The following is a 54,869-nucleotide window of genomic DNA, read 5'->3' on the forward strand; positions in this document are numbered from 1 at the left end:
GATCCGCTCCGCACAGATCGGGCCTGTCACCTATCGCCAGCTGATCGCCCGGTTCGGCAGTGTGCGGGCCGCGCTCGACGCCTTGCCCGGCCTGGCCGCCCGTGGCGGCGGTCGCGCCCCGCGCATCGCCGGCATGGCGGAGATCGAACAGGAACTGCGCGCGGTCGAGCGGCTGGGCGCCCGCCACCTGTTTCTGGGGGACGCGGGCTATCCTTCACTGCTCGGGCATATCGAGACCGCGCCGCCCGTCCTGATCGTGCGCGGCGATCCCGGTCTGGTGGCGCGCCGGACGGTGGCGATCGTCGGCGCGCGCAACGCTTCGGCGGCCGCCTGCCGTTTCGCGCGTCAGCTTGCCCAGTCGCTGGGCGAGGCGGGGATATTGGTCGTCTCCGGGCTGGCGCGGGGTATCGATACGGCGGCGCATCAGGGATCGATCCGATCGGGTACGGCGGCGGTGATCGCCAGCGGCATCGACATCGCCTTTCCGCCGGAAAATGCGGGATTGCAGGAGGAGATCGCGCAGCATGGCCTGCTGATCGCCGAGCAGCCACCGGGCCGCGAACCGCTGGCGCGCCATTTCCCGTCGCGCAACCGGATCATCGCCGGCATGGCGCTGGGCACGGTGGTGGTGGAGGCGGCGCCGCGTTCCGGCTCGTTGATCACCGCGCGGCTCGCCAACGAAGCCGGGCGTGAAGTGATGGCGGTGCCCGGATCACCGCTCGATCCCCGTGCGCAGGGTTGCAACGGGCTGATCCGCGAAGGCGCCACGCTGATCCAGTCGGCCGCCGATGTGATCGAGGCGATCACGCCGATCGGGAGCGTGCGGCTGGCGCAGGCGACGGAGGCCTACGCGCCGCAGCCGACCGGCATCGACGTGGATGAGCGGGAAAGGAACCGGATCGTCGCGTTGCTGGGGCACGCCCCGGTGCCGGTGGACGAGATCATCCGGCAGGCCGGTATCCCGTCCTCGGCCGTGCAGACGGTGCTGCTCGAACTGGAACTGGCCGGGCGGATCGAGCGTCACGCCGGCGGCAAGGTCAGCCTGGGCGGCTGATACCGGGATGCGTTGAGTCCGACTCATCGCATCCCGGTCAAGCCCGCGCGGCGCTTGGGCGTTCCCGGGTGCGGATGCGTCAGCATCCCCGCATCCTGGTATGAGCGCCGCCTTTTCGTCGAGCAGGATCGCGAAGGCTTTGAATTGCGGTTGATATCGGTTTAAGCATCGCACCGGGTCGCGCCCATTCTCCCGGGGGAGAGCATCGTGTCCCGTCCTGTCATCACCACCCTGTTGTCCGCATTGGCGCTGGCCGCCATGCCCGCTTCCGCATTGGCCGCGAAGGCCAAGGACCCCGTCAAGGTCACCTCGGCCAAGAATGTGAAGGGAACGCAGCGGGTCGTCATCGGCCAGCTCACCATCGGCTTCCTGATCGAGCGCAAGGATTCGACCAAAGCCGGCGGCGGCATGCTCGGAAGCGGCTATGGCGGCCGTTCCACCGTCCGCAGCACGCTTGCGGGTTACACCCAGGCCGATCTGCAGCAGATCGCCGACGCCGCGCATGACGATCTGGCGGCCAGGCTGACGGCCGCCGGGTTCGAAGTCGTCGATCGTGCGGCGCTCGCCGCCCATCCGGCCTATGCCAAGGCCAAGGGGGAGCCGGGAACCAAGGAGATGACGACGATCACCGGGCGCGATGACAAGGCGAATGTGCTGTTCGTCAGCGCAGCGCAGACCGCGCCGCTCAAGCTCGTCACCGGCGATGTCGCGGCGAGCGGCTTCGGCGCGATGGGCCTGATCATGAACGGTACCCAGGTGATGAACGGCGCCACCACCTATGCCAAGGAAACCGGCGTCAACGTCGTCAACGCGATCTACTATGTCGATTTTGCCGACAGCGACGAATATGGCGGCTGGTTCCGATCGACCTCCGCGGTCAGCGTGAAGGGCAGCCTCGCCCTGCTACCCGATCAGTCGAAGCTGACCGTGGTCGGGCCGAACTATAAATCCGCCACGCTTGCGCTCGCCGATCCGGTCGCGGTCGGCGGCGATTTCTTCGACAAGGCGGACAGCATGTCGGGCGGCGAGAAGACCGCGAACGCCATCGGCAATGCGATCGGCCTGCTGGGTGGGGTGGGAACCAACAGCTCGAAGAAATTCACTTTCACCGCGCGCCCGGGCACCTATGTTCCCGGCGCCAAACAGGCGGCGTTCGACGCCAACGAGGTGTTGGTGGGCAGGCTGGCGAGCTTGCGTTGAACGGAAGCGCTTGACGGGGCGGCCGGAGGCTTTCCACCCTCGCGCGTACGCGTAGGGAGTGAATCAGACCGCCATGCAGCTTGTCATCGTCGAGTCCCCGGCCAAGGCCAAGACCATCGAGAAATATCTGGGCGGGGACTTCAGGGTCCTCGCCTCTTACGGCCATATCCGCGATCTGCCGGCCAAGGACGGCTCGGTCGATCCCGACGCCGCCTTCGCGATGCAGTGGGAGAATTATGCCGACAAGGGCAAGCAGCTCAAGGCGATCACCGATGAGGCCAAGCGCGCCGATCGCCTGATCCTGGCGACCGACCCTGATCGCGAAGGTGAGGCGATTTCCTGGCATGTCCAGGAAGTGCTTCGGCAAAAAAAGGCGCTACCCAAGGAGGTTGATCGCGTTACCTTCAACGCGATTACAAAGGCGGCGGTGACGGAGGCGATGAAGGCGCCGCGCGCGCTCGACGAGGATCTGATCGACGCCTATCGCGCGCGCCGTGCGCTCGACTATCTGGTCGGCTTCACCCTGTCTCCGGTGTTGTGGCGCAAGCTGCCGGGCGCCAAATCGGCAGGGCGCGTGCAATCGGTGGCGCTCAGGCTGGTCGTCGACCGAGAGCGCGAGATCGAGCAGTTCCGCCCGCAGGAATATTGGTCGGTCACGGCCGATATGGAGCAGGACGGCCAGGCATTCGTCGCGCGTCTTTCGCGCTGGAAGGGCGAGAAGGTCGAACGGCTGACGCTGGGCAACAAGGGCGATGCCGAAGCGGCGAAGGCCGCGGTCGAATCGGGACGGTTCAGCGTCGCCTCGGTCGAGACCAAGCCGCTCACACGCAATCCGCCGCCGCCCTTCACCACCTCGACATTGCAGCAGGAAGCCGCGCGCAAGCTGGGCTTCTCCGCCAGCCATACGATGCGGGTGGCGCAGAATCTCTACGAGGACGGCGCGATCACCTATATGCGGACCGACGGCGTCCAGATGGACGCGAGCGCCATCTCCGCGGCACGGGGCGCGATCGCGAACCGCTATGACGGCAGCTATGTGCCCGACAAGCCGCGCCAGTACACCGCCAAGGCCAAGAATGCGCAGGAAGCGCACGAGGCGATCCGCCCCACTGATTTCTCGAAGGACAAGCTCGGCTCGGGCGATCATGCCAGGCTCTACGATCTGATCTGGAAGCGCGCGCTGGCGAGCCAGATGGCGTCGGCCCGGCTGGAGCGCACCACCGTGGATTTCGCCGACGGCACCGGCCAGACCGGGCTGCGCGCGACCGGGCAGGTCGTGCTCTTCCCCGGCTATCTGGCCCTGTACGAAGAAGGCAGGGACGATGAGGGCGACGAGGATTCGCGCCGCCTGCCACGCATGTCCGAAGGCGATGCGCCCGCCAAGAAGGCCGTCCATGCCGAACAGCATTTCACCCAGCCGCCACCGCGTTACTCGGAAGCGAGCCTGGTCAAGAAGCTGGAGGAACTCGGCATCGGCCGGCCATCGACTTATGCGTCGACTCTTCAGACGCTTAAGGATCGTTCCTATGTTCGCGTCGAGAAGAATCGTTTCTTCGCGGAGGAAAGCGGGCGGCTGGTCACGGCGTTCCTGGAACGCTTTTTTGAGCGCTATGTAAGCTATGATTATACCGCCGAGCTTGAGGACGAGCTCGACGAGATCTCGGGCGGCCGTGCACAGTGGCAGAAGGTGCTGGAAGCCTTCTGGCGCGATTTCAAGCCGCGTACCGCGGAGGTGATGGAGCAGAAGCCGTCGGACATCACCGCCGCGCTCGACGAGTTCCTGGCGCCCCTGCTGTTCCCCGAGAAGGAGGACGGCAGCGACCCCCGGCTGTGCCCCAATTGCGGTGAAGGGCGGCTGTCGCTGCGTGGTGGGCGCTTCGGCGCGTTCATCGCCTGCTCCAACTATCCCGAATGCAAATATACCCGCCGTTTCGCGCAGGCGGGCGGCAGCGGCGATCAGGGTGGCGATACGGGGCCGGAGGTGCTGGGCAGCGACCCGGAGACCGGTCTCGAAGTCTCCAAGCGGTCGGGGCGGTTCGGCCCCTATGTCCAGCTTGGCGACGGCAAGGAAGCCAAGCGCTCGTCGATCCCCAAGGATATCGAACTCGATTTCGACTGGGCGGTGCGTTTGCTCTCGCTGCCGCGCACGATCGGCGACCATCCCGAGAGCGGCAAGCCGATCACCGCCAGCATCGGGCGCTACGGACCTTATCTTGCCCATGACGGCAAATATGCGCGGCTGACCTCCACCGCCGAGGTGTTCGAGACGGGCATGAATGCGGCCGTGGTCAAGCTCGCGGAGGCGGCGGCGGGCGGCGGACGCCCGCAGCGCGGCTCGCGCGAGCCGCTGCGCGTGCTCGGCGCCCATCCGCGCACCGAAGCCGAGATCAAGCTGATGGAGGGGCGCTTCGGCCCCTATGTGACCGACGGCACGACCAACGCGACCTTGCCGAAGACGATCGACAAGGATGCGCTGACGCTGGAAGAAGCGGCGCAACTGATCGATGCGCGGGCGGCCGCGGGGCCGGCGAAGGGCAAGGGCAAGAAGAAGCCTGCGGCCAAGAAGGCGCCCGCGAAGAAAAAGGCCCCGGCCAAGAAGGCGAAGGCCGAGTAGCTTTCTACCGCGTCGGCAGCATCTTCCGGAAATAGACGACGCGCTCGGTTTCCTCGAAGCCGAGCGCGTCGTGCATCGCGTGGCTCGCGACATTGTCGAGCAGCGCGTCGGAGGCGAATTCGGTGCAGCCGTGGCGCGCGGACCAGCGCTCGGCTTCTTCGCACAGCGCGCGGGCGACGCCGCCCAGCCGGTGTGCCGGATCGACATAAATGCCTTCGAGAAAACCGACCGGCGAAGTTTCGCATCCGTTCACATAATCGCGGCGCAGCGCGACCTCGGCGAAGCCGACCGCCAGATCGTCCGTATCGACGGCGAGCAGAACCGCCGCATCGCCGCGCGAGAGCATCTGCGCCGCCATGACGTCAGGTTCGTCCTTGAGCCAGGGCCACAGGGCTTCGCGCAGCGCTGTCCAAGCCCCAAGATCCGCTTCCCGGCAGGGGCGGATCCGCACGCTCATTGTCCGCAGGTTCTGCAGGCAGGATCCTTGGGCAGCCGGATCGTCCGCATCATCGGCGCGATGCCATCGAAGACATGGAGCTTGCCGGTCGCTTCCGGCCCGAAGCCGGTGACGAGCCGGATCGCCTCCATCGCCGCGAAACTGCCCATCATGCCCGCCATCGCGCCCAGCACGCCCTGTTCGGCGCAACTGTCGCAATCATCGGGGTCATGCGCATCGCCGACGAAACAGCGATAGCAGGGGGCGCCGGCCTCCCAGCCGCGGAACGTGCCGATCTGCCCCTGAAACTGCCCGATCGCGGCCGAAACCAACGGGATATGCACGCGCGTGCAATGGTCCGACACCAGCAGCCGCGTCGCGAAATTGTCGCATCCGTCGAGCACCACATCGGTGTCCACGATCAACTCGGCGACATTGGCGGCGGTGATCCGCGCGACCTGCGCGGTGACTGCAACATGCGGATTGAGCGCGCGCACCGCATCGGCCGCGCGTTCGGCCTTGAGCGCGCCGACATCGCCGGTGGTGAACAGGGTCTGGCGCTGGAGATTGGCCAGGCTCACCCGATCATCGTCGATGATGGTGAGCGCGCCGACGCCGGCGGCCGCAAGATACTGGATCGCCGGGCAACCGATGCCGCCCGCGCCGATCACGGTGACGCGCGCTTTTTTGATCAGGCCCTGGCCCGTGCCGCCGACCTGCTTGAGCACGATATGCCGGGCATAGCGGTCCAGTTCCTCGTCGGTCAGGTCCATCGCGGTCAGCCGCGAACGCCGGTCGAGCCGAACCCGCCGGCGCCGCGCGCGGTCTCGTCGAGCGAATCGACCTCGGCGAAGATCGCCGGCTGGACGGGCGCGGCGACGAGCTGCGCGATCCGGTCGCCGCGCGCGATCTCGAACGGCTCGCTGTCCAGGTTGATCATGATGACCTTCAGTTCGCCGCGATAATCGGCGTCGATCGTGCCGGGCGTATTGGGCAGCGAGATGCCGTGCTTGAGCGCGAGGCCGGAGCGAGGCCGCACCTGCACTTCATAGCCCGCCGGGATCGCCATGGCGAAGCCGGTCGCGACGGCATGGCGGCCGCCGGGCGCGAGCGTCACGTCCTCGGCCGAGACCACGTCCATGCCGGCGGCATGTTCGGTCGCATAGGCGGGCAGGGGCAGACCCTCGCCATGGGGCAGGCGCTTCAGCGCGATCGTGATTGTCATGATGTCCTTTCGAGGAATCGATCGAGAGCGATACGGCCGGCGCCCAGCGTGGCGAAGAGCAGGCCCAGCGCGATCAGCACCGCCGCGGGCCAGATCTCGCGAAAGCTCTGCGCCAGATGGACCATCACCACGCCGACCGTGAAATTGAAGGCGAGCAGCAGCCCCGCCCAGCGCGTGAGCAGGCCCAGGACGAGCGCGACGCCGATCGTGAATTGCATCCAGACGGAGAGCGGCGCCATCAGGCCGGGCGCCGCGAAGCCATTGGCGGCAAGGAAGCCGGCGAACTCCGCCATGCGCTCGTGGCTCAGGATATTGTCGAGCACGCCATGGATCAGGAAGCTGCCGGTGAGCAGCCGCGCCGTCAGCAGCGCCAGATCGCCGAGCGCGGCAAGCGGACGCAGCAGCAGCCAGTCGCGTGTCACGCCAGCGCCTGCGCGATCCGCGCGGCCAGACGGTCGGCGACAGCCTGTTTGGGCAAGGTTTCCCAGCTTTCGACGCCATCGGCGGTGACAATATGGACGCTGTTGCGCTCCCCGCCCATCACATCGACCGAGACATCGTTGGCGACGATCCAGTCGGCCCGCTTGCGCGCGCGCTTGGCCGTCGCATGCTCGATGAGCTTCTCGGTCTCCGCCGCGAAACCGATCACCAGCCTGGGGCGTGCGGGCGAGGCCGCGAGCGTCGCGAGGATGTCGGGATTCTCGGTGAAGTGGAGCGCGGGCACCGCGCCGTCACCGGTCTTCTTGATCTTTTCCGGGCTGGCCTCGGTGCGCCAGTCGGCGACCGCCGCCACCATCACCGCGGCATCGGCGGGCAACGCGGCATCGACCGCAGCCGCCATTTCGCGCGCGGTCTCGACGTCGATGCGCGTTACGCCCATCGGCGTGGGCAGAGTGACCGGCCCCGCGACCAACGTCACGCGCGCGCCCAGCGCGGCGAGTGCGCCGGCGATCGCGAAGCCTTGCTTGCCCGACGAACGATTGGCGATGTAGCGCACCGGATCGATCGGTTCGTGCGTCGGCCCCGCCGTGACAAGCACATGGCGGCCGGCCAGCGCGTTTCCACGCGCGAAATGCGCCTGGATCGCGGCCATGATCGCCTGCTGATCGGGCAGGCGGCCGGGGCCGTACTCGCCGCAGGCCATCGGGCCTTCGTCGGGATCCATGATCGTCACGCCATCGGCGCGCAGTTGCGCCACGTTGCGGCGCGTCGCGGCATGCTGCCACATGCGCACGTTCATCGCGGGCGCCGCCAGCACCGGCTTGTCGGTGGCGAGCAGCAATGTCGTCGCCAGACTGTCCGAAATGCCCGCCGCCATCTTGGCGAGCAGATCGGCGGTGGCAGGCGCGATCACGACCAGGTCCGCCTGTCGGCTGAGCTGGATATGACCCATCTCCGCCTCGTCCTTCAGGTCGAAGAGATTGGTGTGAACAGGCTGTTCGGAGAGCGCCGCCAGCGTCATCGGCGTCACGAAATGCGCGCCGCCCTCGGTCAGCACGCAGCGCACCGACATGCCGGCCTTGCGGATCAGGCGGATCAGCTCGCAGGCCTTATAGGCGGCGATTCCGCCGCCGACGATCAGGAGGATGCGCTTTGCCGTCATCGTCGGCACTCATGCCTTGCGGCAGTGCGCCTGTCGAGATGCGAAGCCGGTTTGGGCAATGTCGCGCACGATACAGGAGTAGCGTCAGTCGCGCAGCATCGACCGAAAAAATGCCGCTGCATCGCGCCTTGCGTCTTCGGATATTCGATGAGCACGGGCGGGAAAACAGGCGCGGGCAGCCGCGAACTCGTCGTCGATGAAATCGCGGAGCGGTGGAGGCAGCGGGCCGGATCCCAGTTCGCGCGTCACCGCTTTGCGTTCAATCAACTCGTGACCGAGTCGCACCACCGCTTCGGGTGGATCGCATTGTTCGAGCAGGGTGGGAAAATCCATTGGTGCGATCGCAGCCTCGGCATGAAGGCGCAGCCAGCGCAGCGCGGTGGCTGGGCGCAGCGCATAGAAGATCTTCTTGAGCGAGATCGCCTTGTGATCGGCGAAATAGGTGTTCCGCTGTCGTTCGCCCAGATGCAGATAATGACGTGCGATCGCGGCGCGATCGGTATGGGCATTGGCGAGGCCGAGCAGCCCGTCGCGAAACTCCGGTGCGCCCTGGTACACGATCGGCGACATCAGCCATTCGATGACGACCGCATTGCCCTTGAGCAGCAGCTTGATCGCCTTGCCCAGCTCCCAGCCATTGACGTCCATATCGTGCTCGAGCGGCGTCTCGATGACATCGCGCTTCTGCCAGGGCGAGAGATAGTCCTCCCTTCGGCGCACGAACAGGAAGCGGCAGTCATAGTCGCTGTCGGGCGAGGGGAAGCCCCAGGCCCTGCTGCCGCTTTCGATCGCCAGCCCGATCGTGACGTGATGATCGCGGATGATGCCCGCCAGCCGGGCGTCGACATCTGCCAGTCGCTCGGGTGAGAAATGCGATGGTATCGACCGCAGCGCGGATGGCGGCGAAGCCATCGCCTCAGCCGAAAACCGCCATCGCCGCCGCGCCGGCTCCGGCGGCGAGCGCGGCCACCACCGCATAGCGCCAGCCGCCGCCGATGCGGATCACTTCCACCTCGCGCAGCGGCGGCGGCGGCGGCGCCGCGCCGGGCTTGGGATATTGCGCCTCGATCCGGCGGATCAGGTCGGGCAGGTTGCGCAGCGTGCGGAAGTCCTGGATCAGCCGATCGGCGACCATGGCTTCCGGCCCCAGTTCGGTTCGCAGCCATTCCTTCACGAACGGGCCGGACACGTCCCACATGTTGATGTCGGGATCGAGCGATTGGGCGACGCCCTCGACCATCACCATCGTCTTTTGCAGCAGCAGCAGATGCGGCTGGGTCTGCATGTCGAAATCGCGCGTGATCGCGAACAGCCCGTCGAGCATCTGCCCGATCGACACGTCCTTGACTGGCAGGCCCCGGATCGGCTCGCCCACCGCGCGCAGCGCCGTGGTGAACTCGTCGACATTATGGTGGGCCGGCACATAGCCCGCTTCGAAATGGATCTCGGCGACGCGGCGGTAATTGCCGGTCAGCAGCCCATAGAGGATTTCGGCCAGCCACATCCGCGCCTGGCGGTTGATGCGGCCCATGATGCCGAAATCGATCGCGGCCAGATCGCCATTGGGCAGCGCGAACAGATTGCCCTGGTGGAGGTCGGCGTGGAAGAAGCCCTCGGCGATCGCCTGGCGCAGGAACGCGCGCACCAGTCTGGCGGCGAGTATGGCGGGATCATGACCCGCCTCGATCAGGGCGTCGCGCTTCGACAATTTGATGCCGTCGAGCCATTCCAGCGTCATCACCCGGCGCGCGGTGCGTTGCCAGTCGATGGTCGGAATATGATAGCCGGGTTCCGCTGCCATCGCCTCGGCCAGTTCGGACGCGGATGCCGCCTCGCGCCGCAGGTCGAGCTCGCGCATCGTCCATTGGCGGAAGGTGGCGATGACGAGCCGGGGACGAAGCCGGGCGATCTCGCCCCCCAGCGACTCGGCTTGTGCCGCCGCCCATTCATAGGTTTCGAGCGCTTCGGCGAAGTCATCCTCGATGCCGGGGCGCAGCACCTTGACCGCGACGGTGCGGCCATCGGTGGTGACCGCCTTGTGCACCTGCGCGATCGAGGCGGCGCCGACGGGATCGGGGTCGATCGATTGGAACAGGGCCTCGATCGGCTTGCCCAGCGCCGTTTCGATGCTGTCACGGATCTGCTCGAACGGGGCGGGCGGCAGCGCGTCCTGCAGACGCAGCAGATCGTGCGCGGCGACTTCACCGACGAGGTCCGGACGGGTCGCGAGCGACTGGCCGAGCTTGATCGCGGCGGGGCCGATCGCCTGGAAGGCATCGGCATAGCGCGGTTGCCTGGGCACGCGCGCGCCGAAGCGGGCGAGGCGGACGAGCCTGCGCACGCGCGGCGGCGTCAGAGGATCGCGCTCGATGCCGGTCAGCGCGCCATGGCGCGCCAGGGTGCGGCCCCATTTCAGGAGGCGCCAGAGATGGACGGAGGGACGGGTCAAATCTTCCAGCCGCTATGAATGGCGACAAGTCCGCCGAGCAGCGGTTCGACGCGGGTCTGGACGAAGCCGGCCTTGGCGATCATGCCTTCGAAACTCTTCATGTCGGGGAAGCGGCGGATCGATTCGATCAGATAGCGATAGCTGTCCTCGTCATTGGCCAGCGCCTTGCCCAGCTTCGGCACCAGCTTGTGCGAATAGGCGTCGTAGATCTCCGCGAAACCCGGCCACAGGGTCGTCGAGAATTCGAGGCAGAAGAAGCGCCCGCCGCGCTTGAGCACGCGATGCGCCTCACACAGCGCCTGCTGGATGCGGGTGACGTTGCGGATGCCGAAGGCGATCGTATAGGCGTCGAAGCCGGCATCGGCGAAGCTCAGCGTCTCCGCATTCTCCTCCTGCCAGGTCAGCCCTTCGATGCCGCGCTTGGCCGCACGTTCCATGCCGACGCCCAGCATTTCCGGATTGATGTCCGATACGGTGACGCTTGCGCCCGATGCTGCCATGCGAAAGGCGATATCGCCCGTGCCGCCCGCGACGTCGAGAATGCGTTCGCCCGCGCGGGGCTTCACGCGGCGGACGAAACGGTCCTTCCACAAGCGGTGCATGCCGCCGGACATGGCGTCGTTCATCAGATCGTAGCTGGAGGCGACGCTGGAGAAGACGCCGCGCACGCGCGCGGTCTTTTCCTCTGGGGCCACATCCTCATAGCCGAAGGAGACGGTGTCGGTCATGCGCGCTGCTCTAGAGCGTGAACGGCTCTTGTTGAAGGGCCAAAGGCTGTTAAGCCGACGCCATGCCAGAGCTTCCCGAAGTCGAGACCACCGTGCGCGGATTGCGTTCCGTGCTGGAGGGCGCCGAACTCACCCGTGTCGAGCCGCGCCGGCCGGATCTGCGCCGCGCGATTCCGCCCGATCTGCGCCAGCGCATGACCGGCGCCCGGGTGACCGGGCTGGGGCGGCGCGCCAAATATGGCATGATCGACACCGACAGGGGGGACACGCTGGTCTTCCATCTCGGCATGTCCGGCCGGTGGCGAGTCGATCCGGAGGATATCGGGACGCACGATCATCTGGTGATCGAAACGGCGGACGGGCGGCGGCTGGCGCTCAACGATCCGCGGCGATTCGGCTCGCTCGATCTGGTCGAGACCTCCGCGCTCGCCGGTTTCGCGCCTTTCGCGACGCTTGGCCCCGAGCCGCTCGACGATGTGTTCGACGCGGCGCATCTGGCGGAGGCGTTCGCGGATCGGATCGCGCCCGTGAAGGCGCTGCTGCTCGATCAGCGAGTCGTGGCGGGGCTGGGCAATATCTATGTGTGCGAGGCGCTGCACATCGCGGGAATCGCGCCGACAACGGCGGGTGGTCGAATCGCGCGCAAGCGACTCGACCCGCTGGTTGCGGCGATCAAGGCGGTGCTCGCGTCCGCGATCGAAGCCGGCGGATCCACATTGCGCGATTATGCCAGGCCCGATGGCGAACTCGGCTATTTCTTCAAGCAATGGCGCGTTTACGGGCGAGAAGGCCTGGATTGCCCGAGTTGCGGCAAGCCGGTAGAGCGGTGCGTGGACAGTGGGCGATCGACCTTTTTCTGCGCGAAATGCCAGCGCTGAGCGGTTGACCAATTGCGGAAACCTGACTAAGGGAGCCGCTTTCCGGGCGCGGGCCACTCCGCGCCTTGTTTTTTCGAGAAGCAGAGGCATCAGAGAATGGCGAACACGCCGCAGGCAAAGAAGCGCATCCGCCGCAACGAGCGTCGCGCCGAGATCAACGGCAACCGCATCGGCCGTATCCGTACTTTCATCAAGAAAGTGGAAGCCGCGCTCGAAGCCGGCAAGAAGGATGATGCGGCCACTGCGCTCGCCGCTGCCCAGCCGGAGCTGGCGCGTGGCGTCGCCAAGGGCGTGCTCCACAAGAATACCGCGTCGCGCAAGTTCGCGCGCCTGACCAAGCGAGTCGCCGCGCTCGGCTGAGTCGTTTCGGCTTTCAGAGTTCGGAGCCCGTCGGCAGTTTTGCCGGCGGGCTTTTTTCATTTTTCCGTCACGCGATTGTAACGTCAGCTTTTCCCGCGATTCGCGATGGTTACGATTCGGCATCGATTCTAAAATCGTTTAAAACCAATATGTTGACGGATATCGCGGATTTCCGCCGTCAAGCATCTTTATTTCAAATTTTTGACATGGCCGGCCTTGATCCCGGACCCAGACCGTCTCACAAAACCCCTCTTGCCGGCGATCGAATCGGTTTCCGGAACAGCACACCTTAGCGTTTCCGCGCCGCGACCAGTTGTTCCGGCCGTGGGATCGCTGTGCGAGCGAACTGGCGGGGGGCTGCCCGCGTGAATGAAGGGTGAGGGTTCAAGCATAATGGCGTTGGGAGGCGATGGACTGGCGGTGGAAGGCACGACGCTTGCTCAGGCGTGGGAAGCCGTCCGGACAGGCCTGCGCCGGGATTGCGGCGCGCGTACCTTCGATCATTGGCTGAAGCCGATCGGGCTCGGCCGTTTCCGTGCCGCCGACGCCACCGTCGAACTGGTCCTCCCTTCGGCGTTCATGGCGCGCTGGGTCGAGTCGCATTTCTCCGAACGCCTGGCATTGGCATGGCGCGCAGCGAATTGCGGCGTCCGTGCCGTCGAAATCGTCGCCGGAGAGGGCGAGTCGCGCGCCGTCTACGCCGCGCCGGTCGAAGTCCCTGCCGACGAGGCGCCCGTGGCTGCGGAAGCGGCCGGTGCTGCTCCGGCATCCGGCAGCCTGCTCGATCCGCGCTTCACCTTCGACACTTTCGTCGCCGGCGAAGCCAATGCGCTTGCGGCGAACGCGGCGCGGATGCTGGGAGAGGGCGGAGCGGTGCTCTTCAATCCGCTCTTCATCCATGGCGGCACCGGACAGGGCAAGACCCACCTGATGCACGCGATCGGCCATGCCTTTCGCAGCCATAATCCTCAGGCGAACATCCTCTACATGTCCGCCGAGAAGTTCATGGTCGAATTCGTCTCGGCGATGCGCGCGAAGGATACGCTGGGCTTCAAGGCGCGGCTGCGGTCGGCCGACCTGCTGATGATCGACGATATCCAGTTCATCGCGGGCAAGGGATCGACGCAGGAGGAATTCCTCCACACCGTCAACGAGATCATGACGAGCGGGCGCCGGCTGGTGATCGGCGCGGATCGTTCGCCGCAGGCGCTCGAGGGCGTCGAGGGGCGCATTCTGTCGCGCCTGTCGATGGGATTGGTCGCGGACATCAAGCCTGCGGACCATGCGCTCCGGCTCGCCATCCTGCAGCGCAAGGCGGCGACGGTGCAGGGCGTCACCATCCCGGAGGATGTGATCGAGATGCTGGCGCATCGCATCGCGAGCAACATCCGCGAGATGGAGGGGGCGCTCAACCGCGTCGTGGCTTATGGCCAGCTCAACTGCAGGCCGATCGATATCGAGTTCGCGCAGGAAGTGTTGGCCGATGTGCTGCAGGCCAGCCAGCGCCGCGTCACGATCGACGAGATCCAGCGCCGGGTGTGCGCGCATTTCAACATCCGCCAGAACGACATGGTGTCGGCGCGCCGTGCGCGCGCAGTCGCGCGCCCGCGCCAGATCGCCATGTATCTGGCGAAGCGGATGACGCCGCGCTCGCTGCCCGAAATCGGACGCAAGTTCGGCGGCCGCGACCATACGACGGTGATCTATGCGGTTCGCCAGATCGAGAAGCTGCGCGAAAGCGATATCGATATCGACAAGGATGTCCGCTCGCTGATCCGCGAACTGGAGAGCTGAAGGGCGGAGCGCCCGTCGGGTGCTGTATCCCGCAGCGTCCGCATTTCAAAAGAAAGGGCGCCGTGCCGGATTGGCAAGGCGCCCTTTTCATATCCGCGATATGAGATGTGGGTGTCAGCCCTTGGGCGGGGGCGGAACGGTGATCCGCATCGTCTCGCCCGAATTGCCCGGGAAACCCGTGAACATCGCTTCGACGAGATTCGGTACGAGATAGGTCAGGTCGTCGCTGCGCGACTGCGCCTTGGCCTCACCCTCGAACACGCGCTCGCCGGTGCGGCGCTCGATCACCATATCGAGATCGGCTGTGAAGACCGTGTAGCTCTCGACATCGTTATAGCCATAGCCACCGAAGAGGAACGGATCGTGGAAGCCGTAGATGAAGCCGCCACGGCCCCAGCGGCGATAGGGGCCCCAGAAGAAGGGATCGCGATTCCAGCCCGCGCCATAGGCGAAGGGTGAACTGCGGATCTTCTCGCGGCCCTTGTCGACGCCATAGTCGAGCTTGACGAGCAGGCTGGCGCTGGCCGGCGATTCCGCGCGGACATAGCCCTGATCGGCCAGCCGCGCTTCGACGAGCCGGGCATATTGGGCGAACTCAAGGCTGCCCTGCAATGCGGGGTCGCGCGCGACGACTGCGAAGCTCTGGCCCTGCGGCGTCGGCATTTGCTGGAAGCGGGTGACGTTGGACGTCAGCCCGGTGGTGCAGCCGCCAAGCGCGATCAGGGCGATCGGTGCGGCGGCCAACACGATTTTACGGACGATAGACATGACCTTGACCCTTCGGGGTGAAACCATTCGATGTTTCAGTGACGTAGACGTTTATGTCAAACCGCATGAATAGCGATTGAACGCACCGCTGATCGATGAGGTTGCACGCTTCGTCCGCCTTGGCCAGCGATTATCGCCCCCTGACCAGACCCAGCGCATCATAGGCGGCGTCGAGCGTCGGTTGCGCCAATGTCCGCGCCTTCTGGGCGCCGAGCGCCAGATAGTCGTCGAGCTGCGCGGTATCGCTGCGCAGCTCATTGTAGCGCGCTGTGATCGGGCCGAGCACGGTCACCATCAGATCGGCGAGCGCCGGCTTGAACTGGCCGAAGCCCTGGCCCGCATATTGGGCGAGCACGGCTTCCGGCGTCGTGTCCGCCAGGGTCGCATAGATATTGACCAGATTGCGCGCTTCCGGGCGGCCTTCCAGCGCATCCTCATTGTCGGGCAGCGGCTCGGGATCGGTCTTGGCCTTGCGGATCTTCTGGGCGATCGTATCGGTATCGTCGGCCAGGTTGATGCGGCTCATGTCCGACGGATCGGACTTGGACATTTTCGCGGTGCCGTCGCGCAGCGACATGATCCGCGCCGCCGTCTTGGGAATATAGGCGTCGGGGATCGTGAACACGTCGCGTCCGAAATCCTGGTTGAACTTGATCGCGATGTCGCGCGTCAGTTCCAGATGCTGGCGCTGATCCTCGCCCACGGGCACATGGGTCGACTGATAGAGCAGGATGTCCGCCGCCTGGAGCACGGGATAGACATAGAGCGCCGCGCTCGCGCTCTCGCGGTTCTTGCCCGATTTTTCCTTGAACTGGGTCATGCGATTGAGCCAGCCGATCCGCGCGGTGCCGTTGAGCAGCCAGGCCAATTCTGGATGGGCGGGCACCTGCGCCTGATTGAACAGGATCGACCGGTTGGGATCGATGCCCGACGCGATCAGCGCCGCCGCCATGTCGCGGGTGTTGCGCGTCAGTTCGGCAGGGTCGTTGTGGATCGAGATCGCATGAAGATCGGCCAGGAAATAGAGGCATTCGGCCTCGTCCTGCATCTTCACCCAATTCTTGATCGCGCCCAGATAATTGCCGAGGTGGAGATTCCCGGTGGTCTGGATTCCAGAAAGGACGCGCATCAGACAGCTTTCTTCTTGCGGAGGAGGATAAGGATCGCGTTGCGGTCGATGCCGCCCACGACGAATGCGGTAGCGAAATAAACGAAGCCGCCGACGCCGCAGAGTGCCACCACACCGATCATGCGCTGGCCGACGGAGCCCGCGAACCAGTCGCCCAGCAGCGAGCGGGTGCCCCATAAAGCGGCAGCCATGACGAGGCCCGACAGCAATTGCCGGCCGATCCGGCTCCACAACCAGCCTTCGATACGGAAATGCCCGCGACGGCTGAGGATGACGTAGAGCATGATCGCGTTGAGCCAGGAGCAGGCGGAGATCGCCATGGCGAGGCCATAGATGCCGAAGGGTGGAATCAGCGCGAAATTGAGGACGACATTGGCGATCAGCACGATCGCCGCGGTCTTGACCGGCGTTTTCGTGTCCTTGCGCGCATAGAAGCCGGGCGTGATCACCTTGACCAGCACATAGGCGGGCAGGCCCGAAGCGATCAGTGCGAGGACATTGCCGGTCACCATCGCGTCATAGGCGGTGAAACGGCCGCCCTGGAACAGCGCGGCGACAAGCGGCGGCGCGGCGACGCCGAGCGCGATCGCCGCCGGCAGGCAGAGCAGCATCGAGAGATCGACGGCCTGTCCCTGGACCTTGGCCGCCTCGCCCGGATTGTCCTGACTGATGAAGCGGCTGATATGCGGCAGGATCGCGGTGCCAAGCGCGGTGCCGATCACCGACAGCGGCAACTGGTTCAACCGGTCCGAATAATTGAGATAGCTCATGGAGCCTTCGGGAAGCCGCGTGGCGAAGAACGTGTCGATCAGCTGGCTGATCTGGTAGACGCCTGCGCCGAGCGTGGCCGGGATCACGACGACGAAGAACTGCCGGACGTCGGGCGTCATCTTCGGGCGGCGCAGGGTCAGCGAGACGCCGGCCTTGCGCGCGCTGTTCCACAACAGCAGCAATTGCAGCACGCCGCCTGCGGTAACGCCGACGGCAAGCGCGGTGGCGCTCCGTTCGCCGCCGGTGGGCACCACCAGCAGCGCGATCAACATGGCGACATTGAGCAGGGCGGGCGCGAAGGCGGCGGCCGCGAATTTGGTCAGCGAATTGAGGATGCCCGAGAAGAAGGACACCAGACTGATCAGCAACAGATAGAGAAAGGTGATCCTGCTGAGGAACACCGTCAGCGCGAACTTCTCGGGTTCGTCGGCATAGCCCGATGCGATCGCCCACACGAACAGCGGCATCGCCACTTCGAAGATCGCCGTGAACACGAGAAGCGCGGGGACGAAAAAGGCCAGCACCTCTTCCGAGAAGCGCTTGGCCTCCTCCATGCCACCGGGTCCGTGGAAGCGCTGGCTGAACAGCGGCACGAAGCCGGCGGAAAAGGCGCCTTCGCCGAACAGGCGGCGGAAGGTGTTGGGCAGGCGAAAGGCGACCAGGAAGGCGTCGGCGGCGCCGCTCGCACCCATGATGCGTGACATCAGCATTTCGCGCGCGAAGCCAAAGACGCGGCTGACCATGGTCAGCCCCCCGATCGTGCCCATCGATTTGAGGAGGTTCATCCCATGCTCCTCCCTGGAGCCCGATCGCTTGAGGTGGAAGCGCTTGGCGCTTCCACCGATGGCGTGGATCGGGCTCTATTCCTAATGGTTTGAGACCATGATGTGATCATGGTCCTGGCCCTGATCAGGCCTGGCCGCCGGTTTCCGCGGTGGCCAGATCGGTCTGTGCCTGGACCTGGCTCATGTAGAGGCCGCCGAAATCGATCGGCTCCAGCATCAGCGGCGGGAAGCCGCCGTCGCGCACCGCGTCGGCAAGGATGCGACGGGCGAAGGGGAACAGGATGCGGGGCGCTTCCGCGAGCAGGAAGGGCTGAAGCTGTTCGTCGGGAATGTTGCGCAGCCCGAAGAGGCCGGCATAGGCAAGCTCGACCTGGAAGGCCACCTGGCCGTCCTCCGCCTCGGCGCGCGCGTCGATCTTCAGCACGACCTCATGGACGTCCTCGCCGACCTGATTGGCGCCGATGTTGAACTGGATGTCAATCTTGGGCTGGCCGGGCCACTGATAGACGGCCGGCGAATTGGGGTTCTCGAACGAGAAATCCTTCACATATTGCGAAATGACGCCGACCTGGGGGAGGGTGTCCTCACCGTTCGCCAGCGGCTCGTTCTGGTTGATCGCGCCTTCTTCTTCGGCCATGTCCCGATAGTCCTCGATACCTTGAAAAGATGTCGCGCGCGCTAGCAGGCGCCGTTGCCAAGGGCAATGCCGGGCAGTGCGGAACCGCATTGTTGGACGATGATTTGAAACGTACGCGTCAAGCGCCTATGTAGAGGGGCGACGCGCGATCGGAGGTTTTGTGGTAACGGTTGTCATTCTTGCCCTGGTGACGCTTTTCCTGGCTTTCAGGCTCTATGCCGTGCTGGGCAAGCGGACTGGCCATGAGCAGCAGCCGCTGCCGCGCACCGCCGACGAACGCATCGCGCCCGCACGGCCCAGCGCGCCGATTCCCGACATCAGCCCGGAAGCGCGTGCCGTGGGCGATCCGTCGGTCGGCCCGGCCGCGATCCGCGGCGTCCGCGCGATCGCCGGCATCGATCCCCAGTTCGATCCCGCCCGCTTCGTCGAGGGCGCGAAGGCTGCTTATCGGATGGTGCTGGAAGCCTATTGGTCGGGTGACGAGGCGACGCTCGCCGAACTCGTCGGCGACGATGTGCGCACCGCCTTTGCCGAAGCGATCGCCGATCGCAAGGCTGCCGGCCAGGTGCTCGACAACCGGCTGGTCACCATCGAAAGCGCGATGATCTCCGATGCCGAGGTGCAGGGGCAGACGGCTTACGTCACCGTGCGCTTCGATGCCGATATCGCGGCGGTGACGCGCGATCTGGAGGGCAATGTCATCGCCGGTTCGCTGAGCGACGCGGTGCCCACCCATGATGTCTGGACGTTCAGCCGCAATCTGCGCTCGAACGATCCCAACTGGATCCTGACCGACACCGACGAGGCGTCCTGATCATGGCGCTCTGGCGGGGGGCGGCGACTTCAGTCGCCGTGTTGACGCTTGCCGCCTGTTCGGGGGCGATCGTTCCGCCATCGGCGAATGCGCCGGCGCGGTCGCAGCCCGCCCGGCCCCAGGTTCAGCCTGAACAACCGGAACGGGCCGCGCGCCCGCAACCTGCGACCCCTGTCGCGGCGGTGCCGACCACGGCTCCGCCCGCAGACTCGGTCAATGCCCGTACCCAGGGCGTCGTCGCCGGCATCGCGGTCGCCAAGCTCGAGATCGGGGACGCGCAGGCGCGCAGGGCGCTGCTCGCCTTCCGCATTTCCTGCCCCTCGGTCCAGCGCCGCACGGATGCGAGCGGGCTGACGCGCGGCAGCGACTGGGCGCCCGCCTGCGCGGCGGCGGCCAACTGGCCCGACAGCGATGCACCCGGCTTTTTCCGGCGCAATTTCGAGACGGTGCAGATCGGCACCGGGGCCGCGCACGCCACCGGCTATTTCGAGCCGGAAATTCGTGGTTCGCGTGAAAAACGCCCCGGTTATGAGGTGCCGGTCTATCGCCGCCCGCCCGATCTGATCGATGTCGATCTGGGTCAGTTCAACGATGCGCTGAAGGGCAAGCGTATCCGGGGGCGCGTCGATCGCAGCAGTTTCGTGCCCTATTATGATCGCACCCAGATCGAAGAAGGCGCGCTTGCCGGCCGGGGCCTCGAAATCGCTTGGGCGGCCGACCCGGTCGAATTCTTCTTCCTCCAGATCCAGGGATCCGGCCGCCTACTGCTGCCCGATGGCAGCGTGATGCGCATCGGCTACGACAATCAGAACGGACGCGATTATACCGGGATCGGCAAGCTGCTGATCGATCGCGGTGAAATTCCGCGCGGCCAGGGGTCCATGCAGGGCATCATGGCCTATCTGCGCGCCGATCCCGTGAAGGGCCAGGCGGCGATGCGCGAGAATAAGAGCTTCGTCTTCTTCCGCGAACTGACCGGGGCGGGGCCGCTGGGCTCGCTGGGCCTGCCGGTCACCGGTCGCGCGACCGTCGCCGCCGATCCGGCCTTCGTGCCGCTGGGCGCGCCTGTCTTCCTCTCGCTGGATCGAGCGGAGGCTGCGGGGATCTGGGTGGCGCAGGATACGGGCGGGGCCATCAAGGGCGCCAATCGCTTCGACACATTCTGGGGCGCCGGCGCCGATGCCCGCGCCATTGCCGGCGGCATGTCGGGCCGTGGAACGGCTTTCCTGCTGCTGCCCATCGGCACGCTGGCGCGGCTTGCGGAGGCGACGCCGGGTGGCGGGACGACGCCTCGACGCTGAGGAACGCGCGCTGTGGGCGCGCGTGATCGCAAGCGTGACGCCGATCGCCGGACGGGCCGACGCCACCGCGCCGGTTGAACCGGCCGGCACGGTGGCGCCCGTACGCCGCAAGGCCGCGCCTCTCGAACGGCACGCCTTCGTCGCGGATGTAAACCCGCGTGGCGAAAAGGCGGCCCCCGCGTCTGCCAATACGCTCGATGGTGGCTGGGATCGACGGTTGCGGCGCGGGGTGATCGATCCGGACATGACCGTCGACCTGCACGGCCATACGCTGGATTCAGCCTGGCGCATGCTCGATTCAAGCCTGGCACGGGCGATCACCGGCGGCACGCGGGTGATATTGCTGGTCACCGGCAAGCCGCCGCGCGGTGATCGGCGCGGGCGTGGCGCGATCCGTGGCGTCGTGGGCGATTGGCTGGCTTCGTCCCGTCATGCCGGCCGCATAGCCGCGGTGCGAAACGCGCATCCGCGTCATGGCGGCAGTGGTGCGCTCTACATCATCCTCAAACGCGACCGCTTAACATCGTAAAGCCGATCTTTACGGATTTGTGGGAGAAAAAATTAATCCAGATGGCTGGATTGGGGACACGTCAGTGTCGCGCACCGTGGGAGCATGATGGAAGGGATTTCGCTCAAGAGCCGGGCCATTGCATTCGCGATGTGCGTGGGCGCGGGATCCTTCATCCTTGCGATCATCGCGGGCGGGACCGGCACGATCAACAGCCCGACAGGTAGCGCGGCGGCGGCGAACGCGCTGGTCGTCGCCATCGTCTGCGCCGCGATGAGCTGGGCATCGGCCGATCGCGCGCTCGCATCGGTGGCGGCCGCGGTCGACAGCGCGATCAAGCGGCTGGCGCAGGCGGCGCATGGCGATTTCGAGACGCGCACGCCCACGGAGGTCAGGGAGTTCCTGCCCGAACTGGCGGACAGCATGGATGCGCTGTTCACCGAGACGCGCTCGACATTCGACAGCATCCATAATCTGGCCATGTACGATCCGGTGACGACACTCGCCAATCGCACCAATTTCCGGCGCGATGTCGAGCGGATTCTGGCCGAACTGCCGGCGGACGCGCGCTCGGCGCTGCTTTTCGTCGATCTCGACAATTTCAAATCGGTCAACGATTCCCTTGGCCATGCGCATGGCGATCAGTTGCTCGCGAAAGTGGCGAACCGGCTGCGCGCGGTGATCAATGCGGAAGAAGCGACGGGCAGAGGCGGGGCCGGGCGGGTCGGGCGGCTTGCCGGCGACGAATTCACGATGTTCCTGCCCGATATCGCATCGACCGAGGATGGCCAGCGCGTCGCGCAGCGCATCCTTTACGCGCTGGGCGAGGATATCGATCTGTCGGGCCATTCGATCCGCGTCGGCGCCTCGATCGGCCTCGCCTTCCATCCCGATCATGGTCGTTCGCTGACGACGCTGATGAAGGCGGCGGATGTCGCCATGTATCACGCAAAGGCCTGTGGCCGCGCGCAGGTGCAGACCTATACCGACTCGCTCGCCGACGCGCTCGATGTGAAGCTGCGCCTTGAGCGCGATCTGCGCCGGGCGCTGACGGAGTCGCGCTTCGAACTGGCGTTCCAGCCCCAGGTCGAACTGGTGGGTGGTCGAACCCTCTCGGCGGAAGCGTTGCTGCGCTGGAATCATCCGGAGCATGGCCTGCAACTGCCCGGCTCCTTCATCGAGACCGCCGAGGAGAGCAGCCTGATCGTCGAGATCGGCGATTGGGTGATCGACGCCGTCGCGGCGACGGCCGCGCGCTGGGAGAAGCTCGGGCTGGATCAGCGGCTGGCGATCAACATCAGTCCGCGCCAGATCGAGCAACGCGATTTCTTCGTCCGGCTGCGCGATCGGCTGGCGCATCACGGTGCGACACCCCGCATGCTGGAACTCGAGATCACCGAGGGGCTCGCCATGACCTGCGGGGAGACGGTGTTCAGTGAAATGGCGGCCTTGCGCAATGAAGGCGCATTGATCGCGATCGATGATTTCGGGACGGGCTATTCGAATTTCTCGCGCCTGCGCGACATGCCGGTCGATCAGGTGAAGCTGGATCGCAGCATGATCGCGGACGTCACCAGTTCGGAACAGGCGCGCGCGATCGTCCATGCCGTGATCGGCCTGATTCACGGCCTCGGCCATCGCGTCATCGCCGAAGGTGTGGAAGCCCGCGAACAGGCTGACGTGCTGCGCGTGATCGGCTGCGATGCGGTGCAGGGCTACGCGGTCGCGATGCCGATGGCCGAGCATGAATTCCTGCGCTGGGCCGACGGCGGGCGCAAGGCGTTGATCGCCTGAAAGGCGCTCAGGTTGGCCCGAGCGCCCGTCTGATCACCAGCCCGAAAATGTCGGTCAACGCCACGATATCCTGAACCGCCGCCGCTTCGTCGAGCTTGTGCATCGTCGCGTTGAGCAATCCGAATTCGACCACCGGGCAAAGCCGCGCCAGGAAACGCGCATCCGATGTTCCGCCGGTGGTCGACAGTTCGGGCGTCAGGCCGGTCACGTCGCGGATGGCGCCGGAAACCAGATCGGACAATGCGCCGGGCTCGGTCAGGAAGGCTTCGCCGGAAATCCGCGCCGTCAGTGTCGCGCGCGGCGATTCCTCCTCGCAGATCGCGCGGATGCGCTCGGCCAGGGCCTCGCCGGTATGGAGCGCGTTGAAGCGGATGCTCAGGCGCGCGGTCGCCTTTGCCGGGATCACGTTGGTCGCGGGATTGCCCACCTCGATATCGGTGATCTCGATATTGGAGGGTTGGAACCATTCGGTGCCCTGGTCGAGTTCGATCGCCTCGATACGCGAAAGGATGCGGACGAGCGGCGGGATCGGATTGTCGGCCAGATGGGGGTAGGCGACATGACCCTGCGTTCCCGCGACTTCGACCCACATGTTGACCGATCCACGCCGGCCGATCTTGATCATGTCGCCAAGCCGCGAAACCGATGTCGGTTCGCCGACGATGCACAGATCGGGGTGATGGCCGTTGGCGGTCATCCATCTGATCAGCTCGACGGTGCCGTAGACGGCATAGCCTTCCTCGTCGCCGGTGATGATCAGGCTCAGCGTGCCGGGATGATCGGCATGGCGCGCGGCGGCGGCCACAAAGGCGGCGATCGACCCCTTCATGTCGACCGCGCCACGCCCGTACAGCAGGTCTCCCCGGATCTCCGGCGTGAAGGGATCGCCCGTCCAGCCTTCGCCCGGCGGCACGACATCCAGATGCCCGGCATAGGCGAGATGCGGTCCGCCGCTGCCGCGCACGGCGAACAGGTTTTCGACCGGCCCGTCGGGCGCTTCGCCCGCGACGAAGCGGTGGACCGAGAAGCCGATGGCGACCAGCGCCTCCTCCAGCACGTCGAAGACGGCGCCGGTGGCGGGCGTGATGCTGGGGCAGGCGATCAGGCGCTGGGCGAGATCGACGGGATCGATGGACGGAATCATGCCTGGCGCCTACCGATAGTGATGCGCTTTGCATAGCGGGGGAGATGATGCCGAAGCTCGATCTGGACGCGATTCCGCAGACCAACGCCACGGGTTATCCGGTCGAACATGCGGCTGTGGTGAGGGAGCGCTGGTATCGCCGCCTCGCCCCGGCAAGCGGCATCTCCGATTTCGGCGCCAGCCATGTCGTGCTGAAGCCGGGGGCCTGGTCTTCGCAGCGCCATTGGCACGAAGGCGAGGACGAATTGGTGGTGATGATCGCGGGCGAAGCCGTGCTCGTCGACGATGAAGGCCGCCACCCGATGCGCGCCGGCGATATCGCGGCCTTTCCCAAGAATGACGGGAACGGCCATGTGCTGATCAACGAAAGCGGCGCCGACCGCGTTTATGTCGCGATCGGCAGGCCGGCCGCCACCGACTGCCATTATCCCGATATCGACATGCATCTGTTCGCATCGCTGGGCGAACAGCGACGGAAGGATGGCAGCGCATTCTGAGTGTCGCCGGGGCGGCTTGACCTCATTCCGCGTCGCCGCGGACGGGAACGAAAAGGCCGCGCTTGCCAAGGCCGAGTACGACATTGGTGGTGAAACGGCGGACGTTGGGGTTGTCGGCGATCATGCGGGCCATCAGTGCATCGTAGGAATCGACATCGGGGGCGGTGACGATCAGCACGAAATCGGCGCTGCCCGTAACATAATAAACCTGTTGCACCTGATCCTCGCCGGCGAACCAGCGGCGCAAACGGGCAAGCAGCTCCGGGCGCTCGCGCTCGACCTCGAGGGCGACGATGAAGAAGGTCGGCCTGCCTGCGGCGGCGGGATCGACGACGGCGACGGTGGCTGCGATGACGCCGTCCGCCTTCAACCGCCGCAGCCGCCGCGATGTCGCGGATTCCGACAGGCCCACTTGGTCGCCGATCGCATCGGCCGTGAGTTCGCCGTCGCGCTGGACGATATCGAGGATATGGCGATCGAATCTGTCGAGTTTGCTGCGCATGATTCCGGCATGATAATGCTCAAACTCGCCGATTTCAGGCGTATTCGAACTTCATTCGACGAAAATCGGCGATTGTGAGCAACTATGCTTCGGTGATGTCCTATCCAACCGCATCCGGCATCCTTGCCGCCGTCGACCGCATCGATCCGGTCTTTCTCGACACGCCACTCCTGCGATCCGACGTGCTGGACAGGCAAGTCGGTGCCGCCGTCACCTTCAAGGACGAGACCGCGAATCCGATCCGCTCGTTCAAGGGGCGGGGGGCGGGCGCCTTTCTGGCTAGCCTGGATGCGCCGCCGCCATTGATCTGCGCCTCCGCCGGCAATTTCGGTCAGGGGTTGGCCTGGGCCGCGCGAAGCCGGGAGCTTTCGCTCATCGTCGTCGCGTCGCGCGGCATCGTCGTCGCCAAACGCGAAGCGATGGAAAAGCTGGGGGCGGATGTCCGCCTGCTCGGCCATGATTTTGACGACGCCAAGCGGATCGCACGGATGATGGCGAGTGGGGAAGGGCGGTTGTTCGTCGAGGACGGCGCCGAAATCGCGATCGCGGAAGGGGCGGGAACGCTCGCGCTGGAGATGACCGAACGGGCGGGCCCCTTCGATGCGGTGCTGGTTCCGCTCGGCAACGGTGCCCTGGCCTCGGGTGTCGGCACATGGATGAAGCATGCTTCGCCGCGTTGCGAAGTCGTGCTGGTCGCCGCCGAACGGGCGCCGGCCATGGCCGAATCGGTGCGCACCGGGCGGCTTGTGGAAACGCCGGAAGCACCCACCATTGCCGATGGTATCGCGGTGCGTGTGCCCGTTCCCTATGCGGTCGATTCGGTGCGCCGCATTGCCGATGACGTCGCATTGGTGAGCGAAGAGGCGATCCGCATGGCGATGGCGCTGGTCAAGGAGCATCTCGGGCTGGTCGTCGAGCCCGCCGGCGTCGCGGGGCTCGCCGCGATGATCGCCGATCCCGAACGGTGGCGTGGCCGGAGCGTCGCGATCCCGCTCTGCGGGGGCAATGTCGATCCGCCACCCGGCGAAGCATCCGGCCTGGTTACGAAGGAAGCAGGATCATGATCGATCATCTCGAACTCAGGACACGCGATCTGTCCGCCAGCGTGCGCTTCTACGCCGATCTGCTCGCGCCGCTGGGCTATATGCTGAAGGTGGACGGCGCCGCGAAAGGCTTCGGCGACGGGCGCTCGCTCGATCTGTTCCTGGTCGAAGGCGATCCGGCATCGGACGCGCATTTCGCGTTTGCGGCGCCCGATCGTGCGACCGTCGACGCCATCTATGCGGTGGGCGGCAAGGCCGGTCATCGGCTGGATCGTGCACCCGCGCTCGCGCCGCATATCCATCCCGATTATTATGCCGGCTATCTGCGCGATCCCGATGGCCGGCTGGTGGAGTTCGTCAGCCACGCGCCCGAATGATGGCTGCCGGGCGTTCCAAGCTTTGTTGAACCGCGATTTCCGAGTCGTCAGATGAGTTCGTCTGACTTGAAATCGCTCTAAACCCCCTGCGGGCGCTCGAACTTCTCGATCACCCAGTCCTCCTCCTGCGCGCCGGCGATCCAGTCCTGCATGAAGGGGTGGGTGATCACCGCGCGCATATAGGGTTCGGCGAAGCGCGCGACGGGAAGCTGATAGGTGATGAAGCGGGTGATCACGGGCGCGAACATGATGTCCGCCGCGCCGAAATCGCCGAACAGGAAATCGCCTTCGCCTCCGAAACGCGCGCGCGCCTCCGCCCAGAGCTGCATGATGCGGACGATATCCTGCTTGACCGCGTCCGATGGTTCGCGCGCCTCGTAGATCTGCCGGATATTCATGCTGTGCTCGCGCCGAAGCGCGGCGAAGCTCGAATGCATTTCGGCCGCCATCGATCGCGCCATCGCGCGCGCGGCGGCGTCTTCGGGCCAGAAACGCTCGCGCCCCGCCTTTTCAGCGAGATATTCGATGATCGCCAGACTGTCCCACACCACGGCGTCGTCGTCCCACAGGATCGGCACCTTGCCCGATGAAGGCGCGAACTCGTCGCCTTCGCGGCGCTGATCCCAGTCCTGATCGTAAAGCGGAACGACATTCTCTTCGAACGGCAGACCCGACTGGCGCACCGCCAGCCAGCCGCGCAGCGACCAGGAGGAATAGGCCTTGTTGCCGATGAAGAGCTTGAGCATCCATGTCCTCCGCTTCTGCCCGCCGCTGAATCACGCGACGAAGGACCGATAGAGCATCGCGCGGAAAAGTGGGAACCGGTTTTCCGCATCAGCGATGCGAATAGGGCGAGCATCGCGCGGAAAAGTGGGAACCGGTTTTCCGCATCAGCGATGCGAATAGGGCGAGCATCGCGCGGAAAAGCATGTCCCCGCGCAGGCGGGGATGGGAACCGGTTTTCCGCATCAGCGATGCGAATAGGGCGAGCATCGCGCGGAAAAGCATGTCCCCGCGCAGGAGGGGATGGGAACCGGTTTTCCGCATCGGTGATGCGCTCGACGGCAGACATCGCAAAAAAAGGCCGGCCCCCGAAGGCGCCGGCCCCTTTTTGTTACTGGCTCTGTGAAGCTCAGGCCGGCGCGGGCAGCAGCCCCTTGCCGCCGGCGATGCGCATCATCGCCTTTTGCAGCTTCTCGAAGGCGCGGACCTCGATCTGGCGGACGCGTTCGCGCGACACGCCATAGACCTGGCTCAGTTCCTCGAGCGTCTTGGGATCTTCGGCCAGACGGCGTTCGGACAGGATATGCTTTTCGCGATCGTTGAGATCGGTCATCGCTTCCACCAGCATGGTGTGGCGAACGTCGCGTTCCTCGGCATCGGCGATGCGCTCGTCCTGCAACGGACCTTCGTCCTGCAGCCAATCCTGCCACTGGCCGTCGCCGTCCTCGCGCATCGAGACGTTGAGCGAGGTATCGCCGCCCATCGCCATGCGCCTGTTCATGCTGGTGACGTCATCCTCGCTCACGCCGAGATCGGTCGCGATCTTGGTGACGTCTTCCGGGCGCAGATCGCCGTCCTCGAACGCGTCGAGCTTGTTCTTCATCCGGCGCAGGTTGAAGAACAGCTTCTTCTGCGACGCGGTGGTACCCATCTTCACCAGGCTCCACGAGCGCAGGATGAACTCCTGGATCGAGGCGCGAATCCACCACATCGCATAGGTGGCGAGGCGGAAGCCGCGATCGGGCTCGAACTTCTTCACGCCCTGCATCAGGCCGATATTGCCTTCGGAGATCAGCTCCGAAACAGGCAGTCCATAGCCGCGATAACCCATGGCGATCTTGGCCACGAGTCGCAGGTGCGAGGTGACGAGCTGAGCCGCGGCTTCCGGGTCCTGATGCTCCTGGTAGCGCTTGGCGAGCATATATTCCTGCTCGGGCGCCAAGATCGGAAACTTCTTGATCTCAGTCAGATAGCGATTGAGGCTCTGTTCACCACCCAGAGCAGGGATCGTCGCGGGGACGTTGGTGTTGCCAGCCATGATCTTCATTCACTCCCTTCGACCGCCCTATAGAGGCACGGTCTTTCTTGAAACTTCTATACCACCAATGAGCTGAACAGTTCCTGCATATCTGCAGGCATTTTGCTATCGAATGCTAAAGTCGCGCTTGTGATCGGATGGTGGAACCCCAGATGCGCCGCGTGCAGTGCTTGGCGGTGGAAATCCAGCCGTTTCAGCAATATGCGCTGCGCTTCCTTCGGACGCCCGTAAACCGGGTCGCCCAGCAGGGCGTGCCCGATCGATGCCATGTGAACGCGAACCTGGTGCGTCCGCCCGGTTTCCAGCCGGCATTCGACCAACGCCGCGCCCAGCAGCGGCTCGATCGTCCGATAATGCGTCACCGCGCGCTTGCCGCCCGCGACGATCGCGATCTTCTTGCGGTTGGCGGGCGAACGCGCCAGCGGCGCGTCCACCGTGCCGGCGGGCGGGGCGGGGTGGCCGCCCACGATCGCGCGGTAGCGCCGATCGATCGAGTGCGCCGCGAATTGCCTGGCGAGTCCTTCATGCGCCCGGTCGGTCTTCGCGGCCACCATCAGGCCCGATGTGTCCTTGTCGATCCGGTGGACGATGCCGGGCCGCGCCACGCCGCCGATTCCCGACAGGCTGCCGCCGCAGTGATGGAGCAGCGCATTGACGAGGGTGCCGTCCGCATTGCCCGCGGCCGGATGGACGACGAGACCCGCCGGCTTGTCGATCACGATCAGATGTTCGTCCTCGAACGCGATCTCAAGCGGAATGTCCTGCGCCTCGTTATGCGCCGGCTCGGGAAGTGGAATCTCGATCGCGAAGGCCATGCCGGCCATGGCCTTGGCCGAAGGATCGCGCACCGTGTTTCCCGCGGCGTTGGAGACCTTGCCGCCAGCGATCAGCGCCTTGATCCGTTCGCGCGAAAGCGTGGGCACCGCGTCTGCAAGCGCGCGGTCCAGACGCCATCCGTTCGCGCTTTCCGCGATCCGTGCATCGACAGTGGAAACCCCCCGGTCCATCGCCTACGGAGATGGTGATGACGATGCGAATTTCAAGTGGGCTGCTCGAACGGTTGCATGGCGAGGCCGCCGCTGCGCCCACCCTGGAAATCTGCGGGCTGCTGCTGGGAAACGACGCCGAAATCCTGGAGGCGGTGGCCGCCCGGAACATGTCCTCACGGCCCGAGGACAGCTTCGAGATCGATCCCCAGGCGCTGTTCGCCGTCGTCCGCGCCGAACGATCGGGCGGGCCGGCATGGATCGGTCATTATCACAGCCATCCGCGCGGCCGGGCGGAGCCATCGGCGCGGGATCGTGAGGCGGCGGCCGGAACGCCCGTGAAACTCTGGTTGATTCTGGCGGGCGGCAGCGCCGAATTGTGGCGCCTGGGCGACGATGCGGAGGGCCGACAGATTTGCCAACGGATCGCGCTGGTTGCATGAGGCCGCTGCCTTCGCCAGAAGGGCCGCCAATCGAATGAAGGGATCGGGATGTCGATCAACACCGTGGATTTCGCCAGCCTGCTTTGCTCGCGGCTTTGCCACGACCTGCTGAGTCCGGTCGGTGCGCTCAACAATGGGCTGGAATTGCTGGCCGACGAGCATGATCCGGAAATGCGGGCGCGATGCCTGGAACTGCTCAGCGAAAGCGCGCGGACCTCTGCGAACAAGCTGAAATTCTTCCGTCTGGCCTTCGGAGCGGCGGGCGGTTTCGGCGAGGAAGTGGATTCGCGCGAAGCCAAGGCGGCGATCGAGGGTTTGTTCGGCGTCGATGGCCGGATCGAACTCGGCTGGATGGTGGGTGAGGCCGCACTCAGCAAGACGGCGATCAAGGTGCTGCTCAATCTCGCTCTGATGGGTGGCGACGCGCTGGTGCGCGGCGGCCGCCTGGACGTTGGCGCGGAACGCAACGGTGTGAGGACCGAGATCGTTGTGCGCGCCGAAGGGCCGAGGCTGGTGCTCGACGCCGAACTGCGCAAGGCGCTGTTGGGCGAGGTCGCGCCCGATGCGCTGACGCCGCGCGCCGCCGCGGCCTGGCTCGTTCACCAGATCGTGTCCGAAACCGGCGGCGTGATCCAGGTTTCGGAACCCGACGATCCGGCGCTGCTGTTCGGCGCGGTGATCGGCGCGGACCCCGGCAAGGCCTGGCCGATTCCTCAGCCTGCCGCCGGCCTTGGCGAATAGGATCGCCGCGCAGGCATAACGGCTTCTTAACCACGCCTCCGCCATGACGGCTTCCCAAGCTGCTGGCGGACCCAATGGACGATATCCTCGCCGAATTCATCGCCGAGACCCGCGAGACGCTGGAGGCGCTTTCGGGCGAACTGGTCGCGTGGGAGAATGATCCAGCCGACCGCGAACGGCTCGATGCCATGTTCCGTTTCGTCCATACCGTGAAGGGGAGCTGCGGCTTCCTCAATCTCGATCGGCTCGAACGGCTGAGCCATGCAGCGGAAGATGCGCTGGCGCAGGTTCGCGACGGCGCCCGCCCGGCCGACCGCGCCCTGGTGAGCGCCGTGCTGGCGATCGTCGATCGTATCGCGGAACTCGCGGAAGCACTGGATACGGGCGAGGCGGTTCATGGCAGCGACGATCATCTGATCGCGGCCGTGCGCGCGGATGGTGGCGCGATCGATCCGCCGGCCGAGACCCAAGCGCATGCGCAGCGCGGTGCGGCGCGCAGCATCCGCATTTCGCTCGACCTGCTCGACCGGATGATGGCGGGGGTTTCCGATCTGGTGCTCGCGCGAAACGACCTCTCGCGGCGCTTGCAGGACGCCGATCTCGGCATCGCGGTGGAGGGCGCCTTCGAACGCCTGTCGCTGTGCGTGGCCGATATGCGTGACACGATCACGCGCACGCGGATGCAGCGGATCGAGAAGCTGTTCGCGTCGATTCCGCGTCTCGTCCGCGATCTTTCCGCAGAACTCGGCAAGCCGGTCGATCTCGGTGTCGAGGGCGGCGACGTCGAACTGGATCGCGAGATGATCGAGCTGATCCGCGATCCGCTGACCCATATCATCCGCAATGCGCTCGATCACGGCATCGAGGCGCCCGAGGAGCGTGCGCGCGCCGGCAAGGCGGCACAAGGGCGACTGCGCGTGACCGCGCGCCAATCGGGCAACCAGATCATCATCGAGGTTTCCGACGACGGACGCGGTATCGATCCGGAGCGGCTGGTGGCGCGCGCGGTTGCGGACGGCATCATTTCCTCCGATCGGGCCGAACGCCTGCCGCACGAGGCGCGACTGGCGCTGGTCTTCGAACCCGGCCTGTCCACTGCGAGCACCATCACCGCGCTTTCCGGACGTGGCGTCGGCATGGACGTGGTGCGCGCCAATATCGAACGGATCGGCGGGGTCGTCGATATCGCGAGCGTGATGGGGCGGGGCGTGACGCTCAGCCTGCGCATGCCGCTGACGCTGTCGATCATCCCCGCGCTCGTCATCGGCACGGGTGGCCATCAGTTCGCGATCCCGCGCGCCGCCATTCGCGAAATCGTGCGCGAGAACAATGCCGCGCTCGCGATCGAACGGCTGGCGGGCACCGTGATCGCCCGGCTGCGTGAGGAGCGCATCCCGGTCGTATCGCTTGAAGCGATGCTTGGCGTCGAACCGCTGCCGCAATCGATGCCGCGATCCCTCGTCATTCTCAACCCGGCGGGCGGGGCGCTTTATGCGCTGAGCGTGGCCGAACTGCACGACCACCAGGAACTGGTGATCCGGCCTGCCTGCCCGACGATCATGGCGGCGGGCGTCTATGCCGGCATGACGCTGCCCGATACGGGATTGCCGATGCTGTTGCTCGATCCTGCCGGCATCGCCGACATGGCGGGCATCGCCGCGGCCGCCGGGGTCGATGCGGTGGCGGCGCCTGCGGTGGTCGAGGAAGACGGGGTATCGACCTTGTTGTTCCGCGACCTCGACGGTGCGGAACGCGGTGTGCGCCTGAGCGTGATCGAGCGGATCGAGGATGTGGCGGGCGATCAGATCCGCTTCGGGGCGGGGCGCCTGCGCCTGGCGGTCGAAGGGCGGATCATCCCGCTGGTCGGCTTCGACAGCTTGACCGATCGGGCGATGGTGAATGTGCTGAGGCTCAACGACGGCGCCGTCGAACTCGCTTATGCGATCGAAGAGGTGATCGATATCGTCCGCCTCCCCAATCATGTGGTGCAGGCGCGCAATCAGGGCATCGTGGCGGGGGTGGCCCTGTTCGAGGGACGTCAGATCGAGTTGCTCGATCCGCACTGGCTGTTCGCCGACGCGGTCGGGTCGATTCCGGCCGGCGGTGAACGGCCGCTTTGCCTGTTTGGCGACCGTGACGACGCCTGGACGCGCGAGGTGCTGCGACCGCTGGTAGAGGCCGCGGGCTATCGGGTCGCTTTCGATGGAGAGGCGTCGCCCGACGAGGCGCATATCGTGATCGCAGGCGAAAACAGTGGCGCCGGAGCGACGGTGCCGGAAGGGCGCCTGTTGCGGCTGCGCAGCGATATCGCCGCGCGCGATGCCGATCCGTTCAGCGTCTATCGCTACGATCGCGCGGGATTGATGACCGCCCTCCAGGCTGGCCGTGCGCGACGTGAAGGGTGAGCTGATGCGAACGCTGTACCTGATCGCCGAACTCGACGGACAGCGCATCGCGCTCGATGCCGCGCATATCGATTCGGTCGTCCATGTCGCGCATGTGACGCCGGTTCCATTGGCGCCGCGCCATCTTCTGGGCCTCGCGGCCCTGCGCAGCCGTGTCATTACCGTGATCGATTGCCGCGCCGCGCTCGCGCTCGATCCGGTTGCGGCGGAGGCGGCGGTGCGAACCGCCGTGGTGATCGATGTCGACGGGCATCAATATGGGCTGGTCGTTGATCGCGTGGAGGATGTGCGGGAGATCTCCGCCGTGCCGTCACCCGTTCGTGCCCGGCTGGGTGCAGGGTGGAACCGCGCGGCGCAAGGGATGATCGACGACGGGGATTCGTCGCTGCTCCTGCTCGATCCGGTACGGCTGATCGCCGGCGCGCCGCAGGCGGAGGCCGCTTAACGCCATGCTTACGCTTTGCATTTATCGCATTTCAGGGGCCGCGTTCGATCGAACGCGAAGAGGTGGTTAGCATGTCCAGAAAATGCCTGGTCGTCGATGATTCCAAAGTGATCCGCAAAGTGGCGCGTCACATACTGGAAACGCTCGATTTTTCGGTGGATGAGGCCGTTGATGGCAGCGACGCGCTCACCCAGTGCATGGCGGCGCCGCCCGATGTGATCCTGCTCGACTGGAACATGCCGGTGATGAGCGGCATGGAATTTCTGCGCGCGCTGCGTGCGGCGCATCTCGCGGTGCGGCCCAAGGTCGTATTCTGCACCACCGAGAATGGCATGGGGCATATCCGCGCCGCCATCGACGCGGGCGCCGACGAATATGTGATGAAGCCGTTCGATCGCGAAACGCTGGAGACCAAATTGCAGTTGGTCGGGTTCGCCTGATCGGGCCGGCCATGGCGGGTCAGAGTCTCCACGCAGAACGCATATCGGCAGACGCGTCCGCATCCCGGCCGATCCGGCTGATGATCGTCGATGACTCGGCGGTTGCGCGCGCGGTGCTGTCGCGGATGATTTCCCAGGATCCGGCTTTCGAGATCGTCGATGCGGTTGCCGGTGCGGCCGAAGCGATCGCGCGTCTGGACGAACTTGCCGATCCGCTCGACGTGATCCTGCTGGATCTGGAAATGCCCGGGCGCAGCGGTATCTCCGCCTTGCCCGAACTCATCGCACGGAGCGGCGGTGCGCGCGTTCTGATCGTTTCGGCGCTGGCCGATGACGGGGCGGCCGCGACGGTCGAGGCGTTGACGCTGGGTGCTGCCGACACACTCGCGAAGCCGGGAACCGGCAGTTTCGGCGGCCAGTTCTCCGGGATTCTGCGCGAACGGCTGCTGAAGCTCGGGCGACCGGAGGTGCTGGCGCCGGCGACGGTGACGCAGACCGCTGTCGTACAGCGCCCGGCCGCGCCCACATCGTGTTTTCGCGCCGAGCATCAGCCGCTCGCCTGCGTCGCGATCGGGGCATCGACCGGGGGGCTTCATGCCATCGCGGCGCTGCTGCGCGCCCTGCCGGCGAAATTCGACGTGCCGATCCTGATCACCCAGCATCTGCCATCGGTGTTCATGCCTTTCTTCGCCGATCAGATGCAGGCGCTGTCGGGGCACAAGGCGCTTGTCGCGCGCGAGGGCATGCCGATCCAGCCCGGCCGGCTCCATATCGCGCCGGGCCATGCGCATCTGTGCGTCGAGGATCGCGACGGCCGTGTCGCGGTGCGGCTGCTCCAGCACCGGAGCGAGACCGGTTGCCTTCCATCGGTCGATCCCATGTTTGCCGCCGCGGCGTCGGTCTATGGGGCCGGGGCTGTGGGCGTGGTGCTGAGCGGCATGGGACGCGACGGAACCGTCGGCGCCGAGGCGCTGGCCAAGGCCGGGGCCGATGTGTTCGCGCAGGATACGGAAAGCTCCGTGATCTGGGGCATGCCGGGAAGCGTGGCGAAGCGCGGGCTGGCGAGCGCGGTGCTGCCGCCGGCCAGGATCGCCGACATCCTGCAGCGTCGCTGGGAGCGGGCATGACCGCGAGCGCGAATGCGATCCGCGTGCTGGCCGGCCTTCTCCAGGCTCGAACCGGACAGGAGCTTGCGGTCAGCCGGATCTGGCGGATCGAGACGTCGCTGAAACCGCTGCTGCGGGAACGCGGTTTCGATACGATCGACGCGCTCGCCGCCGCCGTGGTGCTCGATCGCGAAAGCGAGCTTGCCGGCGCGGTGGTCGATGCCCTGCTCAACAATGAAACCTATTTTTTCCGCGATCACGCGGTGTTCCGGCTGCTCGACGGGCCCGCGCTCGACATGATCCGTGCGGCGCGCGAGCCGCGCCGGCGCCTGCGCATCTGGTCGGCCGGCTGCTCGACCGGCCAGGAGGCCTATTCGCTGGCGATCATGCTGGCTGACGAGGGCGAGCGCTGGGCGGATTGGACGATCGACATCCTCGGCACCGACGTTTCGCGCGATGCGATCGAGCGGGCGCGGCTCGGCCGTTTCTCCCAGTTCGAGATCCAGCGCGGTCTGCCGGTTCGTGTGATGCTGCGCTGGTTCGATCAGGTGGGCGAGAGCTGGATCGCGAAACGCCAGCTACGGCGGATGATCCGTTTCGAACGCCATAATGTTCTGGATCGACCGCCGCAGCCGGCGCATTTCGATCTGATCCTGTGCCGCAACGTCCTGCTCTATTTCCCGGCGGAAGCGCGCGCGGGTGCGTTCGACCGCCTCTCCACCGCGATCGCGCCCGATGGTGTGCTGATGCTGGGCGCGGGTGAGACGGTGCTGGGCCAGACCGGCAAGTTCACGTCGGAGCGGACCTTGCGGGGGCTTTATCGGCCGACCGCGCATCACCCTCATCAATCGCACCGCGCCGCCTGATTCATTCGGATATCGCGCAGATATCGCACGCGAGACGCTTCCACCACGCGCCATCAGCCTTTATGGCCAAGCGGGTGACTGCCCCGGCCCCGATCCGCTTCGGCACCCGTGACCTGCTTGTCGCGGCGATGATGAACGTCCTGTGGGGCCTCAACATCATCGCCGTGAAGATGGGCGTGGAAGCGACCGGCCCGTTCACCGCCGCGGCGCTTCGCCAGGCGATCGTCTTCATGGTCTGCGCGTCGGCGCTCCGCATCGTGCCGGGGCGGATGCGCGAACTGATCGGGCTCGGCCTGTTGTCGGGCGGCATTTTCTACATGTTCGTCAACGCGTCCCTGTTCGTCGCCGACAATGTCAGCGCGCTCGCGATCGCGGGGCAGGTGGGTGTTCCCTTCTCGATGATCCTCGCCGTGGTGTTCCTTGGCGAACGCATCCATTTCATCCGCATGGCGGGCATGGGCCTCGCCTTTCTCGGCGTTGCATTGCTGGTCTTCGATCCGGCCGCCGGACGCGAAATCCCCGGCATGTTGCTGACGGCGGCGGGCAGCTTCATCTGGGCGGTGTCCTCGCTGATCCAGCGGCGGCTGCGCGGCGTGCCCGTGCTCACCATCTATGCCTGGATGGGGCTGGTCGGCACGATCGTGCTGGTGCCGGTCGCGGTCGGCTTCGAATCCGACGTGGTCCGCTCGCTGCCCGATCTGCCGCTCGGCGATTTCGGCTGGATCGCCTTTTCCGCGATCGGATCGACGATCGGCGGGCATGGGGCGATGTCGTGGCTGCTGCAGCGCCATGCCGTCAGCGCGGTCGTGCCGCTGACGCTGGCGGCGCCGGTGATTTCGGTGGTGGTGGCGTCGCTTTTCTTTGCCACGCCGTTGACGCCGCTTATGATCGCGGGCGGCGTGGTCGCGCTGGCGGGGGTGGCGATCGTCACCATCCGCACCGCGCGTGTGAATGAGGGGGAGGGCAAATCAGCTTGATCGACAGGCCGTCTCCAAATTTCGACGATCGCGCCGTACCGGTTTCGATGATCGTGCTGCATTATACCGGTATGGTCGATGCAGATGTCGCGCTCGCGCGGCTGACCGATCCGGAAGCGAAGGTCTCCGCCCATTATCTGGTCGATGAGGACGGCCGGCTGGTCAGCCTGGTTCCCGAGGACAAGCGCGCCTGGCATGCCGGCCGTTCGCACTGGCGCGGTATCACCGATATCAACAGCGCCAGTATCGGGATCGAGATCGTCAATCCCGGGCATGACCATGGCTATCGCCCGTTTCCCGATCCGCAGATCGAGGCGCTCATCCCGCTCGTCGCGGATATCAAGGATCGCTATGCGATCACGCGCGGCAACATCGTCGGCCATTCGGATATCGCACCCACGCGGAAGCGCGATCCGGGCGAGCTTTTCCCGTGGGGGCGGCTGGCGCGCCTCCGCCTCGCGCTGCCGCGGCCGACGCGCAATCTGCTCGATCCCGAATGGTCCGATGCCGGTTTCCTGCTGGCGCTCGAACGCTTCGGGTACGAGGTCGCCGATCCGCTGGCGGCCGTCGTCGCCTTTCAGCGTCGCTTCCGGCCCGAACTGATCGATGGCGAGATCGATGGCGAATGCCGGGCGATCCTGCTCGCGCTTTTGCTGCCGCGACCGCAGGGCGACGACTGATACCGGGGCTCGATGAGCCTGACTCGTCGAGACTCGGTATCAGCCCGCGCGGCGCTTGAGCGAACCGATCGAGGATGCGTCAGCATCTTCGAGATCGCGTATGAGCATGCCATTGCGTCAAATTCGATAAGAGCCCGCTTCACGCTCTCGGCGGAAGCATGAAATGCTTTCACCTCGAACGATCCGGCTCTATAGCGCCCCGGCCAGAGGGCCGGGCGGCCGCGGCCTCGTCGCAAGACGGGGGCGAGGAAAGTCCGGGCTCCACGGAATGACGGTGCCGGGTAACGCCCGGCGGGGGCGACCCCAGGGACAGTGCCACAGAGAGCAGACCGCCCCGCGCCTCGGCACGGGGTAAGGGTGAAAGGGTGCGGTAAGAGCGCACCGCGCGGCCGGTAACGGAAGCGGCATGGTAAACCCCACCGGGAGCAAGACCGAATAGGGACGGCATATGGCCTCATTCCGGCCGGTCGTCCGGGTTGGTTGCTTGACCCCCGATGCGAATCGGGGGCTAGAGGAATGGTCGCCCAGTCCCGGTTCGCCGGGACGGACAGAACCCGGCTTACAGGCCCTCTGGCACTCTCTTCCTCGCGTTGCGCAACGCACTTGCCAGATATGGTTGTTGCGCTACCAACTCTTTGCATGCTGGGGGGAAATCGCTCGGTCCGTTCGATGTCGCCGGTGCTGCTCGGCTTCGCCCTGCTTGTGGCGATGGTGGTCGGCAGCCTTTGGGTTGCGCATGAACAGTCCCAGGAAGCCGTGGAAGCGCGCCGGGTGTTCACCTATCATGCGGCGCTGACGGAAACCCTGTCCGCGCTCAAGGATGGGGAGATCGGGCAACGGGGCTATGTGCTGACGGGCGATGCCCGATATCTGGTTCCCTATGATTCGGGGCGGTCGCGCATCGATCCAGCGCTCGATGACGCGCGACGTCACTCATCGGACGGTGCGGCGGTGGTTGCGCGGCTGAGGCCGCTGGTCGAGCGCAAGTTCGCGGAGATGCAGCGGACCATCGATCTGGTGCGCGCAGGCAAAGGGGGCTCGGCGGTCTCGCTCGTCGATACCGATCAGGGCATCGATCTGATGGATCAGATCCGCACGATCATCGGTGTCGAACGGGCGAGCGCCCGCCAGTCCATCGAGTTCGGCCAGGAACGGGTCGCGCATCGCGCCTTCATGCTGATGCTGGGCCTTGTCGTCGGACTGGCGATCCTGCTTCTGACTCTTTTGCTCTGGTGGCGCTCTCAACGCACCCAGTTCGCGGAAATGCGCGTGGCTCGCGATGAAGCCCAGGCTGCGTCCGCCGCGTTGCGGGAACAGATGGCGGCGCGCGAAAATGCCGAAAACGCGCTTCGGCAGATTCAGAAGATGGAATCGATCGGACAGCTCACCGGCGGGATCGCGCATGATTTCAACAATATGCTCGCCATCGTACTCGGCAGCCTCGATCTTGCTCAGCGTCGGCTGGCGAACGATCCTGCGCGCGCGCTCACATCGATCGGCCATGCGCGCGAGGGCGCCGAGCGCGCGGCCACGCTGACCGCGCGATTGCTCGCCTTTTCAAGACAACAGCCGCTCGCGCCCGAGCCGGTCGATGCGAACAAGCTGGTCGCATCCATGTCCGAACTGCTCAGGCGGACGCTGGGCGAACAGGTGATGGTGGAAACCGTGTTGGCTGGCGGCCTGTGGCGGACCCATGCCGATATCGGTCAACTCGAAAACGCGATCGTCAATCTCGCGGTGAACGCGCGCGATGCCATGCCCGGCGGCGGCAAGCTCACGATCGAGACCGCCAATGCGCATCTCGACGATGCCTATGCAGCGGCCCGGGCCGAAATCCGGGCCGGCCAATATGTGCTGATCTGCATTACCGATACGGGCGGCGGCATGAGTGCGGAGGTGATGGAGCGGGCCTTCGATCCCTTTTTCACGACCAAACCCATCGGCAAGGGAACGGGGCTTGGGCTCAGCCAGGTTTTCGGTTTCGTCAAACAGTCGGGCGGACATGTCGCGATCTATTCGGAGCCGGGTGAGGGCACCACGATCAAGCTCTATCTTCCGCGCTTCTTCGGTGCGGCGGAACCGGCGCATCCGCCGGCCACCGAAACCGAGATGCCGATGGGCAGCGTCGAAGAAGTGATCCTGGTGGTCGAGGATGAGCAGCGCGTCCGCCATTTCTCGGTCGATGCCCTGCGTGAGCTGGGCTATACGGCGATTTCGGCCGGCGGCGCGGCCGAGGCATTGGCGCTGCTGGACGAGCAGCCCAGGGTCGCTCTGCTTTTCACCGATGTGGTGATGCCCGAAATGGACGGCCGTCGTCTTGCGGAGGCGGCATTGGTCAAATGCCCGGATCTCCGCATCCTTTACACGACCGGCTATACGCGGAATGCGGTGGTTCATAACGGCCGGCTCGATGCGGGCGTCAATTTTCTCGCCAAGCCTTATTCGATCGCGCAACTCGCCAGGAAGGTCCGCGGCGTCCTCGACGAAGCCTGATCGGGAGTCCTGTTTACAGTTGGGCGCGAATGCGTCACGTTCCGTCCCGGCAACAGGGAGGCGGTTTCCATGAGCATTGTCGATCGTGCGAAAAATATTCTTCTGACCCCCAAGACCGAATGGCCGGTGATTGCAGCGGAGCCTGCGTCGACGGGCAGTTTGATGACCTATGCGGCGATATTGTCGGTGATTCCGATGATCGGCTCGATCCTGTCCGGCGTGCTTTTCACGAGCGCGCTCGGCTTCGGCTTCGGAATCAATTTCGTGATCGTGTCCGCGCTCGTCAGCTTCGCGATCAGCCTGGGCGTGGTTTTCCTGATGGGAATCATCTCAGGCGCGCTCGCGCCGAGCTTTGACGGCAAGAACACCGCGCAGGCGGGTCTGAAGCTGATCGTCTATGCTTCGACCCCGGTATGGGTGGCCGGCATTCTCAACATCGTGCCGGGGCTCAACATCATCGCGATGCTGGCCGGCCTGGCTTATGGCATCTACCTCATCTATCTCGGCTCGACGCCTTTGATGGCGGTTCCGGAAGCGAAGACCGGCGGCTACACGGCGGTGGTGGTCGTGATCTGGATCGTGCTGAGCTTCGTGATCAACATGATCCTGGGCGCGGCGATTATCGCCGCGATTGTCGGCAGCGCGGCCGTGGGCGCCGCGGCGATCGGTTGAACTTTGATGGGCGCGCGCCGGGAAATTCCGGTGCGCGCCCATTGCGCCTGCGGGCCGCTTCGCTACATCGGGAGCAATGACCCGATCTTCCCGATCCTATGACTGGGGCTTTCCCCGCTGGCGCGGCTATGGATCGTCGCGCGAGACGACGAAGGTAAGGCTGTGCGACCGGGAGGGTTGCGACCGCCCCGGTGATCGGCCGGCCCCCAAATCACCGAACAGCAATGAGCGCTGGTATTTCTGCGAGGAACATGCCGGCGAATATAATCGGAACTGGAATTATTTCGAAGGTCTGACGGCTGAGGAAGCCGCCGCGCGCGAGGCGCGCGAGCGACGCGAAGCGTCCGGATTCGAGCAGGCTCGCCATTATGGCTGGGGCGGCCCTGGTGATGGCTCACGATCGCGGGACGAACTCAATGCGCTGAAAGCGCTCGAGCTTGAGGATGATGCCGATTTCGAGGCGATCAAGAAGGCGTGGCGCCGGCTGGCCAAGGAAAATCATCCCGATGTGAAGCCCGGCGACGCGGCGGCCGCGGTACGTTTCCAGTCGATCCAGGCGGCGTTCGAGATCTTGCGCCAGGCCGAGGAGCGGCGCCCGCGCTGATGCGCCTGGTCCGTTCCAACTGGCGGACGGCACTGCTGATCTGCCGCAAATGCTCGAAGCGCCAGCATGGCGGCTTCGGCCCCAGGGGCAAGACGCCGCTCGCGAAGGTGCTCAAGAAGGAACTGGGCGGCAAGAAGGGGCGCAAGGCGCCGGTCGGTATCGTGGAAGTGAAATGTCTCGGCGTCTGTCCGCGCCATGCGGTGACGATGGTCGATGCCCATCGTCCGCGCGACTGGCTGTTGGTGAAGCCGGGGGCTCCCTTGGACGAGATCATCGAAGCGGTGGGGTTGGGGGAGGGGGACCCGATGGTGCCCGAGGCTTGATCCGTCGCTTCCGGCTGGCGCTGGAGCGATGGGTTATCGCGCGGTGTTTGCGTAACGCCCGGCGGTTTCCCGGATCAGCGCGATCATGTTGGGAATCCCCTGCGTCCGGTTCGAACTGAGCTGGTTTCGAAGATCGAATGGCGCGAGCGCGCCTTCTATGTCGAGCGCGAGTATCTCCGCCCCTGTCCGGTTCTGGACGATCCTGAGAATGAGCGCGATGATGCCCTTGGTGATCGCGGCGTTGCTGTCGGCCAGGAAATGGAGCCGGCTATCATCCGTCACCGTAGGGTAAACCCAGACGGCTGCGGAGCAGCCGCGGACCAATGTGGCGTCGGTCTTGAGAGCGTCGGGCATCGGGTCGAGCGCGCGACCCAGATCGATCAAGAGGCGATAGCGGTCGTCGCCATCGAGGAATTCATATTCTTCGCGAATATCGTCGAGCGTTGGATCGGCCATGTGCCGCGCTTAGCGGCAGCGGGCGGGGGCGGCAACGCTCGTCAGGCGGCGGGCGGAAATGGAGCCGGCCTGGGCGGTTCGGTGGTGACGGAGCGGCGAGGCCGTGGCGCATGCGCCGGCAGGGCTTCTGCCTGCTCCATCATCCGTCCGAACAGGCTTGCCGTGGATCTGCGCCGGCCGGTCACAGGTCCACGCCCGCCGCGATCGCTTCGAGCTTGCGGATGCGTTCCTTGAGATCGGCGATCTCGATACGCGATCCCGCCGAACTGGGTGCGATCTCGCTGCTGCGTGCGTGTTGCTGAAGCTCGGCGCGCTTCAGCTCCAGCCACCCCCGCCAGCCGCGTAGCGCGCCGACGGTCAGGATGCCGATCCCCGACAGGGCGGAGAGGGCGATGATGACGATGGAATAAGGGTCGGTCATTTGTCTTCCCCATCTCTTCGATCGATCGGGTGGTCAGACCCGATCGCGATCCCTGAGCTTTTCGATCTCGCGATCGAGGCTGCTCGTACTGTCGGTCGCCAGGCGCTCCAGCACCGCGATCCGTTCCTTCAACTGCTTCACTTCATCGCGCAGGCGGTCGGAATCCGCATCGCGAGCCGGCATGCCATTGCCATGCTCATGCTTGCCGCCGCTGCGATACTTGGCGCGGAAAACGCTGGCGATCATCACGATCGCCACGATCAGCACCACCATTTCGAACGGGTTCATTTCTCGTTCCTCCGAACTATTCTCAGTTGGTCTTGCCGCGAAGCTGCTCGATCTCGCGGGTCAGCGAGTGGGCCTCGTCGGTCACGATGCGCTCGACATTGGCGAGGCGATCCTTGATCGATCCGATCTCGGCGCGAAGCTGCGCATTTTCCTGCGTCAGCAGCTTCACCCGCTCAACCGCCTCGTCGTTCTTGCGCGGATAGACCGCCTGGCCCCATGCGCCGTCGAGCGGATAGCCGTGGCGGATGCGCATCCAGGTGGTGATCACCCATCCCGCGACCGCCGCGACGACGATGATGCCCAGCACCGGCCCCAGGGACTGAATGATGCCCTGCGCCACTGTCAGCTTGTCTTCCATGATTTCCCCTTTCCCAGTCGGGTTCAGCGCAGTGCGTCGATTTCGTCGGACAGGCGGCCGGTGCGGTCGGTGGCGATCCGTTCGAGCACCGCGATCCGCTCCTCCAGCCTGCCGATCTGATCCTTCAACTGGCCATTTTCGTTTGAAAGCAGTTCGATTTTTCGATCGGCGCCCGGATTGCTTCGATCAACGGTGCCGCCCCATTCGCCTTCCAGAGGATAGCCGTGACGCGCCCGGATCCAGCTTGTGAATACCCAACCCAGGGTGCTGATCGCGATGATGGCGACGATGAAACCCGGTCCAGCCCAGCTCATCCTGTTTCTCCCCTATGCGTCGTTCAATCAGCGCAGCCGCTCGATCTCGTCGGCGAGAGCGGTGTTGCGGCTGGTGTAATAGAGTTCGAGATCGGCCAGCCGGCGATCGATGTCGCGGAACTTGGAACGGACCTCGCGAGTGCTTCGCGCCGGTGAACGGCGGACGCCCTGCCAGAATTTCTGATCCTCGGCATCGGCATAGAGGCCGGCGGGCTTGGGATTGGCGATCCAGGCCGCCACCCAATAGGCGATCAGCGTCCATGGAAAACCGCCCATCAGAGTGAGCAGCACGGCGCCGACGCGCACCCAGGTCGCGTCGATGCCCGTATAGTCGGCGATCCCGGCGCAGACGCCCAGCCATTTGCGGTTCTGCTTGTCGAGATAGAATTTGGTGCGGCTGGCGGACATGATGATGTTCCTCCCTGTCGAAACGGCGGCCGCTCAGCGGCGGTCTTGAAGGCGGTCGATCTGCGACGTGGTGTCGCCGAGACGCCAGTTGGGATTGTCGGCGGCGACGATGCGCTCGATGCTGTGGAGCCGGTCATCGAGCCGTCGCGCGGTCTCGTGGAGCTCGTCGAGCAGGTTTTCGTCCTCTCGGGTGATGTTGCCGGCCCGCTTCCACTGCGTGACATAGTGGAGGATGATCCAGGGCATTCCGATGAAGATCGCGACGACCGCGAGGGCGGGGACGAGGTCCTCCATCGACTCAGCCCTCCTGGCCGGTCGTCCGGGCCTTCAGCGCGGCAAGCTCGGCATCGACCTTCTCGGACGAGCGCAGCTCGGCGATCTCCTCTTCCAGCGTCTTGCCGGGCGCGCCCAGTGACAGGGCATCGGCGCGACCTTCGGCCATGTCCACGCGGCGTTCGAGCAGTTCGAAGCGCGAAAAGGCGTCTTCCACTTTCTGGCCGGCATAGGCTTCGCGCACCCGGGCGCGGTTCTGCGCGCTTTCCAGCCGGGTGACGATCGAGTTCTGGCGAGCGCGCGCTTCGCGCAGTTTCGCCTGAAGCTTGGCGATATCCTCTTCCGAGGCGCGCAGCGCATCGTCGAGCACAGTGATCTCCGAGTGGAGCTGTTCGGCCATGTCGGCCGCCTTCTGGCGCTCCATCAGCGCGGCCTTGGCCAGATCCTCGCGATCCTTGGACATCGCCAGCTCGGCCTTTTCCATCCAGCTTTCCTGGAGCTTTTCCAGCTTCACGATGTGGCGGCGCATTTCTTTCTGATCCGCGATCGTCCGCGCGGCCGATGCACGAACCTCGACCAGCGTCTCCTCCATTTCGAGGATGATCATGCGGATCATCTTCGCGGGATCTTCGGCCTTGTCGAGCAGGTCGGTGACATTGGCGGCGATGATGTCGCGGGTCCGAGAGAAAATGCCCATCTGGAAACTCCTAAACTAAAGTCTGGTCGAACAAGGGGCCGGGGCGGCGCAAGGGATACCGCCCCGGCCGTGTTTGTCGTCAGGCCAGCGGCCGGACGACGGGGGCTTCGTGCGCGCCGGTTTCGGCGGCGCGTGCCGGGCCGACCGCGCTCAAGACGCAGGTGGCGCTGAACAGCACGGTGCAGACGATGGCGGTGAAGGTCTTGGCAACCCGGTTTTCGGTGATGCTGGTCATTGGAAAACTCCCTGAAACTTGGCCTGAGTGTGTGGCCTTGATGGCTTGCTCTCCAATAAGCATATGCCGTGCCAGTTTTGGAAAATGGCGGAAAAGCGCCAGATTTTTGCTTTGATTGGCCTTGTGTGCCAGATTTTTATTGCCAAAATTTGGCAAATTTCGCTAACTCATGGGCATGGATCGTGACAGCAGCTTTATCGGCCAATCCACCGCCTTTCTGGACTCGGTGGAGCGCGCCAGCCGCGCGGCGGCGCTCAACCGTCCGGTGCTGGTGATCGGCGAACGCGGCACCGGCAAGGAGCTTGTGGCCGAGCGTCTTCATCGCCTCAGCCAGCGCTGGGATGGGCCCCTGGTCACGATCAATTGCGCGGCGCTGCCCGAGACTTTGATCGAGGCCGAGCTGTTCGGACACGAAGCCGGTGCCTTTACCGGCGCGACGCGCGCACGCGCCGGCCGTTTCGAGGAGGCCGATGGGGGCACGCTGTTCCTCGACGAACTGGCGACATTGTCCGCATCGGCGCAGGAACGGTTGCTGCGCGCCGTCGAATATGGGGAGATCACGCGCATCGGCGCGAACAACGCCGTGCGCGTCGATGTCCGGATCGTCGCCGCCACCAACGAGCATCTGCCGGCTTTGGTCGATGGTGGCCGGTTTCGCGCCGACCTGCTCGACCGGCTGAGCTTCGAGGTGGTGACGTTGCCGCCGCTCCGTGCGCGAGAGGGCGATGTGCCCGTGCTGGCCGATCATTTCGCGCGGCGCATGGCGGCCGAACTCGATTGGCCGCACTGGCCGGGTTTTTCCGCGGATGCGTTAGAGGAGTTGCTCGCGCATGACTGGCCGGGCAATGTCCGCGAACTGCGCAACGTGATCGAGCGCGCGGTCTATCGCTGGGATGATCCGGAGCGTCCGGTCGATCATATCATCTTTGATCCCTTCGCTTCACCCTGGCGCCCGCGCGCCGCGGCGGAGAAGGGGAGCGTCGAGCGGCCGCCCTCGCCATCGGCCGATCCGGCGCCCGTCGCGCCGCGCATCGTGCAGGAAGCGGACACGGCGGAGGTGACCGATCTGCGCCGCGCGGTCGACGCACATGAACGGCGCATTCTGGAGGCGGCATTGTCGCGCAACCGCTTCAACCAGCGTGCGACCGCCAAAAGCCTCAATCTCAGCTATGATCAGCTTCGTCATGCGTTGAAGCGTCACGACCTGCTCTGATAACTGGCCCCGGGTTTGATTCGGCTCTCGGCCGGATACAGGCCTTCTCAAATTTCGCTTTCAGCCCCGAAACGAAAATCCACGAGACAAAATCGCACTTGAGGCGTTGAGCAGACGCATCCCAAATCGGAGGAACGAATGGCTTTCACACTTCCCGACCTGCCCTATGACAAGAGCGCGCTCGAGCCGCATATGTCGGCAGAGACGTTCGACTATCATCATGGCAAGCATCACAAGGCCTATGTCGACAAGGTCAATGGCTGGATCGGCGAAAAGGGACTGGAAGGGCTGACGCTCGTCCAGACCATCGAAAAGGCGAAGGCCGATGGCGACAAGGGCCTCTTCAACAACGCCGCGCAGATCTGGAATCACAGCTTCTTCTGGCAGTGCCTGACGCCCGAGAGCGCCGCGCCGTCGGCCGCGCTGCAGGCGCTGATCGACGAAGCCTTCGGATCGACCGATGCACTGATCGCCAAGCTCAAGGACGAATCGGTCGGCCATTTCGGTTCCGGCTGGGGCTGGCTGGTGCTCAAGGACGGCAAGCTTGCCGTCACCTCGCTCCACGATGCCGACACGCCGGTCGTCTATCCCGATCTCAAGCCGCTGCTGACGCTCGATGTCTGGGAACACGCCTATTATGTCGATTATCGCAATGCGCGGCCGAACTATCTGGATGCGGTGTTGAAGTCGCTGATCAACTGGTCGTTCGTCGAGCAGAATCTCGACGGAAAGGGCGTCGAGCGCGCCGATCAGGCGCAGTGATCATGGCCTGATCCGTGATGATCGCGAGCGGCGCAATCCGGAGGGGGCACAGCCTCTCGATTGCGCCGCGAGTTGCAAATCGCGGCGCAATCCATGGATTGCGAGAAAAACCGGCGGGGGTCAGCCCTCCGCCGGTTTTTCTTCGACCACGTCCTTCGGTTCCATGGACAGCCCGTGGCGCATCATCATCGGAATGTTGGCGAGCGCGAAGACCATCGACAATATGGTGACGCCCCATACCTTCAGGGTCAGCCACAGGTCGAAGTCGAGCAGCGCGCGCATCGCTTCGTTGAGCAGCGCCATGCCCGCGAAGAAGATCGCCCAGTTGCGCGAAAGCTTCATCCAGCCGGCCTCGTCCAGCCCGTCATAAGCCGCCTGCAGCAGGAATTTGAGCAGCGGCTTCTTCATCGCCAAGCCGACGAACAGGCTGATCGAGAACAGCAGATAGATGATCGTCGGCTTGATCTGGATGAATCTGGGATCGTTGAAATAGACGGTCAGCGCGCCGAAACCGATGACCAGGATCGCCGACAGCCAGAGCATCGGCGAGACCTTGCCCAGCTTCAGCTTGGAGATGATCACCGCGATCGCGATCGCTGCCATGAAAGCGATCGTTCCGGCGATCACGCCGGTGAATTTATAGGTGAGGAAGAAAACCAGCAGCGGCCCGAAATCGAGCGCCATGCCCAATCCGCCGGGGTGCTTGTTCTGTTTCGCCGCGTCTTCGCTCATCGCTCGGTTCCCGCAATCGCCCCGGCCAGTTCCTTCGGATCGAAGGGGCGCAGATCGTCCAGCGTCTCCCCGACGCCGATGGCATGGATCGGCAGGCCGAATTTCTCGGCCGCCGCCACCAGCACGCCGCCGCGCGCGGTGCCGTCCAGCTTGGTCATCACCAGCCCGGTCACGCCTGCGACCTCCTTGAAGATCTCGATCTGCGACAGCGCGTTCTGCCCGGTCGTCGCATCGAGCACGAGCACGACATCGTGCGGCGCCGCCGGATTGAGGCGGCCGAGCACGCGGCGGATCTTGGCGAGCTCGTCCATCAGTTCGCGCTTGTTCTGCAGTCGCCCGGCGGTGTCGACGATCAGCACGTCGATGCCCGTCGCCGTCGCCTGCTTGACCGCATCCCAGACGATGCCCGCTGAATCGCCGCCTTCGGGGCCGCTGACGATCGGCACGCCGATCCGTTCAGCCCACACCTTGAGCTGGCCGATCGCGGCCGCGCGGAAGGTGTCGCCCGCCGCCAGCATCACGCCATAATCCTGTTCCAGGAACAGATGCGCGAGCTTGGCGATGGTGGTGGTCTTGCCCGATCCGTTGACGCCGATCACCAGGATCACCTGGGGGCGCGGAAAGGCCTCGACCTCAAGCGGCCTGGCGACCGGCGCCAGCACCTTCTCGACCTCTTCGGCGACGAGCTGGCGGATACCGGCCTCGTCGATGCCGCGTTCATAACGGCCATCGGCCAGCCGTTCGCGTACGCGGCCGGCCATGCCGGGGCCAAGATCGGAAACGATCAGCGCTTCCTCGATCTCGTCGAGCGTGTCCTCGTCGAGCGCGGACTTTGTGAACAGGCCGGTGAGATTCTCGCCCAGCTTGTCGGACGTGCGCTTGAAACCGCCGATCAGTTTCTTGTGCCAGGGTGTTTCGCTCATGCGGGTTCGCCGACAAGCCGGGCGTTATCGACGCCGGTGATCTTCACGTTCAATAATCCTCCAACGTCATTCCCGAACTGTCCTTTCCCGCTTTCGCGGGAAAGGCGGAGCGAGTTGATGCGCGCGAAATTGCCCGCATGGCCGCCGCCGTCGCGTTCGATCAAGATCTGATGCACGCTGCCGACCAGCCCGTTCAGCCAGGTCGCCTGCTGTCGCGCCGCCGCTTCGCGCAAACGCCGCGCCCGCGCCTTGGCGACTTCGCGTTCCACCTGCGGCATGCGCGCGGCGGGGGTCCCGGTCCTTGGCGAATAGGGGAAGATGTGCGCATGAACGATGTCGCAATCGTCGATCAGCGCAAGCGTATTGGCGAACATCGCTTCGGTCTCGGTCGGAAAACCGGCGATCAGGTCTGCGCCGATCGCGATCTCCGGGCGCGCCGTCTTCAGTCGCTCGACGATCGCCACGGCCTGCGCGCGGCTGTGGCGGCGCTTCATCCTTTTGAGGATCATGTCGTCGCCCGCCTGCAAGGACAGGTGCAGATGCGGCATCACGCGCGGTTCCTGCGTCAGCAGCGCGAACAGCTTATCGTCGATCTCGACCGAGTCGAGTGAAGAGAGGCGAAGCCGGGGCAGGGCGGGGACATGCTTCAGGATTCGTTCGACCAGGGTGCCGAGCGTCGGGCTGCCCGGCAGGTCGGGGCCGTAGCTGGTCAGGTCGACGCCGGTCAGCACCACTTCGCGATAGCCGGCTTCGACCAGCGCGGTGATGCGCTCGATCACCGCGCCCGCGGGCACCGAGCGGCTGTTGCCGCGGCCATAGGGGATGACGCAGAAGGTGCAGCGATGGTCGCAGCCATTCTGCACCTCGACAAAGGCGCGGCTATTGTCGGCGAAGCTCGACACCAGATGCGGGGCGGTCTCGCGGACCGCCATGATGTCGGAAACGCGGACCCGCGCGCCGTCGGCGATGAAGGCGCGCGCGTCCAGCTTTTCGTGATTGCCGATGACCAGCGAGACTTCGGGCATGGCGGCGAAGCGCTCGGGCTCGATCTGCGCGGCGCATCCGGTGACGACGATCCTCGCGTCGGGCCGTTCGCGACGGGCGCGGCGGATGGCCTGGCGCGTATGGCGCACGGCTTCCGCGGTCACCGCGCAGCTATTGACGATGACAAGATCGTCGCCGGCGGGCGCCAGCGCGCGCATGGCTTCGCTTTCCGCGATGTTGAGGCGGCAGCCGAGCGTGATGATCTCGGGTCCGCTCATGCCGGCCGGCCCCGCATCAGCCAAGCCAGCCAGTATCGATCTCGCCCGAGAAGACATGCGTGGCGGCGCCGGTCATGATGATCGATTCACCGGGCTGCCAGGCGATCTCCAGCGCGCCGCCGGGCAGGCTGACGGTGACCGGGCCGGTGGCCAGCCCCAGCCTGATGGCAGCGACGGCGGTCGCGCAGGCGCCGGTGCCGCACGCGCGGGTCAGGCCTACGCCGCGCTCCCACACGCGCAGGTCGATGGCGGACGGGCCGGTGATCGTCGCGACGTTGACGTTGATCCGTTCGGGAAAGAGCGCGTCGGTTTCGATGCGCGGGCCGAGCATGTCGAGCGGCACGGCATGGGTGTCCGCCACGAAGAAGACGACATGCGGATTGCCGACATTGACCGCGCTGGGCCGTTCCAGCCCATCCCAGCCGACCGGCATGTCGCGCGTGTCCATGGCATAGGCGAGCGGGATGGTCTGCCAGTCGAAACGCGGCTGGCCCATGTCGATGGAGACGCCGCCGGCGGCCGCGCGACCATGAAGGATGCCACCCAGCGTTTCGATCCGGACATCGCTGCCGAGCAGCCGGGCGACGCAGCGCGTGGCGTTGCCGCACGCCTCGACCTCGCCGCCATCGGCATTGAAGATCCGCATCCGCGCATCGGCCTCGGTCGATGCCTCGATGATGATGAGCTGGTCGAAGCCCACACCGGTATTTCGATCGGCGATCGCACGGATGTGCGCCTCGCTCAGCGAGACCGGTTGCACGCGCGCGTCGATCACGACGAAGTCGTTGCCGAGGCCGTGCATCTTGTGAAAGGCGATGCCCATGGCCCGCATCTAGAGACTGGCCGGTGAAGTCGCAATGGCCGCGCGCGGCGGCGAAGGCGGCTTCGATGCCGGTGCGTGGCGATCAGGCGGTCTTGCGTACCGTCTCGGTCGGATCGGTTTCGTCGTTGCGCGCGCGCAGCGCCGGCAGCAGATGCTTGTCGGCCAGCAGGCGGCGGACCTGGGTGACCGGGATCGGCTTGCCGAAATACCAGCCCTGGCCCTTGTGGACGCCCAGCACGCGCAACCGCTGCATGATCTCTTCGTCCTCGATGCCTTCCGCGGTGACGGGCAGGCCCAGGCTGTCGCCCAGTCGCGTGATCGCGTTGACGATCGCGGCGCTTTCGGCATTCTCGTTGATCGATGAGACGAAGCTGCGGTCGATCTTGATCCGGTCGAACGGCAGCGCGCGCAGATGGGCGAGCGAGCTGTAGCCGGTGCCGAAATCGTCGAGCGCCAGCCGGATGCCCTGGTTCTTCAGGCTGCCGACGATCGACTGGGCGAGCGAGAGGTTCTCGAACAGCGAGCTTTCGGTGATCTCGACTTCGAGCCGGTTGGCGGGGAAGCCGGTTTCCACCAGCAGCTTGACCAGCTTCTGCGCCAGCCAGGGATCCTTGAGTTGCGCGGGGGAGATGTTGACCGACAGGCTCAGCGACGGATCCCAGTCGCGGCCGTGCTCCATCGCCTGGCGGATCACCGACATCGACATTTCGGCGATCAGGCCGGTTTCCTCGGCGACGGGCACGAACTGGTCGGGAGAGATCAGACCTTGCGCCGGGCTTTCCCAGCGCGCCAGCACCTCAAAACCGTGGAGGCGGCCGGTGGCGAGATCGACCTGCTGTTCGTAATAGGGGACGAACTCACCCTTCGGGATGCCAGTGCGCAGCCCGGCCTCGACGGCATTGCGCGTTTGCAGGTCGCGCTCCATCGAGGCGTCGAACCAGCAATAGCGGTTCCGGCCCGAATTCTTCGCGGCGTACATGGCGATGTCGGCGCGGCGCATCAGCGATTCGACGCTGTCGCACTCGATCTCCGAGCGCGCGATGCCCACCGAGACGCTGATATGGACGTGCGCGCCATCGGCATCGAAGGGCTGCGCCAGGCGTGAGACGATCTGTTCGGCGATGCGATCGACGGTTTCGCTGTTCTGGGGATCGAACAGGAATGCGCAGGCGAATTCGTCGCCGCCCAGCCGAGCCGTAAGCGACACCGGGGGCATGGCGCGCTGGATTTCGGAGGAGACGGTGCGCAGCAGCGCGTCGCCGGTGGCATGGCCGTGGACGTCGTTGACGTTCTTGAAATTGTCGAGATCGAGCATCAGCATCGCGACGCATTTCTGGCGGCGATCGGCGCGCGCCAGCATCGCGGCGCCTTCCTCTGCAAGCGATCGGCGATTGAGGAATCCGGTCAGCGGATCGGTGGAGGCGAGCTGGCGCGCGCGTTCCTCGGCGGCGGTGCGCTCGCGCACTTCGCGGGCAAGATCGCTGTAGCGGCGCCAGCCGAACAGGATCAGCGCGACGTTGAGCAGCAGCATGATCGCAACAGTGCGATTGGGGCCGCCGCCGACGCCGGTGATCGCGTCGATCGTGCCGCTCACCACATTTCCGCCGGTGCCGACGAACAGCAGGATGGCGGCGACGGTGATGCCGCCGGTCAGCAAGTCGCGGCGCGCGCTGTTCACGGCCGAACTGCGCCGATGAAGTTCGCTGCTTTCCCCGCCCATGATCTGCCCCATATTCCCCTGATCAGCCGCCGTTCTTGCGTGAAATGCGTATAAATAGCGTTAAGCGCATATCCGGAAGGCGGGGCGGGCACATCGGCTTGCGCGCGGTCGCGCTTCCCGCTATGGGCGGCGCCAGATCGTTCCGAATGGTGCGAGGAAATGGCTTACGCTGGCCGACGAGGTTTCGTCCGCCGGCGTTTCTTGCGTTTCCTGGGTCGTCGGAACGGAAGTGGAGCGTGACGATGTTCGAATCTCTGAGCGAAAGGCTGGGCGGCGTATTCGATCGCCTGCGCGGGCGCGGTGCGCTTGGCGAGGCTGACGTGCGCGCGGCGATGCGCGAAGTCCGCATTGCGCTGCTCGAGGCCGATGTCGCGCTGCCGGTGGTTCGCGATTTTGTCGAGAAGGTCACGGAACGCGCCGTCGGCCATCAGGTGATCAAGTCGGTCACCCCCGGCCAGCAGGTCGTCAAGATCGTCAACGACGCGCTTGTCGAGATGCTGGGCGGCGAGGAAGGCGGCGCCGCCGCCGAACTCGAGCTGGGCGTCACCCCGCCCGCGATCATCATGATGGTCGGTCTTCAGGGTTCGGGCAAGACCACCACGACCGCCAAACTCGCCAAGCGCCTGTCCGAAAAGGAGCGCAAGAAGGTGCTGATGGCGTCGCTCGACGTCAATCGCCCCGCTGCGCAGGAACAGCTCGCCACCTTGGGCGGGCAGGTCAGCGTCGCCACGCTTCCCATCGTCGCCGGGCAGCAGCCCGTCGATATCGCGCGCCGCGCGCTCAACGCCGCGAAGCTTCAGGGCTTCGACGTGCTGATGCTCGACACCGCCGGCCGCCTCCATGTCGACCAGGCGCTGATGGAGGAGATGAAGGCGGTCGCCGATGTCTCCCAGCCGCAGGAAATCCTGCTGGTGGTCGACTCGCTGACCGGTCAGGACGCGGTCAACGTCGCCAAGAGCTTTTCGGAGCAGGTGCCGCTCACCGGCGTGGTGCTCACCCGCATGGATGGCGATGCGCGCGGCGGTGCCGCGCTGTCGATGCGCGCGGTCACCGGCAAGCCGATCAAGTTCGCGGGCGTCGGCGAGAAGCTCGACGCGATCGAACCGTTCCATCCCAGTCGCGTCGCCGGGCGCATCCTCGGCATGGGCGACGTCGTCAGTCTGGTCGAACGCGCGACCGAGACGATCCAGGCCGACGAGGCCGAGAAGCTCGCGCAGAAGATGGCCAAGGGCCAGTTCGACATGAACGACCTGCGCGCCCAGCTTCAGCAGATGAAGCGCATGGGCGGCCTGGGGGCGCTCGCATCGATGATGCCCGGTGTGAAGAAGGTCCAGAACGCCATGGCGAACGGCCAGGTCGACGACCGCATCCTTGTCCGCATGGACGCGATCATCGGATCGATGACGCCCAAGGAGCGCACCAAGCCCGAACTGCTCAACGCCAAGCGCAAGATCCGTGTCGCCAATGGCAGCGGCACCACCGTCCAGGACGTCAACCGGCTGCTCAAGATGCATCAGGAAATGGCGACCGCGATGAAGAAGATCCGCAAGATGGGCGGGTTGAAGGGGCTTGGCGCGCTGTTCGGTCGCGGCGGTCTCGAAGGCGTGATGGGCAGCGGCGCGCTGCCGCCCATGGGTGGCCTGCCGGGCCTTGGCGGTCCGCCGGGTCTGCCCCCCGGATTTGGAAAGTTTCGCAAGAAGTAATCGGTTCAATCAATTCAAAATATTGAAAAGAAGGAAGAAGAAAAATGGCAGTTTCCATTCGCCTGTCGCGTGGCGGTTCCAAGAAGCGTCCTTATTACCGCATCGTCGTCGCCGACGCGCGTTCGCCGCGTGACGGCAACTTCATCGAGAAGATCGGCACCTACAACCCGCTGCTCGCCAAGGATTCGCCCGAGCGCGTGAAGCTCGACGCCGATCGCGCGAAGCACTGGCTCTCGGTCGGCGCGCAGCCCACCGATCGCGTCGCCCGCTTCCTCGACGCCGCGGGCGTCAAGGAGCGCGCCGCGCGCAACAATCCCAAGAAGGCCGAACCGGGCGAAAAGGCCAAGGAGCGCGCCGAGGAGAAGGCCGAGAAGCTGAAGGCGGCAGAGGAAGCGGCGGCGGAAGCCGCCGCGGCGCCCGCGCCGGTTGAAGAGCCTGCGGCCGAGGAAGTTGCCGCCGAGCAGGCCGAAACCGTCGAAGTCGCGGCGGAAGCCATCGAGGCCGCGACCGAAGAGCCGACGCCCGAAGCTGAAGCCGTTGCCGAAGCGGTTGCCGAGGAAGCCCCGGCCGCCGAACCGGCCGCCGAGGAAAAGGCCGAGGGTTGATCCCTTGACCGATCGCACCGTCACGCTGGCCGTCATCATCGGC

Annotated in this window: 62 protein-coding genes and 1 other RNA gene (2 of these 63 only partly in view); 32 read left to right on the forward strand and 31 right to left on the reverse strand. The window is 65.4% G+C overall.

Annotation, left to right across the window (positions count from 1 at the left end; translation table 11 throughout):
* The 3 genes from dprA to topA form a co-directional block, all read left to right on the forward strand.
* A protein-coding gene (gene dprA / locus K7G82_RS11130) for a DNA-processing protein DprA (RefSeq protein WP_222989898.1) crosses the window boundary here: on the forward strand, positions 1-1,054 show its 3' portion. 65 nt of this gene lie to the left of the window's left edge; only the last 1,054 of its 1,119 coding nucleotides appear in the window; the start codon falls outside the window, past its left edge; it ends in the stop codon at positions 1,052-1,054.
* Between the two features lie 207 nt (positions 1,055-1,261).
* On the forward strand, positions 1,262-2,254 hold the full coding sequence (locus K7G82_RS11135; RefSeq protein ID WP_222989899.1) for a hypothetical protein: 993 nt from the start codon (positions 1,262-1,264) through the stop codon (positions 2,252-2,254).
* Between the two features lie 73 nt (positions 2,255-2,327).
* Positions 2,328-4,868, forward strand: coding sequence for a type I DNA topoisomerase (gene topA, locus K7G82_RS11140; protein WP_222989900.1), 2,541 nt, complete (start codon positions 2,328-2,330; stop codon positions 4,866-4,868).
* Positions 4,869-4,872: 4 nt separating this feature from the next.
* Here topA and aac(6') read toward each other — a convergent pair whose 3' ends face one another.
* From aac(6') to K7G82_RS11180, 8 genes are all read right to left on the reverse strand, one after another.
* Positions 4,873-5,319 (reverse strand): aminoglycoside 6'-N-acetyltransferase, encoded by a 447-nt coding sequence (aac(6'), locus tag K7G82_RS11145; protein ID WP_425517264.1) that lies wholly within the window; start codon positions 5,317-5,319, stop codon positions 4,873-4,875.
* Positions 5,320-5,321: 2 nt separating this feature from the next.
* Positions 5,322-6,077, reverse strand: a complete 756-nt coding sequence (locus K7G82_RS11150; protein ID WP_222989902.1) for a HesA/MoeB/ThiF family protein — start codon at positions 6,075-6,077, stop codon at positions 5,322-5,324.
* A 5-nt stretch (positions 6,078-6,082) separates the two neighbouring features.
* The gene (dut, locus tag K7G82_RS11155) at positions 6,083-6,529 is read right to left on the reverse strand and encodes a dUTP diphosphatase (RefSeq protein ID WP_222989903.1); all 447 of its coding nucleotides are present in this window, start codon (positions 6,527-6,529) and stop codon (positions 6,083-6,085) included.
* The gene (locus K7G82_RS11160; RefSeq protein ID WP_222989904.1) at positions 6,526-6,951 is read right to left on the reverse strand and encodes a DoxX family protein; all 426 of its coding nucleotides are present in this window, start codon (positions 6,949-6,951) and stop codon (positions 6,526-6,528) included. Before K7G82_RS11160 ends, dut begins: the two co-directional genes overlap by 4 nt.
* Entirely contained in the window at positions 6,948-8,132 is a 1,185-nt protein-coding gene (gene coaBC, locus K7G82_RS11165; protein ID WP_222989905.1) for a bifunctional phosphopantothenoylcysteine decarboxylase/phosphopantothenate--cysteine ligase CoaBC, read from the reverse strand. The genes K7G82_RS11160 and coaBC overlap by 4 nt, the downstream gene beginning before the upstream one ends.
* Positions 8,133-8,216: 84 nt before the next feature.
* Positions 8,217-9,044, reverse strand: coding sequence for a nucleotidyltransferase domain-containing protein (locus K7G82_RS11170; protein ID WP_222989906.1), 828 nt, complete (start codon positions 9,042-9,044; stop codon positions 8,217-8,219).
* Between the two features lie 4 nt (positions 9,045-9,048).
* Positions 9,049-10,581 carry a 2-polyprenylphenol 6-hydroxylase gene (gene ubiB / locus K7G82_RS11175; RefSeq protein WP_222989907.1) on the reverse strand — a complete coding sequence of 511 codons (1,533 nt, stop codon included), beginning with the start codon at positions 10,579-10,581 and terminating at the stop codon, positions 9,049-9,051.
* Entirely contained in the window at positions 10,578-11,309 is a 732-nt protein-coding gene (locus tag K7G82_RS11180; protein ID WP_222989908.1) for a class I SAM-dependent methyltransferase, read from the reverse strand. Before K7G82_RS11180 ends, ubiB begins: the two co-directional genes overlap by 4 nt.
* A 62-nt stretch (positions 11,310-11,371) precedes the next feature.
* Between K7G82_RS11180 and mutM the strand changes: the two genes are divergently transcribed.
* From mutM to dnaA, 3 genes are all read left to right on the forward strand, one after another.
* Complete coding sequence (gene mutM / locus K7G82_RS11185) at positions 11,372-12,187, forward strand: bifunctional DNA-formamidopyrimidine glycosylase/DNA-(apurinic or apyrimidinic site) lyase (protein ID WP_222989909.1); 816 nt, start codon at positions 11,372-11,374, stop codon at positions 12,185-12,187.
* Between the two features lie 96 nt (positions 12,188-12,283).
* Positions 12,284-12,547: a 30S ribosomal protein S20 gene (gene rpsT, locus K7G82_RS11190; protein WP_222989910.1), complete on the forward strand. Its 264-nt coding sequence runs from the start codon at positions 12,284-12,286 to the stop codon at positions 12,545-12,547.
* A gap of 393 nt (positions 12,548-12,940) precedes the next feature.
* On the forward strand, positions 12,941-14,341 hold the full coding sequence (gene dnaA / locus K7G82_RS11195) for a chromosomal replication initiator protein DnaA (RefSeq protein ID WP_246623410.1): 1,401 nt from the start codon (positions 12,941-12,943) through the stop codon (positions 14,339-14,341).
* Between the two features lie 114 nt (positions 14,342-14,455).
* Here dnaA and K7G82_RS11200 read toward each other — a convergent pair whose 3' ends face one another.
* The 4 genes from K7G82_RS11200 to secB all read right to left on the reverse strand — a co-directional run bounded on the left by K7G82_RS11200 (position 14,456) and on the right by secB (position 18,431).
* Positions 14,456-15,109 carry a DUF4136 domain-containing protein gene (locus K7G82_RS11200; RefSeq protein ID WP_222989912.1) on the reverse strand — a complete coding sequence of 218 codons (654 nt, stop codon included), beginning with the start codon at positions 15,107-15,109 and terminating at the stop codon, positions 14,456-14,458.
* A gap of 130 nt (positions 15,110-15,239) precedes the next feature.
* Complete coding sequence (gene trpS, locus K7G82_RS11205; RefSeq protein WP_222989913.1) at positions 15,240-16,238, reverse strand: tryptophan--tRNA ligase; 999 nt, start codon at positions 16,236-16,238, stop codon at positions 15,240-15,242.
* Positions 16,238-17,794: a murein biosynthesis integral membrane protein MurJ gene (gene murJ / locus K7G82_RS11210; protein WP_222989914.1), complete on the reverse strand. Its 1,557-nt coding sequence runs from the start codon at positions 17,792-17,794 to the stop codon at positions 16,238-16,240. Before murJ ends, trpS begins: the two co-directional genes overlap by 1 nt.
* A gap of 124 nt (positions 17,795-17,918) precedes the next feature.
* A complete protein-coding gene (secB, locus tag K7G82_RS11215; RefSeq protein ID WP_222989915.1) occupies positions 17,919-18,431 on the reverse strand; it encodes a protein-export chaperone SecB in 513 nt (170 codons plus the stop codon).
* A 160-nt stretch (positions 18,432-18,591) separates the two neighbouring features.
* On the opposite strand from secB, the gene K7G82_RS11220 reads away from it, so the two are divergent.
* The 4 genes from K7G82_RS11220 (at position 18,592) to K7G82_RS11235 (ending at position 22,848) form a co-directional block, all read left to right on the forward strand.
* Positions 18,592-19,245 (forward strand): Tim44/TimA family putative adaptor protein, encoded by a 654-nt coding sequence (locus tag K7G82_RS11220; RefSeq protein ID WP_222989916.1) that lies wholly within the window; start codon positions 18,592-18,594, stop codon positions 19,243-19,245.
* Positions 19,246-19,247: 2 nt separating this feature from the next.
* On the forward strand, positions 19,248-20,546 hold the full coding sequence (gene mltA / locus K7G82_RS11225; protein WP_222989917.1) for a murein transglycosylase A: 1,299 nt from the start codon (positions 19,248-19,250) through the stop codon (positions 20,544-20,546).
* Positions 20,521-21,075: a Smr/MutS family protein gene (locus K7G82_RS11230; RefSeq protein ID WP_222990301.1), complete on the forward strand. Its 555-nt coding sequence runs from the start codon at positions 20,521-20,523 to the stop codon at positions 21,073-21,075. Before mltA ends, K7G82_RS11230 begins: the two co-directional genes overlap by 26 nt.
* A gap of 87 nt (positions 21,076-21,162) precedes the next feature.
* The gene (locus K7G82_RS11235; RefSeq protein WP_222989918.1) at positions 21,163-22,848 is read left to right on the forward strand and encodes a putative bifunctional diguanylate cyclase/phosphodiesterase; all 1,686 of its coding nucleotides are present in this window, start codon (positions 21,163-21,165) and stop codon (positions 22,846-22,848) included.
* Between the two features lie 7 nt (positions 22,849-22,855).
* On the opposite strand, the gene dapE is transcribed toward K7G82_RS11235, so the two are convergent.
* Entirely contained in the window at positions 22,856-23,992 is a 1,137-nt protein-coding gene (gene dapE / locus K7G82_RS11240) for a succinyl-diaminopimelate desuccinylase (protein WP_222989919.1), read from the reverse strand.
* A gap of 47 nt (positions 23,993-24,039) precedes the next feature.
* Here dapE and K7G82_RS11245 point away from each other — a divergent pair, with 47 nt between their 5' ends.
* On the forward strand, positions 24,040-24,489 hold the full coding sequence (locus K7G82_RS11245) for a cupin domain-containing protein (protein ID WP_222989920.1): 450 nt from the start codon (positions 24,040-24,042) through the stop codon (positions 24,487-24,489).
* Between the two features lie 22 nt (positions 24,490-24,511).
* On the opposite strand, the gene K7G82_RS11250 is transcribed toward K7G82_RS11245, so the two are convergent.
* On the reverse strand, positions 24,512-24,991 hold the full coding sequence (locus K7G82_RS11250; protein WP_222989921.1) for an Lrp/AsnC family transcriptional regulator: 480 nt from the start codon (positions 24,989-24,991) through the stop codon (positions 24,512-24,514).
* A 95-nt stretch (positions 24,992-25,086) separates the two neighbouring features.
* Between K7G82_RS11250 and K7G82_RS11255 the strand changes: the two genes are divergently transcribed.
* Positions 25,087-26,055, forward strand: coding sequence for a threonine ammonia-lyase (locus K7G82_RS11255; protein WP_222989922.1), 969 nt, complete (start codon positions 25,087-25,089; stop codon positions 26,053-26,055).
* Complete coding sequence (locus K7G82_RS11260; protein WP_222989923.1) at positions 26,052-26,411, forward strand: VOC family protein; 360 nt, start codon at positions 26,052-26,054, stop codon at positions 26,409-26,411. Before K7G82_RS11255 ends, K7G82_RS11260 begins: the two co-directional genes overlap by 4 nt.
* A gap of 77 nt (positions 26,412-26,488) precedes the next feature.
* Here K7G82_RS11260 and K7G82_RS11265 read toward each other — a convergent pair whose 3' ends face one another.
* The 3 genes from K7G82_RS11265 to K7G82_RS11275 all read right to left on the reverse strand — a co-directional run bounded on the left by K7G82_RS11265 (position 26,489) and on the right by K7G82_RS11275 (position 29,459).
* Positions 26,489-27,157, reverse strand: coding sequence for a glutathione S-transferase family protein (locus tag K7G82_RS11265; protein ID WP_222989924.1), 669 nt, complete (start codon positions 27,155-27,157; stop codon positions 26,489-26,491).
* 386 nt (positions 27,158-27,543) lie between these two features.
* Positions 27,544-28,452, reverse strand: a complete 909-nt coding sequence (gene rpoH / locus K7G82_RS11270) for an RNA polymerase sigma factor RpoH (protein ID WP_222990268.1) — start codon at positions 28,450-28,452, stop codon at positions 27,544-27,546.
* 56 nt (positions 28,453-28,508) lie between these two features.
* Entirely contained in the window at positions 28,509-29,459 is a 951-nt protein-coding gene (locus K7G82_RS11275; RefSeq protein ID WP_222989925.1) for an RluA family pseudouridine synthase, read from the reverse strand.
* Between the two features lie 17 nt (positions 29,460-29,476).
* On the opposite strand from K7G82_RS11275, the gene K7G82_RS11280 reads away from it, so the two are divergent.
* From K7G82_RS11280 to K7G82_RS11345, 14 genes are all read left to right on the forward strand, one after another.
* Complete coding sequence (locus K7G82_RS11280) at positions 29,477-29,881, forward strand: M67 family metallopeptidase (RefSeq protein ID WP_222989926.1); 405 nt, start codon at positions 29,477-29,479, stop codon at positions 29,879-29,881.
* A 48-nt stretch (positions 29,882-29,929) separates the two neighbouring features.
* A complete protein-coding gene (locus K7G82_RS11285) occupies positions 29,930-30,622 on the forward strand; it encodes a histidine phosphotransferase family protein (RefSeq protein WP_222989927.1) in 693 nt (230 codons plus the stop codon).
* Between the two features lie 74 nt (positions 30,623-30,696).
* A complete protein-coding gene (locus K7G82_RS11290) occupies positions 30,697-33,027 on the forward strand; it encodes a chemotaxis protein CheA (protein WP_222989928.1) in 2,331 nt (776 codons plus the stop codon).
* A 4-nt stretch (positions 33,028-33,031) separates the two neighbouring features.
* The gene (locus K7G82_RS11295) at positions 33,032-33,472 is read left to right on the forward strand and encodes a chemotaxis protein CheW (protein ID WP_222989929.1); all 441 of its coding nucleotides are present in this window, start codon (positions 33,032-33,034) and stop codon (positions 33,470-33,472) included.
* Between the two features lie 71 nt (positions 33,473-33,543).
* Positions 33,544-33,912 (forward strand): response regulator, encoded by a 369-nt coding sequence (locus K7G82_RS11300; RefSeq protein WP_222989930.1) that lies wholly within the window; start codon positions 33,544-33,546, stop codon positions 33,910-33,912.
* Positions 33,913-33,992: 80 nt separating this feature from the next.
* The gene (gene cheB / locus K7G82_RS11305; protein WP_222989931.1) at positions 33,993-35,039 is read left to right on the forward strand and encodes a chemotaxis-specific protein-glutamate methyltransferase CheB; all 1,047 of its coding nucleotides are present in this window, start codon (positions 33,993-33,995) and stop codon (positions 35,037-35,039) included.
* Positions 35,036-35,884, forward strand: a complete 849-nt coding sequence (locus K7G82_RS11310) for a CheR family methyltransferase (protein ID WP_222989932.1) — start codon at positions 35,036-35,038, stop codon at positions 35,882-35,884. Before cheB ends, K7G82_RS11310 begins: the two co-directional genes overlap by 4 nt.
* A 74-nt stretch (positions 35,885-35,958) precedes the next feature.
* The gene (locus K7G82_RS11315) at positions 35,959-36,861 is read left to right on the forward strand and encodes a DMT family transporter (protein ID WP_343228561.1); all 903 of its coding nucleotides are present in this window, start codon (positions 35,959-35,961) and stop codon (positions 36,859-36,861) included.
* 47 nt (positions 36,862-36,908) lie between these two features.
* A complete protein-coding gene (locus K7G82_RS11320; protein WP_222990269.1) occupies positions 36,909-37,541 on the forward strand; it encodes an N-acetylmuramoyl-L-alanine amidase in 633 nt (210 codons plus the stop codon).
* 203 nt (positions 37,542-37,744) lie between these two features.
* Positions 37,745-38,119: RNase P RNA component class A (rnpB, locus tag K7G82_RS11325), an RNA gene on the forward strand.
* Between the two features lie 61 nt (positions 38,120-38,180).
* Complete coding sequence (locus K7G82_RS11330) at positions 38,181-40,034, forward strand: CHASE3 domain-containing protein (protein WP_222989934.1); 1,854 nt, start codon at positions 38,181-38,183, stop codon at positions 40,032-40,034.
* A 69-nt stretch (positions 40,035-40,103) separates the two neighbouring features.
* Positions 40,104-40,706 carry a Yip1 family protein gene (locus K7G82_RS11335; protein ID WP_222989935.1) on the forward strand — a complete coding sequence of 201 codons (603 nt, stop codon included), beginning with the start codon at positions 40,104-40,106 and terminating at the stop codon, positions 40,704-40,706.
* Between the two features lie 76 nt (positions 40,707-40,782).
* Positions 40,783-41,310, forward strand: coding sequence for a J domain-containing protein (locus tag K7G82_RS11340; RefSeq protein WP_222989936.1), 528 nt, complete (start codon positions 40,783-40,785; stop codon positions 41,308-41,310).
* Positions 41,310-41,633, forward strand: a complete 324-nt coding sequence (locus tag K7G82_RS11345) for a hypothetical protein (protein ID WP_222989937.1) — start codon at positions 41,310-41,312, stop codon at positions 41,631-41,633. The genes K7G82_RS11340 and K7G82_RS11345 overlap by 1 nt, the downstream gene beginning before the upstream one ends.
* Before the next feature lie 33 nt (positions 41,634-41,666).
* Here K7G82_RS11345 and K7G82_RS11350 read toward each other — a convergent pair whose 3' ends face one another.
* From K7G82_RS11350 to K7G82_RS11390, 9 genes are all read right to left on the reverse strand, one after another.
* On the reverse strand, positions 41,667-42,089 hold the full coding sequence (locus tag K7G82_RS11350) for a SufE family protein (RefSeq protein WP_222989938.1): 423 nt from the start codon (positions 42,087-42,089) through the stop codon (positions 41,667-41,669).
* Positions 42,090-42,270: 181 nt separating this feature from the next.
* A complete protein-coding gene (locus K7G82_RS11355; RefSeq protein WP_222989939.1) occupies positions 42,271-42,510 on the reverse strand; it encodes a hypothetical protein in 240 nt (79 codons plus the stop codon).
* Positions 42,511-42,543: 33 nt separating this feature from the next.
* Positions 42,544-42,798, reverse strand: coding sequence for a DUF632 domain-containing protein (locus K7G82_RS11360; RefSeq protein WP_222989940.1), 255 nt, complete (start codon positions 42,796-42,798; stop codon positions 42,544-42,546).
* A gap of 22 nt (positions 42,799-42,820) precedes the next feature.
* Positions 42,821-43,156 carry a hypothetical protein gene (locus K7G82_RS11365; protein WP_246623411.1) on the reverse strand — a complete coding sequence of 112 codons (336 nt, stop codon included), beginning with the start codon at positions 43,154-43,156 and terminating at the stop codon, positions 42,821-42,823.
* Between the two features lie 23 nt (positions 43,157-43,179).
* Complete coding sequence (locus K7G82_RS11370; RefSeq protein WP_222989941.1) at positions 43,180-43,470, reverse strand: hypothetical protein; 291 nt, start codon at positions 43,468-43,470, stop codon at positions 43,180-43,182.
* A 27-nt stretch (positions 43,471-43,497) separates the two neighbouring features.
* Positions 43,498-43,878 (reverse strand): envelope stress response membrane protein PspC, encoded by a 381-nt coding sequence (gene pspC, locus K7G82_RS11375; protein WP_222989942.1) that lies wholly within the window; start codon positions 43,876-43,878, stop codon positions 43,498-43,500.
* A 33-nt stretch (positions 43,879-43,911) separates the two neighbouring features.
* On the reverse strand, positions 43,912-44,172 hold the full coding sequence (pspB, locus tag K7G82_RS11380; RefSeq protein WP_222989943.1) for an envelope stress response membrane protein PspB: 261 nt from the start codon (positions 44,170-44,172) through the stop codon (positions 43,912-43,914).
* 4 nt (positions 44,173-44,176) lie between these two features.
* Entirely contained in the window at positions 44,177-44,848 is a 672-nt protein-coding gene (pspA, locus tag K7G82_RS11385; RefSeq protein WP_222989944.1) for a phage shock protein PspA, read from the reverse strand.
* Positions 44,849-44,927: 79 nt separating this feature from the next.
* Entirely contained in the window at positions 44,928-45,083 is a 156-nt protein-coding gene (locus K7G82_RS11390) for a hypothetical protein (protein ID WP_222989945.1), read from the reverse strand.
* Between the two features lie 175 nt (positions 45,084-45,258).
* Here K7G82_RS11390 and pspF point away from each other — a divergent pair, with 175 nt between their 5' ends.
* Both pspF and K7G82_RS11400 read left to right on the forward strand, forming a co-directional pair.
* Positions 45,259-46,296: a phage shock protein operon transcriptional activator gene (gene pspF / locus K7G82_RS11395; protein WP_222989946.1), complete on the forward strand. Its 1,038-nt coding sequence runs from the start codon at positions 45,259-45,261 to the stop codon at positions 46,294-46,296.
* Positions 46,297-46,434: 138 nt separating this feature from the next.
* Positions 46,435-47,058 carry a superoxide dismutase gene (locus K7G82_RS11400; protein ID WP_222989947.1) on the forward strand — a complete coding sequence of 208 codons (624 nt, stop codon included), beginning with the start codon at positions 46,435-46,437 and terminating at the stop codon, positions 47,056-47,058.
* 120 nt (positions 47,059-47,178) lie between these two features.
* Here the strand turns inward: K7G82_RS11400 and ispZ are convergent, their stop codons facing one another.
* The 5 genes from ispZ to K7G82_RS11425 form a co-directional block, all read right to left on the reverse strand.
* A complete protein-coding gene (ispZ, locus tag K7G82_RS11405; protein WP_222989948.1) occupies positions 47,179-47,790 on the reverse strand; it encodes a septation protein IspZ in 612 nt (203 codons plus the stop codon).
* Positions 47,787-48,713, reverse strand: a complete 927-nt coding sequence (gene ftsY / locus K7G82_RS11410) for a signal recognition particle-docking protein FtsY (RefSeq protein ID WP_222989949.1) — start codon at positions 48,711-48,713, stop codon at positions 47,787-47,789. The genes ispZ and ftsY overlap by 4 nt, the downstream gene beginning before the upstream one ends.
* Positions 48,710-49,975: a tRNA (N(6)-L-threonylcarbamoyladenosine(37)-C(2))-methylthiotransferase MtaB gene (mtaB, locus tag K7G82_RS11415; RefSeq protein ID WP_222989950.1), complete on the reverse strand. Its 1,266-nt coding sequence runs from the start codon at positions 49,973-49,975 to the stop codon at positions 48,710-48,712. Before mtaB ends, ftsY begins: the two co-directional genes overlap by 4 nt.
* Before the next feature lie 16 nt (positions 49,976-49,991).
* The gene (gene dapF / locus K7G82_RS11420; protein WP_222989951.1) at positions 49,992-50,798 is read right to left on the reverse strand and encodes a diaminopimelate epimerase; all 807 of its coding nucleotides are present in this window, start codon (positions 50,796-50,798) and stop codon (positions 49,992-49,994) included.
* Between the two features lie 82 nt (positions 50,799-50,880).
* Positions 50,881-52,518, reverse strand: a complete 1,638-nt coding sequence (locus K7G82_RS11425) for a putative bifunctional diguanylate cyclase/phosphodiesterase (protein WP_222989952.1) — start codon at positions 52,516-52,518, stop codon at positions 50,881-50,883.
* A 242-nt stretch (positions 52,519-52,760) separates the two neighbouring features.
* On the opposite strand from K7G82_RS11425, the gene ffh reads away from it, so the two are divergent.
* The 3 genes in view from ffh to rimM are tightly spaced (at most 44 nt apart) and all read left to right on the forward strand, a layout consistent with a single transcriptional unit that may run on beyond the window.
* Positions 52,761-54,221 (forward strand): signal recognition particle protein, encoded by a 1,461-nt coding sequence (ffh, locus tag K7G82_RS11430; RefSeq protein ID WP_222989953.1) that lies wholly within the window; start codon positions 52,761-52,763, stop codon positions 54,219-54,221.
* Between the two features lie 44 nt (positions 54,222-54,265).
* Positions 54,266-54,826 carry a 30S ribosomal protein S16 gene (gene rpsP / locus K7G82_RS11435; RefSeq protein WP_222989954.1) on the forward strand — a complete coding sequence of 187 codons (561 nt, stop codon included), beginning with the start codon at positions 54,266-54,268 and terminating at the stop codon, positions 54,824-54,826.
* A gap of 4 nt (positions 54,827-54,830) precedes the next feature.
* Positions 54,831-54,869, forward strand: the 5' portion of a protein-coding gene (gene rimM, locus K7G82_RS11440; RefSeq protein ID WP_222989955.1) for a ribosome maturation factor RimM. The gene runs 447 nt beyond the window's last position; 39 of the gene's 486 nt are visible here — the first part of the coding sequence; the start codon lies at positions 54,831-54,833; the stop codon falls past the right edge of the window.

It is taken from the genome of Sphingomonas colocasiae (assembly GCF_019880585.1).
Classification (GTDB): domain Bacteria; phylum Pseudomonadota; class Alphaproteobacteria; order Sphingomonadales; family Sphingomonadaceae; genus Sphingobium_A; species Sphingobium_A colocasiae.

Coding starts and splice junctions, on each gene's coding strand:
- topA (WP_222989900.1), top strand. CDS start 2,328: ATGCAGCTTGTCATCGTCGAGTCCCCGGCCAAGGCCAAGACCATCGAG.
- K7G82_RS11150 (WP_222989902.1), bottom strand. CDS start 6,077: ATGGACCTGACCGACGAGGAACTGGACCGCTATGCCCGGCATATCGTG.
- dut (WP_222989903.1), bottom strand. CDS start 6,529: ATGACAATCACGATCGCGCTGAAGCGCCTGCCCCATGGCGAGGGTCTG.
- coaBC (WP_222989905.1), bottom strand. CDS start 8,132: ATGACGGCAAAGCGCATCCTCCTGATCGTCGGCGGCGGAATCGCCGCC.
- K7G82_RS11170 (WP_222989906.1), bottom strand. CDS start 9,044: ATGGCTTCGCCGCCATCCGCGCTGCGGTCGATACCATCGCATTTCTCA.
- K7G82_RS11180 (WP_222989908.1), bottom strand. CDS start 11,309: ATGACCGACACCGTCTCCTTCGGCTATGAGGATGTGGCCCCAGAGGAA.
- mutM (WP_222989909.1), top strand. CDS start 11,372: ATGCCAGAGCTTCCCGAAGTCGAGACCACCGTGCGCGGATTGCGTTCC.
- rpsT (WP_222989910.1), top strand. CDS start 12,284: ATGGCGAACACGCCGCAGGCAAAGAAGCGCATCCGCCGCAACGAGCGT.
- dnaA (WP_246623410.1), top strand. CDS start 12,941: ATGGCGTTGGGAGGCGATGGACTGGCGGTGGAAGGCACGACGCTTGCT.
- K7G82_RS11200 (WP_222989912.1), bottom strand. CDS start 15,109: ATGTCTATCGTCCGTAAAATCGTGTTGGCCGCCGCACCGATCGCCCTG.
- trpS (WP_222989913.1), bottom strand. CDS start 16,238: ATGCGCGTCCTTTCTGGAATCCAGACCACCGGGAATCTCCACCTCGGC.
- murJ (WP_222989914.1), bottom strand. CDS start 17,794: ATGAACCTCCTCAAATCGATGGGCACGATCGGGGGGCTGACCATGGTC.
- secB (WP_222989915.1), bottom strand. CDS start 18,431: ATGGCCGAAGAAGAAGGCGCGATCAACCAGAACGAGCCGCTGGCGAAC.
- mltA (WP_222989917.1), top strand. CDS start 19,248: ATGGCGCTCTGGCGGGGGGCGGCGACTTCAGTCGCCGTGTTGACGCTT.
- K7G82_RS11235 (WP_222989918.1), top strand. CDS start 21,163: ATGGAAGGGATTTCGCTCAAGAGCCGGGCCATTGCATTCGCGATGTGC.
- dapE (WP_222989919.1), bottom strand. CDS start 23,992: ATGATTCCGTCCATCGATCCCGTCGATCTCGCCCAGCGCCTGATCGCC.
- K7G82_RS11245 (WP_222989920.1), top strand. CDS start 24,040: ATGCCGAAGCTCGATCTGGACGCGATTCCGCAGACCAACGCCACGGGT.
- K7G82_RS11250 (WP_222989921.1), bottom strand. CDS start 24,991: ATGCGCAGCAAACTCGACAGATTCGATCGCCATATCCTCGATATCGTC.
- K7G82_RS11255 (WP_222989922.1), top strand. CDS start 25,087: ATGTCCTATCCAACCGCATCCGGCATCCTTGCCGCCGTCGACCGCATC.
- K7G82_RS11260 (WP_222989923.1), top strand. CDS start 26,052: ATGATCGATCATCTCGAACTCAGGACACGCGATCTGTCCGCCAGCGTG.
- K7G82_RS11265 (WP_222989924.1), bottom strand. CDS start 27,157: ATGCTCAAGCTCTTCATCGGCAACAAGGCCTATTCCTCCTGGTCGCTG.
- rpoH (WP_222990268.1), bottom strand. CDS start 28,452: ATGGCTGGCAACACCAACGTCCCCGCGACGATCCCTGCTCTGGGTGGT.
- K7G82_RS11275 (WP_222989925.1), bottom strand. CDS start 29,459: ATGGACCGGGGGGTTTCCACTGTCGATGCACGGATCGCGGAAAGCGCG.
- K7G82_RS11280 (WP_222989926.1), top strand. CDS start 29,477: ATGACGATGCGAATTTCAAGTGGGCTGCTCGAACGGTTGCATGGCGAG.
- K7G82_RS11285 (WP_222989927.1), top strand. CDS start 29,930: ATGTCGATCAACACCGTGGATTTCGCCAGCCTGCTTTGCTCGCGGCTT.
- K7G82_RS11290 (WP_222989928.1), top strand. CDS start 30,697: ATGGACGATATCCTCGCCGAATTCATCGCCGAGACCCGCGAGACGCTG.
- K7G82_RS11295 (WP_222989929.1), top strand. CDS start 33,032: ATGCGAACGCTGTACCTGATCGCCGAACTCGACGGACAGCGCATCGCG.
- K7G82_RS11300 (WP_222989930.1), top strand. CDS start 33,544: ATGTCCAGAAAATGCCTGGTCGTCGATGATTCCAAAGTGATCCGCAAA.
- cheB (WP_222989931.1), top strand. CDS start 33,993: ATGATCGTCGATGACTCGGCGGTTGCGCGCGCGGTGCTGTCGCGGATG.
- K7G82_RS11310 (WP_222989932.1), top strand. CDS start 35,036: ATGACCGCGAGCGCGAATGCGATCCGCGTGCTGGCCGGCCTTCTCCAG.
- K7G82_RS11320 (WP_222990269.1), top strand. CDS start 36,909: ATGATCGTGCTGCATTATACCGGTATGGTCGATGCAGATGTCGCGCTC.
- K7G82_RS11330 (WP_222989934.1), top strand. CDS start 38,181: ATGCTGGGGGGAAATCGCTCGGTCCGTTCGATGTCGCCGGTGCTGCTC.
- K7G82_RS11335 (WP_222989935.1), top strand. CDS start 40,104: ATGAGCATTGTCGATCGTGCGAAAAATATTCTTCTGACCCCCAAGACC.
- K7G82_RS11340 (WP_222989936.1), top strand. CDS start 40,783: ATGACCCGATCTTCCCGATCCTATGACTGGGGCTTTCCCCGCTGGCGC.
- K7G82_RS11345 (WP_222989937.1), top strand. CDS start 41,310: ATGCGCCTGGTCCGTTCCAACTGGCGGACGGCACTGCTGATCTGCCGC.
- K7G82_RS11350 (WP_222989938.1), bottom strand. CDS start 42,089: ATGGCCGATCCAACGCTCGACGATATTCGCGAAGAATATGAATTCCTC.
- K7G82_RS11355 (WP_222989939.1), bottom strand. CDS start 42,510: ATGACCGACCCTTATTCCATCGTCATCATCGCCCTCTCCGCCCTGTCG.
- K7G82_RS11360 (WP_222989940.1), bottom strand. CDS start 42,798: ATGAACCCGTTCGAAATGGTGGTGCTGATCGTGGCGATCGTGATGATC.
- K7G82_RS11365 (WP_246623411.1), bottom strand. CDS start 43,156: ATGGAAGACAAGCTGACAGTGGCGCAGGGCATCATTCAGTCCCTGGGG.
- K7G82_RS11370 (WP_222989941.1), bottom strand. CDS start 43,470: ATGAGCTGGGCTGGACCGGGTTTCATCGTCGCCATCATCGCGATCAGC.
- pspC (WP_222989942.1), bottom strand. CDS start 43,878: ATGTCCGCCAGCCGCACCAAATTCTATCTCGACAAGCAGAACCGCAAA.
- pspB (WP_222989943.1), bottom strand. CDS start 44,172: ATGGAGGACCTCGTCCCCGCCCTCGCGGTCGTCGCGATCTTCATCGGA.
- pspA (WP_222989944.1), bottom strand. CDS start 44,848: ATGGGCATTTTCTCTCGGACCCGCGACATCATCGCCGCCAATGTCACC.
- K7G82_RS11390 (WP_222989945.1), bottom strand. CDS start 45,083: ATGACCAGCATCACCGAAAACCGGGTTGCCAAGACCTTCACCGCCATC.
- pspF (WP_222989946.1), top strand. CDS start 45,259: ATGGATCGTGACAGCAGCTTTATCGGCCAATCCACCGCCTTTCTGGAC.
- K7G82_RS11400 (WP_222989947.1), top strand. CDS start 46,435: ATGGCTTTCACACTTCCCGACCTGCCCTATGACAAGAGCGCGCTCGAG.
- ispZ (WP_222989948.1), bottom strand. CDS start 47,790: ATGAGCGAAGACGCGGCGAAACAGAACAAGCACCCCGGCGGATTGGGC.
- ftsY (WP_222989949.1), bottom strand. CDS start 48,713: ATGAGCGAAACACCCTGGCACAAGAAACTGATCGGCGGTTTCAAGCGC.
- mtaB (WP_222989950.1), bottom strand. CDS start 49,975: ATGAGCGGACCCGAGATCATCACGCTCGGCTGCCGCCTCAACATCGCG.
- dapF (WP_222989951.1), bottom strand. CDS start 50,798: ATGGGCATCGCCTTTCACAAGATGCACGGCCTCGGCAACGACTTCGTC.
- K7G82_RS11425 (WP_222989952.1), bottom strand. CDS start 52,518: ATGGGCGGGGAAAGCAGCGAACTTCATCGGCGCAGTTCGGCCGTGAAC.
- ffh (WP_222989953.1), top strand. CDS start 52,761: ATGTTCGAATCTCTGAGCGAAAGGCTGGGCGGCGTATTCGATCGCCTG.
- rpsP (WP_222989954.1), top strand. CDS start 54,266: ATGGCAGTTTCCATTCGCCTGTCGCGTGGCGGTTCCAAGAAGCGTCCT.